The sequence below is a fragment of the Flavobacterium columnare NBRC 100251 = ATCC 23463 genome (assembly GCF_002530675.1).
In the GTDB taxonomy this organism is placed as follows: domain Bacteria; phylum Bacteroidota; class Bacteroidia; order Flavobacteriales; family Flavobacteriaceae; genus Flavobacterium; species Flavobacterium columnare.
In genome coordinates, this window is the sequence record NZ_PCMX01000063.1 from 1 (window position 1) to 47693 (window position 47693).

Consider the following 47693-nt stretch of genomic DNA (forward strand, 5'->3'; position numbering starts at 1 on the left):
CACTTTATGTTATCAACATAAAAAATTCGTTTTATAAAACTTTTTAATATCACTCTGCATCTATGAATCTTTTAATACAATAAACAAACTGTAATAAATCATCATAAAACAATGTTCATTTTTTCAACAGAAATAAAATTTGCTATCTCCTAAAAAGCAATAAAACATCACAAAGAATCTTTAATGAAAAGAAAAAATTTAAAAGTAAAATTTAGAGGAGTCCGAAATACAAGTTTTCTTTTTAGATTAACTAATTGTACAATGAAATCAATCAAGTCTACAGACTTTGACTTGATCCTTTATCCGCTTCTTGCCATAGATTTGACACAGATTTTAAGTAAAAATCCCCAAAACTCTTTATATATTAGAGTTTTTGGGGATTGAGTAGCGAAGACGGGAGTTGAACCCGTGACCTCAGGGTTATGAATCCTGCGCTCTAACCAACTGAGCTACCTCGCCATTTTTTTCTGTTGGTAACATCCTTCCCGAATGCGAGTGCAAATTTACAACTAAATTCAAGTTACGCAAACTTTTTTCTTATTTTTTTTTACTTTTTTTCAAATAAAAAATATAAAACACTCAAAAACAACGATTTAATTTTTTTTTTTTTCTTTTAAAAGTAATCTTATTAGAACTCCAATTAGAAATATCCTCTATTTCATAAACAACAAACAAATACGCAATCAACATTCCAAGATAAAAAGATAAATAAAAAAAACATTTTACTTGTTTTACTAACTCATATTATCTATATTTCCAAAAAAAAATCATTATGAACAATAAAATACGATACGAATTAGAGTTCCCTATACATTCCTCTCCTCAGTTATTATATCAGTATATTTCTACGCCATCTGGATTACAAGAATGGTTTGCTAACAATGTTAATTCAAGAGGCGATTTCTTTACTTTTAAATGGGATGATTCAGAGGAAAAAGCACGTATTTTCTCTAAAAAAACAGGTGAAAAAATAAAGTTCAAATGGGTTGACGAAGAAAACAAAGACACAGAGTATTATTTTGAACTTAGAATACTAGAAGATGATATTACAAAAGATGTTTCTCTAATGGTAGTTGATTTTGCCGAGGAAGATGATCTATCAGAAGCCAAGATGCTTTGGGAAAATCAAATTTCTGATCTAAAACACGTTTTAGGATCTATTTAAAAAAGAATAAAACTTATCTTTGTCCCGATTTATCGGGATTTTTTATGGACAGATTTTTAACATTACAGGATAATAGGGCTTTTTTATACGGAGATGCTGTTTTTGAAACTTTAAAAGTACTAGACAATAAGGTACTTTTTTCAGAAGATCATTATTTTAGATTGATGGCTTCTATGCGAATTTTACGAATGGAAATTCCTATAGATTTCACTTTAGAATACTTTGAAAATCAAATATTAGAAGCGGCAAGAAACTTAAAAATAGAGAGTTCTGCTCGCGTTCGTTTTAATGTCTTTAGAAAAAATGGTGGATTATATCTTCCTCAAACCAATGAAGTGGATTATTTTTCAACAGCCACTCCTTTAGAAAATACTATATATACAATCTCAAGCCTTCCTTACGAGGTAGATATTTACAAGGATTTTGTAATTACAAAACAACTTTTATCAACCATCAAAAGTACTAACAGAACGATAAATACAACGGGAAGCATTTATGCTAACGAAAACAACCTTGATAATTGCCTGTTATTAAACCATGAAAAAAACATAATTGAAGCTCTAAACGGCAATATTTTCATGATTAAAGATGGCATTTTAACGACTCCTCCTCTTTCTGAAGGCTGTATCAATGGAATCATGAGAAAACAATTACTTCTAATCGCTCAAAACATAGAAACGTTAAAAGTAGAAGAAAGACCTATATCTCCTTTTGAATTACAAAAAGCGGATGAGTTATTCATAAGCAACGTAATTAGGGGAATACAACCTATAACTAGATATCGTAAAAAAGAGTATCAAACAAGCACATCCGAGTTATTGGTTTTAAAATTAAACACAAAAATAAGATTGTTTTAATTATAAATAGGGTTTTCGGGAGCGTTTGACCAAACTAAATACTCTCCTCCTTGTTCTATTATTTTTTCTCTCCAAAAATTAGACGATGATTTCCCTATTATATTGTTACTCAAATCATTTTCAGAAATAATCCAAGAATGAGACTCTAATTCGTTTTGTAATTGCTCTGCATCCCAGCCTGAATAACCTAAGAAAAAACGTATATTATTTTTATTGATTTTTTCGTTATTTATCAATTCTTTCGTTTGTTGAAAATCACCACCCCAATAAATTCCAGAGGCGATTTCCACACTTCCTGATATTAAATGTGGCACATTATGTATAAAATACAAATTATCTTGCTCAACAGGTCCTCCATTGTATATTTTAAACGAAGCTGATATTTCTGGAATCAAATCCTTAATAGTATAATTCAATGGTTTATTCAAAATAAACCCTATAGACCCCTCTTCATTATGATCTGCTAACAAAACCACCGATCTGTTAAAAGATAAGTCTCCTATAATAGAGGGTTCGGCTATTAACAAATGTCCTTTTTGTGGTTTAATTACTACCATATCTATTCTTTTGTAACTAAATTTAACAAATAAAATAATTATAAACAAAAAATAATTATAAAAAAATAAAAAAGCCACGTAAAGTCGTGGCTTTTTATATAATATTATAAAACTATTATTTATTAACAGCTCCTTCTAATTCTGCACCTGCTTTAAATTTTACTACGTTTTTAGCTTCAATTTTAATAGTGTTCCCTGTTTGGGGATTTCTTCCTTCTCTAGCCGCTCTTGTAGATACTGACCATGATCCGAATCCTACTAAAGCAACTTTACCACCTTTACTTAAAGTTCCTTCAACATTACTTAAAAATGACTCTAATGCAGCCTTTGCAGCAGCTTTAGTAATTCCTGCATCAGCAGCCATAGCATCGATTAAATCTGATTTGTTCATAATAATTAGTTATTAATTGATAGGTTAATATTAATTCTAAGCCCCACAAATTTAGTAGGATTTCCTTACCGCACAACATTTTTAACTCTTTTTTATTTATTTTTGCGACAAAAACCGTTTTAAAACTACGTAAAAAATATTTTTTGAGAGAAAATACTGATTTTAATGTAAGCTATTCTACTTTTAAATATTCTGTAAAACGCATTCCATTTAGTAATTCTTGAGCATTCATTCTTTTCTTACCTGGAAATTGTAAAGACTTAATTTTTAAAAAACCTCCTTCTAAAGCCACTCTAATTTCTTTTTTGGTATGTTCTACTTTTCCTATTGCTAATTCATGTGTCATTATTTCTTTTTCTACCTCATACAATTTAACACTCCATTGCTCCTCTTGATCTACAAAAGTACAATAGGCGGCAGGATAAGGCGCTAAACCACGAATTTGATTATAAACCGCATCTAAACCTTTATTAAAATTAACTTTACAGTTCTCTCGATCTAATTTATACGCTGTTTTTATTTCTGGTGAATCTTTTTGTAAAACAGTAACCACATTAGCATTTGCTATTTTCTCTAAGGTTTCCACAACTGCTTCACAACCTAAACTCATTAAACGATCATGCAATTGTCCAGCATTTTCATCTGGCAAAATAGGCATTTCTTTACTCAAAATCATAGCTCCTGTATCAATCTTATCATCTATAAAAAAGGTAGTCACACCTGTTTTAGTCTCTCCATTAATAATCGCCCAATTAATGGGTGCGGCACCACGGTATTCGGGCAACAACGAAGCATGAAGGTTAAAGGTTCCTAATTCTGGCATTTTCCAAACAACTGCGGGCAACATGCGAAAAGCGACGACAACTTGTAAATTAGCCTCTAAGGATTTTAACTCTTGTAAGAAACTCTCGTCTTTGAGATTTGTTGGCTGCAATAAACGTAATTCTTTTTCTAGAGCGTATTCTTTAACAGCTGAATATTTAATTTTTTGCCCTCTTCCTGCGGGTTTATCTGGAGCTGTAATAACTCCTACTACTTCGTATTTATTTTCTTTGACTATGGCATCCAAAATTCCTACAGCAAATTCTGGCGTTCCCATAAAAACAATTCGCAATGATTTCATTATTTAAGAATAAATTGATTTTTATGATCTAACTCGATCATATTGTACTCTAACATTTCCTTTAAGATTTCAAAAAGGATTTTCTCTTCTATATTTATTTTTTCTAAGATTTCTCGAGAACTTAATTTCTCTGTTTTTAATATTTTAAGTAATTCTTCTGTCAGATGTTCTTTGTTATAGATTTTCTTGTTTTTTTTTAAGCAATAGGAACAACTTCCGCAGTCTGCAACTCCAATTTCCCCGAAATAAGTAAGTATCAATTTACTTTTGCATTGGTTTTGGTCGTTTACATAAGCTACAACTGCTGCTAATTGACTTTTCTTTATTAGATTTTGTTTTTCTAAATATTTTGCTATTCTATTTATCGTACGATCATCTTCTCTTACTTCTAAAAAAGTTATTTTAGATTCATTTTGAATAATTAATAAATGAACCATATTTTGTTCTTTCAGTTTTTGCAATAAGTTGAAAACCTTTTCTTCTTTACAAAACGCCTGTTTTGCCACAAAAGAAGTATTGATATTGGTTTGAATTTCAAAAATCCCTGGATAATTTCTTAAAATAGTTGTTATAATAGCTTCTTCATCAGGATGAAAACTTATATAACGTATTACTTCTTTTGATTCTACTATAAACTGAAGTTGTACTTTTTCGGACTGTTCATTTGAAAGCGAGATAATTCCTTGTCTATCCAAAAATTGTAACGCATTAAAGGTTTTTAAAATAGGAAAATTATAATGTGTACAAAAACGATTTAAACTAAAAGTAAATTCTTCATTAATCCCTTCTCCGTAGGGAATTTGAAAATAATTACACAATTTCTTATAAATTTCTTTCAAAAAAACTACGTCTGGCAAAACAGTAACAAACTGTTCTTGAGCATGAATAATATCATTATAAGACGCAATCATAATAGCAAAAGCCTTTTGGCCTGCTCTACCCGCCCTGCCTGCTTCTTGATAATAACTTTCTAGGTTTTCAGGAAGGTTTACATGTATTACGGTCTTTACATTGGGTTTATCAATACCCATCCCAAAAGCATTTGTTGCAACCATAATCAAACGACTTTCATTCATCCATGATTCCATATTTTTTTCCTTATCCTTAGGCAATAAACCGCCATGGTAATAAGTTGCACTAAACCCAAGAGAATTTAATTGATTTGCATAATCTAAACATAATTTCCTATTCCTAACATATATGATAGAAGGTTCTGGGTTTTTGAGTAAAATTTGCTTGATTTTATAAAGTTTATCTTCTGATTTTATAACATGGTAGCTCAAATTATCTCGTGAAAACGATTTTTTAAAAATCTTAGGATTAATCAATCCTAAATTCAGCAATATATCTTGTTGAACTTCGGGAGTTGCAGATGCTGTAAGCGCAATAAAAGGAACTTTAGGAAAAGCTTTTTTTAATGTATTGATTTTTAAATACGAAGGTCTAAAATCGTATCCCCATTGAGAAACACAATGTGCTTCATCTACTGCTATTAGATGAATTGGTAAACTTTTAATTCGTTCTAATACCCAATCTTGTTCTAATCTCTCTGGAGATAAATATAAAAAATGATAATTACCAAACTGACAGTTATCCAACAGCTGTATAAGCTCATCTGCATGAGTTCCTCCTGTTAAAGCTATTGCCTTAATACCTCTCTTCTGAAGTTGCCCCACCTGGTCTTTCATCAAGGCTACCAAAGGAGACACAACTAAACACAGCCCTCCACTAATCATTGCTGGAACCTGAAAACACAATGACTTGCCTCCTCCTGTTGGAAGAAGTGCAAACGTATCATGACCCTCTAGAACTGACTGAACAACCTCATCTTGAACAGGTCTAAAACTATCATATCCCCAATATTTTTGAAGAATTTCTAATGTTTTTTGCAAAAGTTAATTATTTAAATAAGGCTAAAGTAATAACTTTAACAAACTTATCCAATTACTTTAAGTTGATTACAAATAAAATCTACTCGCTTTTCTACTGTCCCTGTAGGAACTTCAATTAATTGATAGCCATATTTCTGGTAAGTAAGTTTTAAATGCTCATAAATTATCTTTGCTTGCTCAAAATTTTCATAACGTGCTTCATCGCTTACATAGATGTCTTCCCAAGGAGGTAAAACAAAAACCGTATCATAACGCATTTCATGGCATTGAGCATCAAAATGCTCAGGGTATTCATCGCCTATAAAATCCATATAAGCTAATACATCGGGCATCCCTCGATCAATAAAAACTAAATGGTTTTCTTCATTTCGCGCATTCTCATACTGTTTAATACGTCCATCCAACAACATTTGACTAAACAACAATGGCTCTGTCAAAAACAACTGCTCAACTCCTTGTTTTTTAGCTTCTAAAGTCACCTCACGCGAAATCTCTGGATAGCAAACATATCCTTTTTCAACTAAGCTATTGATAATAGTAGTTTTACCTGTACCAGGTCCTCCTGTAATTACAACAATTCCTCTTTTCAAAACATCAATTTCAAGAACGCAAACTTAATCAAACTATTTCTTTTTTAAAAATGAAAAACAACGCTTATACAAACTAATACCATTTAAGCTTAAAATATACTGGGTTAAAAAGTAAAGTTCTCAATACGCTTTTTTTAAACAACTCGAACAGACGGTTGAGTTATATAATTGAAATCATCGTTAGTTCGAGCGCGAAGCGCATCGAGAAGCAACGCTAATTTTTGTTGCTTTTATAGATGTACTATTTTTAAAAAGAAAATTCAAAGTTTAAATGGTATAAGTTTCGTTTTCTTACAGTTGCTTTTTATTTATTGTTTTTTTATTTTAGACAATATGGTCTATTCCCTTAAAAAAACAATAAAACACAAAGTAAAAATTCAACTTTCAAAAAAACCATTAAAAAGCTTATATTTGCCTATATTTATAATGTAGAAGATGGATAAGAAAACCACTGAATTTTATATTCGATTAAAAGAGGAATTAAATGCTGTAAATAAGGTTTGGCCTTCAAAATATTTATATAAATTTATAGTACCTACTGACACTAATAAAATAAGTGCCGTAGAAAAAGCTTTTGATTGTATGGGAGCTGTAATAGATACTCGTCAATCAAAGAATGGAACATTTACCAGTATATCGGTTGATGTAATAATGCCCAATGCAGAAGAAATCATAAAAAAATACCAAGAAGTATCAACTATCGAAGGGATAATTTCATTATAGAATGAGTAGTACAAAATTTAATACCGATCAAGTTTTAGAAGCAATTCATTTTCTAGAGTATAACTCTGAAAGAAAATCACTTGCTATACCTGAATATGGGCGCCACCTTCATAACTTGATTAGTCAAGCGATTACGATTGAAAATCGAGAGGAACGCAATAAACTGGCAAAATACATTATAGGAGTCATGGGAGGAATGAACCCTCATTTGCGCGATGTCCCTGATTTCCAACACAAGCTTTGGGATCAATTGTTTATCATGTCGGATTTCCTATTAGATGTAGATTCCCCTTACCCAATCCCTACTCGTGAAGTGATCAATATGAAAGCAGCTCCATTGCCTTACCCTCAAAACTTCCCAAAATACCGCTTTTATGGTAATAACATTACCTATATGATAGATAAAGCAAACGAATGGGAAGATGGCGATCTTAAAAATGCTTTAATACGCGTGATTGCAAATCACATGAAAAAAAGTTATTTAAGTTGGAATAAAGATACCGTAACTGATGCGGTTATATTTGAGCATCTCTACGAATTATCAGACGGAAAAATAAATCTTTCTTCTACTACTGAGGAGCTATCCAATACTCATGATTTAATGCGTACCAATAAAAGGACTTCTAACAAAATGCAAAGCAATAACAGCATTAGTAATAACAATGGTAAACATAAAAATCAGAAAAACATTCAACAAAAAAGACCTTTTAAAAAAAATAACTAAGAGCCCGACAGCTCCATAACCTATAACTCAAAACATGGGAACTTTTAAAATTGAAGGAGGGAAACCTCTTAAAGGAAACGTTCAACCACAAGGCGCTAAAAATGAAGCACTACAAGTTTTATGCCCAGTACTTTTAACCTCTGAAAAAGTACGAATAACCAACATCCCTGACATTATTGATGTTAATAAACTAATTTCTTTATTAGGGAATTTAGGCGTTAAAATTCAAAAAAATGGCCCTGGCGACTACACCTTTCAAGCAGACGAAGTAAACATCAATTATTTAAAAACTGAAACTTTCAAAAAAGAAGGAGGCAGCCTTCGTGGTTCTATTATGATTATTGGTCCTTTATTAGCTCGTTTTGGTTGTGGTTATATTCCAAAACCAGGAGGAGATAAAATTGGCCGTCGTCGTTTAGACACTCACTTTGAAGGCTTTATAAACCTAGGAGCAAAGTTTAGATATGAAAGAGCAGATCATTTTTATGGAGTAGAAATAGACGGAAGGCTTAAAGGAACTTATATGCTACTAGACGAAGCTTCTGTTACAGGAACGGCAAACATTGTAATGGCCGCTGTATTAGCAGAAGGCACTACCACAATATACAACGCTGCTTGCGAACCCTACCTACAACAATTATGTAAAATGCTAAATGCAATGGGTGCTAAAATAAGTGGTATTGGTTCAAATTTATTAACAATAGAAGGAGTAGAATCATTAGGCGGCTGTGAACACCGTATTTTACCTGATATGATTGAAATAGGTTCTTGGATAGGACTTGCCGCAATGACCAGAAGTGAAATTACAATAAAAAATGTAAGTTGGGAAAATCTGGGTATTATTCCTAATGTATTTAGAAAACTAGGCATTACTATTGAAAAAAAAGAAGATGATATTTACATCCCTGCTCATACAGATGGATATGAAATCAAAACAGATATTGATGGCTCTATATTAACAATATCCGATGCTCCATGGCCAGGTTTTACTCCTGACTTATTAAGTATTATATTAGTTGTAGCTACTCAAGCAAAAGGCGACGTGCTAATTCATCAAAAAATGTTTGAGAGCCGCTTATTCTTTGTTGATAAGCTAATTGATATGGGAGCTAAAATAATGTTATGCGATCCTCATAGAGCTGTTGTTATGGGGCACAATTTCCAATCTCAATTAAAAGCAACAACCATGAGTTCTCCAGATATTAGAGCGGGTATTTCTTTGCTAATTGCAGCGTTAACAGCTAAAGGGACTAGTACCATTCAAAACATAGAACAAATTGACCGAGGCTATGAACGCATTGATGAGCGCTTAAGAGCATTAGGTGCAAACATCATACGCGCATAATATACAGTAAATACAGACTGTTCAAAAAGCGTTTTATTCATTTCAACCTATGGAGAAGTAATAAACTACCCTTTTTAGACAGTCTGTTGAATCTAAATACATAAATCAAATAATCACAAATTAGTTTTGGAAATCTATATTATTATTTCCCTTTGTATCGCTTCTTTTCTTGCTGGATTTATTGATGCTATTGCTGGAGGCGGAGGACTAATACAAACTCCTTTAGCACTGATACTCCTTCCTAATCTTGCTATTTCAAATCTAATAGGATCTTTAAAAGTACCTGCAATTACAGGAACTTCTATTGCCGCAGTACATTACCTGAAAAATGTTCGTATGCAGTGGAAATCGCTATTAATTATGGCTCTTTTTTCTTGCATCAGTGCCTTTTTCGGTTCTTATTTGCTTACATTGGTTAGTAATCAATTCATGAAGCCATTGTTGTTTTTTATCTTAATACTTTTAGCCATTTATACCTTTATAAAAAAGGACTTTGGCAATCATCACCCTAAAAATATTTCAGAAAATAATTTTCTTTTTATCGGTTGTGTAATTAGTAGCTTTATAGGATTCTATGATGGTTTTATAGGACCGGGTACTGGAAGTTTTCTTATTGTTTCTTTTATTGTAATTTTAGGTCTCGATTTTTTACACGCATCTGCACATGCTAAATTAGTAAATATAGCTTCTAACATTGGCTCTTTAAGTCTATTTATCTTAAAAGGCAAAATTATTTGGATCCTAGCAATTCCTATGGCTATTTGTAATGGTTTAGGAGGATGGTTAGGTGCCAAGTTAGCCATAAAAAAAGGAAATCAATTCATACGAATTTTCTTTTTAGTTGTCGTTATTGGCACACTAATCCGATTAAGTTATGATATATTTGTAAAATAATTTTTATTTTAAACAATGCCATTAAACCGTAAATATCAACTCAAATGTTTGTTTGTTTTATAAAATACCTCAAACAAAGTCATTGGCATTGATACTAATAAAACTTTGCAAAGCCAGTTGATAACTCTGTAATCCAAAACCTAAAATTACTCCTTTAGCATTCGGTGAAATATAGGACTGATGACGAAATTCCTCCCTTGAAAAGGTATTCGATATATGAACTTCTATAACCGGAGCAGCAATTGCTTTTATACAATCACCTATAGCTATAGACGTGTGGGTATAAGCTCCCGCATTTAATATAATACCATCATAAGAAAAACCAATTTCTTGTAACTTATCTACAAGCTCCCCTTCTATATTACTTTGAAAATAAGACAACTCAATAGAAGGAAAAAGAACTTTTAACTCTTTGAAAAAATCTTCAAAAGTTACATTTCCATAAATTTCTGGTTCTCTACGTCCTAACAAATTCAGATTAGGTCCGTTTATAATATATATTTTCATTTATTCTGTTTTTGTAAAAATAAAAAAACCATTCTTAATAGAATGGCTTATTTTATTTATTATATCATATTAAAACAATACTCCTAATGAAAGCTGTCCTACACTATTTTTAATATCCACATTCTTTCCAATTTCGGTCAGACCTAAAACATATCTTCCTTGAATAAATAAACGGTCTGTAAGTTTAACACCTAATCCTGCATTAGCACTAAAATCAAGTGTTTTTACATCTGTTTGCCAATTAACCTTTTTAGAAGCTAACCATGAAAACTGAGGTCCTAATTCTAAACTTAACGTTTTTCCTAAATCTATTTTAGCCATAAGAGGTAATGAAACATATCCTAACTCTGATTTAAACTCTTGAAAAGCGTAATCATAAGTTGCTCCTTGTGTAGAATATAATAATTCTGGTTGTAGACTAAAACCTTCTAAAACTTTAATTTGAGCAATTAAACCTGCATGATAACTTGTTAATGCTTTTGTTTGTAAAGTAGTACTTTTAAAATTAGCATAATTTGCCCCCATCTTTAGCCCTAACGTTACCAATTGTGCTTTTGTTACAAACGTAATAGATAACAAAAGTAATACTAAAAGTGATTCTTTTTTCATATATCAATAATATTAAATTAAACCATCCTTGCAATTCACACCCCTTCATACATAAAAATCAACACGATCTATTTTTAATGTAATTTCGTACATTTATAATTTGCAAATTACATTTATTTTTTCATAGATTTGCAAAAAAAATTAAATTAACTAAAATGAAAAAATTTTTATTAACTGCTGCTGCAGTTTTTGCTTTCGGTTTTGCTAGTGCACAAGAATCTTTCAAACCTGTTAAGGGTACTTTAACGACAGAAGTAGGTGTTACAGGAGGTATTTTAGATACTAAATTTGACGCTATTGGTGGAGCTGCTAAATTTAGATATTTTATAAAAGATGATTTAGCTGTTAGAGCTGGTTTAGGTTTAGGTAGCAATAAAAGAGAAGAGAACTCTATCAGAAACCAAAATACTCCTTTAGAATTTACAATAACTGAAGTTGCTAGAACAACGAACAGAGTTATCACATTAGGAGCTGAAAAGCATTTTGCAGGAACAGATCGTTTATCAACTTATGTAGGAGCTGATATCGTTTTTGGTTTTACAGGAGCAGAGTACAAAATGACTCAATCAAACAATAATAACTCTACAACGATAGTTGGTGCAGTTAACGCTCTTGGAGTAAATGGAACTGGCTCTTCTACTTTTGGTGTTAGAGCTACAGTAGGTGCTGATTATTATTTCACTAAAAAATTATACCTTGGAGTAGAAGTTGGATTAGGTTACAATTCTGGAACACAAGATGCTGTTGAAACTACAACAGTAGCTGGAAACACAACTACAGTAACAAAAACTGGAGAAGGAAAAGTTTCAAACACATACACTAACGCAATTGGTGGTTTAAAATTAGGTTTCCAATTCTAATATTAAAACGAAATCAATAAAAACAAAACCTCGGAATCATCCGAGGTTTTATTTTATAAATAAGAACCTAGTCTTATGAATTGGCAAAACCTTTTAAAAGATTACCAACATTATTTAAAACTCGAAAGAGCTCTTTCTAAAAATTCTATTGAAAATTACACAATGGATATAGAAAAGCTAATACACTACCTTACACATTACAATCTAAACTACTCTCCCTTAAATATTAAAGAAGAAATCATTCAAGATTTCATATATCATACCGCCAATAACATCAACGCAAGAAGCCAAGCCCGTTTAATTTCAGGATTAAAAAGTTTTTTTGGTTATCTTATTTTTGAAAACTACCGACAAGACAATCCTTTAGAACTAATAGAAAGCCCAAAATTAGGAAGAAAACTACCCGATGTACTTAGTATTGAAAACATAGATCATTTAATCAATGCCATTGACCTTTCTACTTCTGAAGGCGAACGCAATCGAGCCATATTAGAAACACTTTATAGTTGCGGTCTTCGAGTTTCTGAACTAACTGCTTTGAAAATTTCAGATTTGTTTTTTGAAGAGGGATTTATAAAAATAACAGGAAAAGGAAACAAACAACGTTTTGTTCCTATAAATGAACTCACTCAAAAATACATTACTATTTACGTAAATCAGATTCGCTGCCATATTAAAATTCAAAAAGGAGATGAAGATACTTTATTCCTTAATAGAAGAGGAAAACAACTTACTCGCGCTATGATTTTTACAATCATCAAAAATTTGGCAAAGAAAATAAACTTAAACAAAACAATCAGCCCACACACTTTTAGACATTCATTTGCTACTCATTTATTAGAAAATGGCGCTGACCTCCGATCTATTCAAATGATGTTAGGACACGAAAGCATTACTACCACAGAAATCTATATGCACCTAGATCGCACCCATCTGAATCAAGTTCTTCACAAATACCATCCTAGAAACAAAAATCATATTTAGTTCAAACAAAAAAGGTGTTCCTTGTATCTTTTTAAATCTTAGAACACCTTTTTATCTTTTATTGCAAACTCTCAACCAGTTCATCAAAAGACACCTTTTTCTGCTCTCCTGATTGAAGGTTTTTTAAATTATATTCCTCTTTTTTCATTTCCTCTCCTCCTACTATGATAGCAAAAGGAATACCTCTTTTATCAGCATATTGAAACTGTTTTCCTATTTTTACTGAATCAGGGTACAATTCTACTTTTATTCCTAATTGACGTAATTTACCTATAGATTTCATTGAAAACAGAGCTTCTTCGGTTCCAAAATTCAAAAAGATAGCTTTAGAAGTAGCTGTTACTGTTTCTGGAAATAAGCCTAACTCTTCCACTACTAAATAAATTCGATCTAAACCAAATGATATTCCTACACCACTCATATTTTTTAAACCAAAAATACCTGTCAAATCATCATATCTTCCACCACCACCAATAGATCCCATGCTTACTCCTATAGGCGCTGAAACTTCAAATATAGCCCCCGTGTAATAATTTAATCCTCGTGCAAGAGTCACATCTAAATCCAATTTAGAGTCCTGAAGCCCTAGAGCCAATATATTTTGACAAATAAATTGTAATTCTTCAATTCCTTTCATTCCTTCATTAGAATTTTCTAAGAGTTTCGAAAGTTTTTCTATCTTTTCAATTATTGTTCCTGTAAAATTAAATAGAGGTTGTATTTTTTGAATGGCTGCTTCAGTAATTCCTTTTTCCTGCATTTCTTTTTTCACACCATCTTCTCCAATTTTATCTAATTTATCTAGGGCTACGGTAAAATCTATTAACTTATCAGAAGCTCCTATTACCTCAGCTATACCTGATAAAATTTTACGATTATTAATTTTAATAGTTACTCCTTTTAGACCTAAATCAGTAAAAACAGCATCGTATAACTGAACTAACTCGACTTCTTGCCACAAAGAATCAGACCCAACCACATCAGCATCACATTGAAAAAACTCTCTAAAACGCCCTTTTTGAGGTCTATCAGCTCTCCAAACAGGCTGTATTTGATAACGTTTGAATGGAAATTCAATTTCGTTCTGATGTTGTACTACATAACGCGCAAAGGGAACTGTTAAATCATAACGAAGTGCTTTTTCCGAAATTTTGTTCGTAAACTGATTTAATTCTATCAATTGTTCCGTTGAGATCGTTTCAGCAGAATTCAATTGCAATTGTTCAATACTAGCAGGTAATTCAATTTTTTTTCTATTAAAGAAATAATTTCCTGAGTTCAAAATTTTAAATATTAATCGGTCGCCTTCTTCTCCATATTTCCCCATTAATGTCTCAGAGTTTTCAAAAGTGGGCGTTTCTATAGGCTGAAATCCAAAACGTTCAAAATGCTTACGAATAATTCCAAATATATAATTTCTTTTAGCTACTTCTGAAGGTGAAAAATCACGAGTCCCTTTTGGAATGGATGGTTTCATTGTTTTCTTTATATTAAATTAATTTTTACAGATAATCTAGCTCATTAAAAATTCAACAAACTAAGTTTATTATCTTTTGCAAATATCTTACTTTTTCAAAGAAAACTAAAATTTTGGTTTTAATTGTAACATTTTACTCTATACAGATACTCATAATATATGGTTGGATTAGTAAAAGAAAATATTAAAATTGCTCTAAGTGCTATCCGCACTCAATTTTTGCGCACAATACTAACAGTATTAATTATTGCTATTGGAATAATGGCTCTTGTAGGTATATTAACCGTAGTATCTGCCCTAAGCAACACTCTTACTAAAGATTTTGCTTCTATGGGAGCCAACACCTTTTCTATTAGTCAATATAAAGATGAAATAAAAAGACATAAAAGAGGCAAACAACGAGAAAAAATAAACCCAATAATTACTTACTCTCAAGCACAAACTTTTAAAGAAAAATACAATTTTCCTTTTACTTATACTTCCATCTCGTTTATTGCTACCCCTACCGCAGAAGTAACGTATGAAAATAAAAAAACAGATCCAGAAGTAAGTGTATGGGGTGTAGATGAAAACTACACTACAAATGCGGGGTTCGAAATCACAAAAGGACGGAATTTTTCAGGTTTTGATATTATCAACAATCATCCAGTATGTTTATTAGGGGCTGATTTTGAAAAAAAGCTCTTAGCCCATATCAATCCATTAGATAAAACCATCAGTATACGAGGTGCTAAATTTAAAGTAATTGGTGTTTTAAAAGAAAAAGGATCTGGTTTTGGCAACAATCAAGATTTAAGAGTATTAATTCCATTACAAATAGCTCGATCTCTATGTAGCTCGCCTAATATCAATTATATGACTAGCGTGATGACTACTCGAAAAGAATTTTTAGAACCTGCAATAGATCATGCTATCCTAAAAATGCGAATTATTAGAAAATTAAACCCTATAGAAGATGACAACTTTGGCATATCAAGAAGCGATGACCTTATTCGAAGAATTATAGAACTTACCTCTTACCTTGACATTTCAGCTTGGGTCATAGGAATTATAACTATTTTTGGTTCTTCTATAGCACTTATGAATATCATGCTCGTTTCCGTTACAGAACGAACTCGCGAAATTGGAACTCGAAAGGCTTTAGGAGCAAAAAGAAGTACTATAGCTTTTCAATTTTTTATGGAAACTTTGGTAATTGGGCAATTGGGAGGACTAGTTGGTACTTTTAGTGGTATTTTAATAGGGTATGGTTTTGCTACTTTATTAGATTTTGAGTTTGTAATTCCTTGGATGGCTATTATTTCTGCTTTTCTTATATGCTTTATAGTAGCAATCATATCAGGTTCTTACCCAGCTTTAAAAGCTTCTAAACTAGACCCTATAGAGGCTTTACGATACGAATAAGAGGTCTAGATTAAATAAAAATTAAGAAAACCTACATTCTACCTAAAACTTCTTTAAAAACAAAAAACTAAGATTTATGTCCTAGCAACATTCTATCGTTTCCATATATATCTTTATGTAAATTAATATTTTCAAATCCAAAATCCTCCATTAGTTCTATCATTTCTTTTCCCAAATACTGATTGATTTCAAAAAAAAGACATCCTTTTTTAGACAAACTTTTCAATGCTAATTGAGCTATTTTTTTATAAAAAATCAAGGGATCTGTATCTTCTACAAACAATGCTAAATGAGGTTCATAGTCTAAAACATTTTTCTTTATTTCTAACTTTTCTAAATTCCGAACATAAGGCGGATTAGAAACAATGATATCAAAAGTGGTTTCTAAACTTTCTAGGATTAGCAGATCTTGATGTATAAATTCAATCGTTACATTATTCCTTTTAGCATTTCTTTTGGCTACTTCAAGTGCTTTTAACGAAACATCTATTGCATACACCTCAGCCATTGGTATATTTTTTGCTAATGAAATAGCAATACATCCCGTTCCTGTTCCAATGTCTAAAATCCTAACTTTCTCCCCTTTTTTAGTAGTGGATACTGTTTGGATAACCCAATCTACCAATTCTTCGGTTTCGGGTCTAGGGATTAAGGTGTACTCATTAGTATAAAAAGACATTCCAAAAAAATCTGTTTCGCCTAAAATGTACTGTATCGGTTTTTCTTGTTTTAATTGATCCAAAACTGTTTCCCATTGCAATAATTGTAAGGCATCCAATTCTAATTGAGGATTCAAAGCAAAATCAATTCGTTTCATGCCATGAAAAGCTTCTAACAATAGAGTAAAAAAACTTTCTACTTCTTTTTCATCATAAATTTTCTGTAATTCTTCTGCAAATTGTATCTTATATTCTTGTAACAACATGTTATCCTATTCTTTTACGTAATTATAATTCTTTTAACATCCAAACAGGACAAGCAGAATGTCCCGTATACCCCATAGGTTCAGACAAATATGTAAATCCTGATTTTAAGTATAGTTTTTGGGCTTTTTCCATGGTAGGCAAAGTTTCTAAATAACATCTTTTATACCCCATTTCCTTTGCTTTATGAAGACAAGTCTCGATCATTTGAGCCCCCCATCCTTTTCCTCTCGCGGAAGACAAGAAATACATTTTTTGCAATTCACACACATCAGAACTAGCTTCTTTCAAAGGAGCTATCCCTGCACAACCTTTTATTTCTCCTAAAAACTCTAATACAAAATATGCAGATCGTGCCATTTGATACGCTTCAAACATAACTTCTAATTGTGGATCCTCATAAGCAGTCCCTATTTTAGGAACTTTATATTCATCTAAAACTGTTCGAATAAGAGTTGCAACTTCTTTATTATCTTCTTTTTTTATTAACCGAATCATATTTCTTGATTTAAAACGAGTATAGGAACATTTAAAATCCTATCCACTTCTTATTTTTCAGCGATCATTTTATTATTTTTGTGTGGTGAAGATACATCAAAAATACATATCCCGCTGCATAGAATTAGCTAAAAATGGATTAGGCACTACTTATCCCAACCCCTTAGTAGGAAGTGTAATTGTACACAATGATTTGATTATAGGCGAAGGTTGGCATAAAAAATCAGGTGAAGCACATGCCGAAGTAAACGCTATAAATTCAGTACAAAACAAGGAAGTTTTATCCGAGTCTACAATATACGTCAGCCTTGAACCTTGTAGTCATTTTGGAAAAACTCCCCCATGTGCTGATTTAATTATTCAACATAAAATCCCCAAAGTAGTCATTGGTACTATGGATCCTTTTGCTAAGGTATCTGGAGCTGGTATAAAAAAACTTAAAGATGCAGGCTGTGAGGTAATTGTAGGTGTTTTAGAAAGAGAATGCCAAGAACTCAACAAACGTTTCTTTACTTTTCATCAAAAAAAACGCCCTTATATTATTTTAAAATGGGCAGAAACAGCAGATGGCTTTATAGCACCTCTCCATAAAGATATTCAAAAACCCGTATGGATCAGTAATCCATACAGTAGACAATTAACTCACAAATGGCGAACAGAAGAACAAGCTATTTTAATAGGAACTCAAACAGCTCTTGACGACAACCCACAACTAAACGCTAGAGACTGGCAAGGAACAAATCCAATAAGAATAGTTTTGGATAAAAAAAATAAAATTTCAAAAGAAAATCTTATATTTGATAAGTCAGCCCCAACCTTCATTCTAGACGAAATCATTTTAAACAGTAGTAAAAATTCCGTTTCGTCTATAATTGAATGGTTACATCAACACCAAATTCAATCAATCATAATCGAAGGAGGCAGTCGTACATTACAACATTTCATAAACCATAATTACTGGGATGAAGCACGCGTTTTTAAAAGTAAGAATACACTTTTAAATGGCATTAAAGCTCCTTTTATTTCTAGTAAAAAAATAAAAAACAGTAAATTATTAAATGATGAACTTTTAATTTTTTCAAATTATGATTAACAACATTATTTTCGATTTCGGCAATGTTTTTATGAATTTGGATAAAAATGCCTCTCTAAAAGCACTTAAAAACCTAGGCCTTTCAGAATGGGACGAACATTTTGAAGAAATCAATCAGGAATTTGAGAAAGGAAAAATAACAGAAGCTCATTTTATGATTGAATTAAAAAAAAGAATACCCAATGCCTCAATAGATGATCTACGCATTGCTTGGAATACTGCTATTGCTGATTTTCCTCTTTCTCGACTTGAGTTTTTACAAAAGTTATCCCATAAATACAAACTCTATCTTTTGAGTAATATAGATGAAATACATATTGCTAAATTTGAACATCGTGTAGGAATGACCTTTGCTAGAGAGTTTTATCAATGTTTTGAAAAAGTGTACTTTTCATCTGAAATCGGTTTACGTAAACCTGAAAAGGAAATTTTTGAATTCATTCTAAAAAACCACGAACTAAATCCCAAACGAACTTTATTTATAGATGATGAAAAAGAAAATACGGACATAGCTTCTTCACTAGGTATGCACGTATGGCATTTAGAAATAGAGAACGAAGATATAACAAACCTACTCTCAAAAAAAGAAATCCCTCTTTAACTGATTTCTTTTTTATTTTTAAAAACAATAATTTTGTATTAAAATCATACCTTTTGCATACAGAAGATACTTACATAACACTTAAAGAGGATTCTCCTGAAGTTTTATACAAAGAAAAAAACAGTAAATTTTACGGATATGCTTTCCCCGTAAGCAACGAAGAGGAAATCAAGGCACATTTAGAACATTTAAAGAAGAAACATCATGCTGCTCGACACTGGTGCTATGCTTGGCAACTTGGCACAACTCAAAAACATTACCGCGCAAATGATGATGGCGAACCAAACAATAGCGCAGGAATGCCTATATACGGTCAAATTCAATCATTCGAACTAACCAATGTATTGGTAATTGTAGTCCGTTATTTTGGAGGCATCAAATTAGGTGTTGGCGGTTTGATTTCAGCTTATAGAGAAAGTGCTAAAATGGCTTTAGAAGCCTCTTCTTTAGTAGAAAGAACAATTGATATCCAGTATAAAGTAAATTTTGACTATAAAAACATGAATAAAGTCATGAGGGTAATAAAAGAAAAAGAAATACATATCATTTCTCAAAAAATGGAAGAAAGTTGCGAACTCATCATTTCAACACGACAAAAAAATGCCGATATGGTTTTTGGCATTTTTTCATCATTTTTTGAGGTAACAATAAGTGTATTTTAGGAAAACCTCAAAAGCCCTTCTAAATACTCAGGAGGGGGTATAGGCCTACCCGATTGGGCATCTACAAAAACCAATAAAGAGTTAGCTGTTGTTAATAACTCACCCGATTCATTGTAAATTTCATAATCAAATTCCAGCTTCACGGAGGTCTGACTTTTAAAAATAGTTCGAATGGTTAACAAATCATCATAACGCGCTGGCTTTTTATAATTCATACTTAATGATACCAAAGGCAGCATAACCCCTTTTTCCTCCATCCATTTATACGAAACCCCCAGATTTCTAAGCCATTCCACTCTTCCCATTTCAAAATACTGTGCATAATTACCGTGGTAAACAACCCCCATCTGATCCGTTTCTGCATAACGGACGCGTACTTGAATATCAAAAATTTTCATACTATTTATCTTACTTTTTTATGTTTTAGTTAAACTCAAAATTTAATTCTTACAATAAAATTTCTACAAAATCAAGACTAAAAAAATTTTTTTTAAAGAATTTTATCAACCATCTTTGCTATCCCGATTCACCCTAAATCTTGGTCTAAATTTTATCAAGTAAAACCTTAAAAATTAACACAATTAAGAATGCACACAATGAACAAAACTGCGGAATCAGTATGGGCTAACTGTCTTTTATTCATAAAAGACAATATCCAAGAGCAAGCTTATAAGACTTGGTTTGAGCCTATCAAAGCGGTAGAGCTTACTGATAGCGTGTTGTACATTCAAGTTCCTTCAAAATTCTTTTACGAATGGCTCGAAGAGCATTATGTTAAATTATTAAAGGTTGCACTACAAAAAGAACTCGGAAAAAACGCGAAGTTACTATATAAAATCAAAATGGAAAACCCTTACGGGAATAAACTTCCATTTACACAACAAATTCCAAGTGCAGACAAAGCTCCTGTAAAAACACAAGAGATTGACGTACCTGTGCAACAAAAAAATCCAGAGCTAAAAAACCCATTTATTATCCCTGGAATACGAAACATCAAAATTGATTCACAATTAAACTCGAACTATAATTTTGATAATTTTCTTGAAGGCGATTCTAATCGTCTTGCAAGAAGTGCTGGTATGGCTGTAGCTAATAAACCAGGAGGAACTTCTTTTAACCCATTATTAATTTTTGGAGGTGTTGGATTAGGCAAAACACACCTTTCTCACGCTATAGGTGTAGAAATAAAAGAAAAACATCCTGAAAAAACGGTTTTATATATTTCGGCTGAAATATTCACTCAACAATATATTGACTCTGTCAAGAAAAACACTCGTAATGATTTCATCCATTTTTATCAACTGATTGATGTTTTGATTATTGACGACGTTCAGTTCTTGTCAGGTAAAGCAGGTACACAAGATGTTTTTTTTCACATCTTTAACTACCTTCATCAGAATGGAAAACAGGTTATTTTAACCTCTGACAAAGCTCCTGTAGATATGCAAGATATTGAACAACGTTTACTATCTCGTTTCAAATGGGGATTATCCGCTGAACTTAATCAACCCGATTACGAAACCCGCGTAGCAATTGTAAAAAGCATCTTATTCCGTGATGGTGTTGAAATGCCAGAAGACATCATAGAATACGTAGCTCGAAATATAAAATCAAACGTACGTGAATTAGAAGGGGCAATTATTTCCTTAATAGCTCAATCTTCTTTTAACAAAAAAGAAGTCACTATAGATTTAGCGAAACAGGTCGTTGAGAAATTCGTTAAAAATGTAAAAAGAGAAATATCTATTGATTATATTCAAAAAGTTGTATCTGATTATTTTCAATTAGATGTTGCTACCTTACAATCTACAACACGTAAACGTCATGTTGTACAAGCGCGCCAATTAGCTATGTTTTTTGCTAAGAAGTATACCAAGGCCTCTTTAGCTAATATTGGCTCACAAATTGGAGATCGTGATCATGCTACCGTGTTACACGCTTGCAAAACAGTTGATAACTTACTCACAACAGACAAGCAATTTAAAAAGTTTGTAGATGATATCAACAAAAAACTTTCTTTATAATGTCTAAAAAAATCTTGATGGTATGCTTGGGGAATATTTGCCGTTCCCCATTGGCTGAAGGAATACTTAAATCTAAATTACCAGACACTTACCTGATAGATTCTGCTGGAACTGGTGGATGGCATGCTGGAGAACAACCCGATAAACGCTCTATACAAACAGCTCGAAATAAAGGAATTGACATCAGTCAACAAAGAGCTCGGAAATTTAAAAAATTAGATTTTGATTTTTTTGATTGCATTTTTGTAATGGACAACCAAAATTACAAAGACGTCATCAACCAAGCCTCTACAGAAAATCAAAAAAATAAAGTACAATTAATCTTAGACGAAATTTTCCCTAACGAAAAAGTAGATGTTCCAGACCCTTACTACGGTGGACAAGAAGGTTTTGAACAGGTTTTTAATATGTTAGAGCAAGCTTGTCAGAGTATTGCCGATAGATTAAAAAAAAGCCTTTAAAAGCCCTTAAATACCATTACAAATACAAACAAAAGGATTAAAAAACCTATTGCAATACTTCTACCTATTTCTTTTATTCTATCTTTGTCCATAATAAAACACATTTTCAACAAAAGAATATAAAATCTATGAAACCAGCAACTTTTCTTGGAAAATTATATCTAATACCAACAACTTTAGGCGAAATAAATCCCGAAGATGTTTTACCTTATACCGTTAAGAGGAGTATTGATTTTATAAACCATTATATTGTTGAAAATGAAAAAACAGCTCGTCGTTTTATTAAAGCAATACATCCAGAAAAAAAACAACCTGAACTCATCATTAACATTCTAAATAAGCATACACAAGAATCCGATCATATTGCTTTTATTCAACCTTTACTAAACGGTCAGAATATTGGACTAATGAGCGAAGCAGGATGCCCTGGCGTAGCGGATCCTGGTGCGGCTATTGTAAAACTTGCACATGAGCGAGGCATACAAGTTATCCCTCTAGTTGGACCAAGTTCCATCTTATTAGCCTTAATGGCATCGGGAATGAATGGGCAAAGTTTTGCTTTTAACGGTTATCTACCGATAGACAAAGGCGAAAAAAAACAAGCTTTAAAAGCATTTGAAAAATTATCCTTTGACAAAAAACAATCCCAATTATTTATAGAAACACCTTATAGAAATAACAAGCTATTAGAAGATTTGATTCAAATCTTACAACCCAATACTAGCTTATGTATTGCATCTGACATTACTTTACCTACTGAATATATAAAAACCTTAACCATAAAAGAATGGAAAAAACAAAAGGTCGATTTACATAACCGACCTTCTATCTTTATTATTCACAAATACTATTAGTTAAAAAGTATAATGCTGGGCTTTAGCTTTTTTATTAGGTTCTACACAACTTGTGTTGTAGCCAGCAAATTTTTTTAGATATTCTGCGATAGAAGTACCATAACCGTCTCTACATTTACGGTTTCCATTGGTCTTTAAAAATCTTTTTACAGAACCTACTCCTCCTAAATGAGCTGCTGCTAGAATCCCTGACTCAGTAATGGTAATTCCGCAAATTTCCATTCCTGAATAATTAGCAATCTCTCGACGAAGTTCCCATTTGTTTCTTGCTAAATTCGCTAGAAACGCCTTTTCTTGTAATTGTTTACTACTCAAAAAATGCGCTTGATCCTCTATTCCTAAAGCAGCAAGTGTTTCTGTTCCAAATTGATACTTTCCTAGATAACCTAATGAATTTACTATATTGTAAATTCCTTGAGACTCTCTTACTCCTATACTTTGGGTAAAGCCAACAAAGGTCTTACCTGTAAAAGGCACATCAAAAAATTGTTGTCCTACTTCTACTTCCATGGGTACCGTACACACATCTCTTTTTTCTAAAGTATGCAACCAGGGATACATTTCCATTTTGAAAGGTCTAAAACCTGAACTTAAAAGAACGATTGAAGCAAATAATCCAAAATAGAATATTTGTTTTTTTGTCATAAAAATAAATTTCTTTTTAACTAAGTGTAGTAAAAAAACGCACTACTTACACTATCATCGCCAAAAAATTAACCCGACAAATTTACAATTAAAAACAAAACACACAACAAAATAAAATGTTAACTTTTTGAATATTAACATCAAAACCTATAAACACTAGTCTATCTTTTTTCTAGCAAGTCTTTTAAAACTTATTTTTAGATAAAATCTCCCAATCACACTCGTTGCTTTTTATAAGAATATTTTCAAATGGCACTTATTATTCTTTTTTCTATAAAAAAAGCAACCTTACTTAAGATTGCTTTTTAAAATTATATTATTCTAAAAACGTTATAATCCTAACTTATTTACCCATTCTGCATATTTTTTTGCATTTGCTTGATGTTCTTCATAGGTAACCGCAAAATCATGATATCCTTTACGATCTACACTGGCACAAAAATAGATATAATCGTGTTTTTCGGGAGATAAAACCGCATCAACTGCTGAAATGTCTGGCATAGCAATAGGCCCTGGAGGCAATCCAACGTTTTTATAGGTGTTGTACGGTGAATTTACAAATAACATATCGCCTTTTACTCTCTTGATTACTTGATCAAAATCTTTTGTATTTTTTTTGATAGCAAAAATAATGGTTGGATCTGCTTGTAAAGGCATTTCTAGTTTTAATCGGTTTAGATAAACGCCTGCTACTCTTGGTCGTTCATCTTCTTTTACTGATTCTTTATGTACTATAGATGCTAACGTAATAACTTGTTCTGGAGTAAGCCCAAGGGATTTTGCTTTTTTCATGCGATCTGAATTCCAGAACTTATGATACTCTTCTAACATTTTATCTCTAAATTTTTCAGCTCCAATGTTCCATTTTATTTCATAGGTATTGGGGATAAAAATCCCTAAAACATTATCTGATGTTAATCCATTTTTTTTTAGAAAAACAGGATCTTGTATAACACGCATAAGACTCACGCTATCAGCTTCTATTTGTCCAGCTACACGAGAAACTAATTTTTCAAGAACTTCTTGATTGTTAAAAGAGAGTTCTAAAGGTGTATTATGACGTAAGGCCGTAACAATCTGAAAACTTCCCATTCCTTTTTTTAACAAGAAACGTCCTGGGAAAACATTTTGATCGTAAGAGCGTTTTTCTGCGATTAATTTAAAATTTTCTATATCATCTACCTCGGGTGTCATAATTTTAATTACTTCTTCGTAGGTAGCTCCAGTTGGAATAAAAATATACTTTTCGCTTTCTGCAAATTGTGTATTACTTGTAAAGGCTTTGATGTAAACAAAAACGACCAACACTAGCCCCACTAGTCCTAACCCTAAAAATACTTTTTTGTTCAAAATAATTCGATTTTAATAATTTGGATTGATTAATTGAAAAAGGAGTTCGTCGTGATAGCTTCCATTTTGAAAAATCCAATCTTTTTTAACTCCTATTTTTTGGAAACCAAAATTAGTAAAAAGCTTTAAACTAGCTTCATTAGAACAACCAATATTTGCATATATTTGATGTAATTGAAGATGTGAGAATGCGTATTTGATTAATACCTGTAATGCTTCACTTCCTAATCCTTTGTTTCTATGCTTTTTATTTTGTATCACTATTCCTATTCCTGCTCTATGATTTTTAGGATCATAATCAAATAAATCAATCAATCCTACTGGTTTATACACTCCTAACTCGCATATTGCTAAACGTAATTGTTTCGCTTGGTAAATGTCTTGATCTGCGTTTTCGAGGTATTGCTTAATCAAAAAACGAGAATAAGGGGTTTGTGTGTTACTAACTTCCCATATTGATTCTTCGTTTTCGATTTTATAAATAAATGACAAGTCTTCTGGCTCAAGTGCTCTTAGAAATATTTTTTCTCCTTTTAATGTAATCATAAGTTGTTTTTTAATTTCAATGGCAATGTGATATACCAATGGTCATACTATTTCAAAGATTAACTCTTTAGCATTCAATTAAACATCAATTTCTCCTTGAAAAACAAATTGAGCAGGCCCTGTTAATTGTATGTTTTTGTATCCATTTTCACTTTTTTGAAATGCAATTTGCAATTGTCCTCCCTCTACTTGGATTGCTATTGTGTTTGAAGTTGCTTTTCCCAAATGATACATTGCTAATGCTACTGCTGTAGCACCTGTACCACAAGAAAGGGTTTCATCTTCTACTCCTCGTTCATACGTTCGAATTGCAAAATTGTTTTCTCCTTTTTGAATTACAAAATTAATATTGCTTCCTTCTTGTCCATACAAATGGCTATAACGGATTTTTGCTCCTTCTTTTTTAACATCTAGCTGTTTTAATTCTTCTACTTCTTGTACGTGATGGGGGGATCCTGTATTTAAAAAAACATATTCCGATTGTACTTGTACTGATGCTACATCTATCATTTGAAGTGAAACAAGATTTTCTTTTGTAATCCTTGCGTGATGTATCCCATCTACCGCAACAAAAGTGGTTGAATCCTGAATTACGCCCATTTTTTTAGCAAATGCCACAAGACATCTTCCTCCATTTCCACACATAGAACTCTCATTCCCGTCTGCATTGTAATACACCATCTTAAAATCTGTCGATTTGTCATTTTCTAATAACATCAACCCGTCAGCACCTATTCCAAAACGTCTATCACAAAGGAATTTGATAAGTTTGGTATCATTTTTGGGAAAATTTAAATCACGATTATCTAGGATGATAAAATCGTTTCCCGTTCCTTGGTATTTGTAAAATATGTGTTTCATTTGTTAAGAGTTATTTATTAGGAGGTATTTATAGATCAACTATTTTTATAAATTTTCTTTATTAATACCGATTTATGTAACCTATATCTGATTTCTTCATAAACCTGCCAAAGATACAAAATATTAATAGGAAGTTAAAGATTGTTAAACGAGCGTTAAAGCTAAAAAATTCAAATAAGAAAATTATATTTTTACGTTTAAATCAAAACAAGAAAAAGAAGATGCCATGAGAAAACTAAGTAGTTTATTTTTAATTTCAATACTAAGCGGTGCAACCACTTTAGGAGGTTACAAATTGTTTTTTGAAAACACTTCTGCAGCCTCTTCCTTATCTATTGCTCCAAATTATGCACGAGCTGTAAGTATGGGTGCTGAAAATATAGATTTTACATCGGCCGCAGAAAAAGCTGTTCATACCGTTGTACACGTAAAAAACAAAACGGTTTATAATTTGCCTTCTGATCCTTTTATGGAATTTTTTTACGGGCATAGAGGTGGACAACAACAAACACAAGTGGGAACGGGTTCTGGAGTAATTATTAGCAAAGACGGCTATATTGTAACAAACAATCACGTAATTCAAAATGCAACCGAACTAGAGGTTACTTTAAATAACAACAAGACGTACAAAGCAAAATTAGTTGGTACTGATAGTAAAATGGATATTGCTTTATTAAAAATTGAAGCTGAAGGCGATTTACCTGCTGCTACTTTTGGTAATTCCGAGCAAATAAAAGTTGGCGAATGGGTTTTAGCTGTTGGAAACCCTTATAACCTAACATCTACCGTTACAGCAGGTATTGTATCTGCTAAAGCACGTGATTTGAGTAACCAAGGAATTCAATCGTTTATTCAAACAGATGCTGCTGTAAATCCAGGTAATAGTGGCGGCGCATTAGTCAATACAAGAGGTGAACTCATAGGCATCAACACCATGATTTCATCTCCTACTGGAAGTTATACGGGATATTCTTTTGCTGTACCATCTAATCTAGCTCGGAAAATTGTAGAAGACCTAATGGAGTACGGGAATGTACAAAGAGCTGTTTTAGGTATCGAAGGTAGAGAATTGAATACCACAGCAGCTAAAGAAGTAGGATCTAAGGAAACAACGGGTGTATACGTTGCTAAAGTTTCAAAAGGCACTGGCGCTGAAAAAGCGGGTATAAAATCAGGCGATGTAATCAAAAAATTAGACGATAAAACAATCAATACATTTGCTGATTTAACTGCTTATATTAATACCAAAAGACCTAATGAAGAAGTAAAAGTAGGTTTTGTAAGAAATGGTAACCTACAAACTACTGTTGTAAAATTAGTAAAAAAAGAGTTGGTAAATTATGACCTAAAAGGATTAGAATTAGAAGATTTAGATGCTAATGATAAAAAACGTTTCCGCTTAAGTTATGGTGTAAAAATAAAGGAAGTTACAAATGAAGAACTAGCCGATTATGCGGAACAACTAAAAGGTGGAATCATCTTAAAAGTAGACAACATAAAGGCTACCGATATAGAAACGGTTACACGAGTAATAGCAAAAAAGGGAGAAACTCAAAAAACTCAGATTGAAATGTTAACAAATACAGGAGAACTATTGCGTTTCCTTTTGTAAATAGTCTTCTCTATTAACCATTGAAAACCAACGCTTGACCGTTGGTTTTTTTATTAAAAAAAATCAAAAAAAAGTTTAGCAAAAGATTTTAAATAAATACTTTTGCGGGGTCTAATTTTTATAAAAAGAAATGAGCAATACAACTTATGAAAAAGAGTTAGCTTTTCAAGCTGACAGAAGAAAAGCAGCGGTTGAGTTTATCAAAATCGTAAGTGATTTATGGTATGACAAATCAATCGAAATGGTTTTATTCAGAAACCAATTACTAGATCGCAATGTAAGCGAAATCATGAATTTACATGATTACGCTGGAGAGTTCGTTCAAAAACCAATTAATATTTTTGATTCTGTAGAAATTTTAAGAGCTATTCAAGCATTAGATCTACCTCCTTCTCGTTTAGATATTGGCAAATTAACTTATGAATTTCACTTAGAAGACAATAGGTATAACGATGCTACGAGTTTTGTAGTAGACAAATTGAAAGACGCTAAAGCTTCTGACGAAATTAAACCTAAAGACGTAGTTCTTTATGGGTTTGGTCGTATTGGTCGTTTGTTAGCCCGTGAACTTTCTTCAAAAGTAGGAAAAGGTCAACAATTACGTTTACGAGCTATTGTAACCCGTGATAAAAATGATGCTGTTTTGTTAGAAAAACGTGCTTCTTTATTACGTTATGATTCAGTTCATGGTGATTTCCAAGGTTCCGTAGAAGCTGATGCTGATAATAACACGCTAATCATTAATGGTGCTCCAGTACATATTATTACAGCTAATTCTCCAGAAGAAATAGATTATACAAAATATGGTATTCAGGATGCCTTGGTAATTGATAATACAGGTGCATTTACAACAGAAGAAGCATTAAGTCGTCATTTGACTTCGGTAGGAGTTGAAAAAGTTTTATTAACAGCCCCTGGAAAAGGAGTTCCAAACATTGTTCATGGAGTAAACCACGAAGCGTATAATCCGGATGAAGTTAAAATTTGGTCAGCGGCTTCTTGTACTACGAACGCTATTACTCCTGTATTAGCTGCTATTGAAGAAACTTTAGGGGTAGAAAAAGGTCACATTGAAACAATTCATGCTTACACCAATGACCAAAACTTGGTAGACAATATGCACAAAAAATACCGTCGTGGTCGTTCTGCTGCATTAAATATGGTTATCACTGAAACAGGAGCAGGAAGCGCTGTTGCTAAAGCATTACCAAGTTTAGCAGGCAAATTAACTTCGAACGCAATTCGCGTACCAGTTCCAAACGGTTCATTGGTGGTATTAAACCTTGAAGTAGGAAAAGCTACAAACCGTGAAGAACTAAACGGTATTATGAAAAAATATGCTTTAGAAGGTAAATTAGTAGAACAAATCAAATATGAATTAAATAATGAACTTGTTTCATCTGATATCGTAGGAACATCGGCTCCTTCTATCTTTGATAGCAACGCTACTATTGTTTCTGCCGATGGTAAAAATGTAGTAATGTATGTATGGTATGATAACGAATATGGTTATAGCCATCAAGTAATTCGTTTAGCTAAATATATTGCTAAAGTAAGACGTTATACTTATTATTAATAGACAAACAAACAGAAAGTATATAAAGCCGTTTCTAAAAGAGACGGCTTTTTTAATGCCATTTGGCTGATTATTATTATTTTAAAATTTTTAATTTTGAAAGCAGAATCAATCAAAAAAATAGAAAATGAAAAAATTATTATTTCTGAGCTTTTTTTTCTATTCTTTAATAGCACAAGCTCAAAAGAATACCTCAACTCTAACCTCTAAATCATTTCATTTAGGAATAGTCGATGAAATTGCATCTGGTGTTTTAAATGAAAAAAGAATCCTTAACATTTATCTTCCACAAGGCTATAACAAACAAGAACGCTATCCTGTGATTTATGTTTTAGATGGAAGTGCTGATGAAGATTTTATTCACATAGCAGGTTTAGTACAATACTTTACATTTCCTTGGATTGAACGTATTCCTAAATCTATTGTGGTAGGAATTGCTAATACAGATCGCAAAAGAGATTTTACATCAACTCCTAATCAACAAATCGTGAAAGATCGTTATCCTACTTCAGGTGGGTCTGAAAAATTCATAGCATTTATAGAAAATGAATTACAGCCTTATATCTCCAAAAATTATACTACAACTAATGATAAAACTATTATTGGTCAATCTTTAGGCGGTCTTTTAGCTACTGAAATTTTATTTAAAAAACCCCATTTATTTGATCAATATATTATTATTAGTCCTAGTTTGTGGTGGAATGATGGAGAGCTTTTAAAATTAAATCCTGATGTATTAAACGAAAATTTCCAACAAAATAAATCCATTTATATTGGCGTTGGAAAAGAAGGACTAGGTCCTATTTTTGATAACCATGTAATGGAAGTAGATGCTAATTTACTTTTTGATAAAATAAAATATGGTAAATCTAAAACTGTAAAAGTTGTTTTTGACTATTTACCAGAGGAAGATCATGCAACAGTAACACATCCTGCTGTATTTAATGCTTTTAAGCTACTATATCCTAAAAAAAACCATTAAGATGAATTTACAACCGCAATTAGAAAATGAAAATATTTTATTAGCTCCTCTAGGAGAAGAAGACCTTGGCGCATTGTATCATGTAGCATCAGATCCTTTAATTTGGGAACAACACCCTAAAAAAGATCGTTATCAAATAGAGGTATTTGAAATATTTTTCAAGGAAGCTATTGATTCAAAAGGGGCTTTTAAAATTATTGATAAAAAAGAAAATAGAATAATAGGTAGCTCACGATATTATGATCTTAATCTAGAGGATAAAAGTGTATTAATAGGCTATACTTTTTTGAGTAGAGATTATTGGGGATCTCTATACAATTCTCAAATAAAGAAATTAATGCTAGATTATGCTTTTGAGTATTTAGAGAAAGTGTATTTTACGGTTGGTGCATCCAATATCCGTTCTCAAAAAGCAATTGAAAAAATTGGTGGCATAAAGAACAAGGAATTTTCTGTATTTTATGACAATCAACCGGAAGTTTTGAAATTTCAATATGTCATTCAAAAATCTATTTGGCTCAAAGATACTCAATAATTAAAAATTCAAAGTACTGAATTACTCTAATAAAATTATGGCATTTATACAACATTTTCAAAACGAAGTATAAATGCCATTTTTTGTAGGTTTTAAGAAATTTGTTTTTTCTAAGAAATAAAGTTTTTTCTCTCTACATAAAAGTAAAATTGGATAGATTTTACAACGACTTTATGAATATCTAAAAATTTATTTTCTTTTTTTCCATTATCATAGTTATCCCATAAGTAACAAGAAAAACGAAGATCATTAGTAAAATAGATTCATATACATTGCATTCTTTTTGTCCTAAGAAAGGTATTAGCCCTACTATTACAATCCATTGAATAGCATAAAAATTAGTAAGGTTTTTACTCAAAAAAGCTATAGGTTTATAACTCTTTTCGGAGACATATTTAATTAGAATATCACAAATTTTCATCCATATAAGTACAAATCCTATATAGAGCATGATTCCTCCGATTCTAGTATGCCAATAGTCCCCTAAATGATAATCAGGACTTCTATAAGTAATTATACTTCCTATTAAAAAAAGGAAAGTTCCTAAGTAAAAACTTTTCATCAAGACTTCTTTATCTTCTTTATGCAAGAAATAGTGTCCCATTACATATCCTGTTAGAGGATATACTAACCATGGAAATAGAGGGAATGATACAGCATCACCCTTGTCACCCCAAAATAAGTCTAATATTCTATCTATAAAAGGATAACCTGTTTGAATACCCCATACATAAGTTGAACAACTCCCTATAAGCAGTATCAGAATTGCTATATATTTTACAGGTACTTTATACCTGCTTAATAAAGTCATGATCAAATAGGATAATCCCGCAAATTGTAGTATATCAATAACTAAGAAGTTATTTAATATGTTCTGGATCATATCGCCTTCTTTTGAAATTTCTTCAACAGCTTCTGTCTTTACAAATAAAGAAACAATACCAAAAAAAATGGCAGGAATTAATAATCTAAAAAAATTAAGTTTATACCCTTTCAAAAAAATAGATCCACTTCTTTTTAATCTTGACATAAAATCAAAGTTCCTAGAATAGGAAAAAGAAAGTCCCATACTAAACATAAAAACGGGAGCTGCTGGAGATTCGCCTAATAGGGTAATTATTTTTCCGAAATAGGTATCTTTTTCTATTGTCGATAAAGTATGTGTATTGAGGATATGTACACAAACCATAAACACTGCTGCTAGTGCTTTGGCTAAATCAATAAATTTTAATCTTTTCATTTGATGTCTTTTAATTTGATTAATTTAATTTCATAATCTAAACTATCCATTTTATAGTCTTTTTTGTTCTTTAAATATCTAAAGCTTAGCACGCCTGTGTTATATTGTCCTGTTTGAATAGCATTAACTAGGTTTAGTTTTTCTTTAGTAACATAAAACTTATAGTTGTTATTTTCGTCTAACATTAGATCTTCTTTCACTAATTGCACTTTATAAGTACTATAATCTGGTGTGGTATAAAAAGGAGAATAAAAAGTCCAAGAGAAATAATCTGAAATAGGCTGATTTTTAACTGTAACTTCTAGCGCTTCGTCGTCATTTAGTTTTACATAAATACCTTCATAAAATATATCTTTTGAGGGAAATAATGCGTTAGAATTTTTAGGATTCAACTTAACTTCTTGTTTTGAGGTATTAGGTGCCACACTTAGTGAATTGGTCAGATCTATTGAATTTTCAACCAATCCTTCAAAGAAGTTAACAAAAGAAGCATTGGTATCAATCTTTTCTTCTTCATTCCCTATTTCTTTGGATGAATTTGGCGCAAGTTTATCTATAACAGGTGTTGTTTTGGTATCTTTTAATCTCTTATTATAATCCGAATAGTATTCTCTTAATATAATGATATAATCATCATCGCTTATTTTTAACCAATTTTTTTTATCTCCTTGATTAGCCGCTGACAGGTTTATTTCATAATCTCCATTTGGGCTAATTTCCATTGCTTCAGAAGCAATGCTTTCTGAAAGTAAATTATAGCCTTCATCTTGTTTATATACTTGTACTCCTATATAGAAGGCGTTTCCTAAATTTCCTTTTATGACATAATTGTTTTTACTTGAAATAAATGCAGAATAATAATTAGTAGAAGGGTTATCTCCTGCAACTTTACGATTTAGTCCAATCCAGTTTGTGAATTTAGGAATATTGGTGTCATTATTTTCTAAATAGATTTCTTTACTTAATGATAGTGCGTCTGTTAGAAAAACGAATGACTCTTTTTTAACAGATTTGACTTTATGTTTTTTTACAAATTTTTCTACTTTACTTAAGGTGTTGTCTATTTTTAAATTTTGTGCATTTAAATAATTTAAACCTATAAAAAACAGTACAATTAATCTCATATAATTCATTTTATATATTTAAAAAGTGTTAGTTTAGTTATTTTCAAACGTTATTAAATCTTTTTTTTACAAACGGCTTAAAGAGATACGTTTATGTCTAAATTTGATTTGATTGGTAATTCATAAAAAGGTGCGTTTAGTCGTAACCCTGATACAATAAAAAAGGTACACTAAGCTAATGAGCCTAGTATAAAAAATCTTTTATGAATTTAAAATTATTTATAACAGAATTGGTTCAATAGTTGAATGGTTCAACTATTCATCTAGTAAAACGCGATTGATTTGAACAAATCTTTTAGCATAATAGGGCTCTTTAGTAGATGATATAATTACTCCTTGGCTAGTTGATGAATGAATAAATTTTATTTCATCCTCTATAACTTCAGTAATCATTCCTACATGCCCTACTCCTCTACCTCTTGTAGCAAAGAAAATTAAATCTCCTTTTTGGGCTTGACTTCTATCAATACGAACACCTGCTCGTTGTGCCATTTCTCTTGACGAACGGGGCAAAGTCATTTCTATATTTTTAAATGTAGCAAACATTAAACCAGAACAATCAAAACCTCCATTACCTGTAGATCCGCTACGGTATCGAGCGCCTATATTTTCAGAGGCTTTAGCAATTAATAGTTCTGCTCTAGACTTATTTTCTTCCGACAAAGGAGCTACTACTGTAATGGGCATTTCTGGTTGTACAGCTTCTGATTCAAGAATTAGTTCGTCTGTATTTTCCTCTTCTATTTGAGGTTTTATTTCTACAATTTTAATTTGTCCGTTTCTAGACAAAGTAGGCATTGTGTTTTCTGAGGATTTAGCTAATTCAACTTCTTTTCGAGTTCCCGTTTCTTTAGATGTTATTCCCTCTTTTGTTGGATTTTGATATTTTGTATCTACTGTTATTGAAACATTTTCAGGTACTGATTTTGTTTTTATAATTAATTTATCACCTATCGCTAAATTATTTTTTACCTGAGGATTTAAGGATTCTAATTCGGTAATAGAAATACCATATTTTCTTGAGATCCCGTACTTTGTTTCTTTTGCTTGAACTTCATGTATTAATTCTACTGTATTATTTAAATTAGGTAGAACTATTGGTTCTTGTACGTTTTTTGTTTCTTCTTTTTTGGCTTTTTTAGGTTTTTTAGGTTTTTCGGTCGTTAAATTGACTAAATCAGCATTTGCTGTTGGTATACTGATTTGTTCTCCTATTTTTAATCCTTGAGATTCAATGTTTGGATTTGCTTGTTTTATTTTTTCTATGGTTGTGTTGTACTTTTTGGAGAGACTATATAAAGTTTCTTTAGCCAACACCTCATGCCCTACCATAACAACCTGAATTTCTTTACTTTGCATTTTAGAAGTAGGTATTTCTAAAACCATATTCAGTTGTAATGTTTTTTTTGCTTTTGGATTCAGTTCTATGATTTCACTTTGCTTTACATTGTATTTTTGTGCAATACTATAAACTGATTCACCGCTCATTACTTTGTGCTTGATCTTTTCTTGTCCAAAAACACTGACTGAGAGCCATAAAAAACTATATATAACTTTTTTTTGAAAATTCATTATTTAAATTTAGGTGTATTGATGGTTTCCCTTTTTTATTCGTTTGGCAAGTTACATAATAAAAGTTGGTCTTTTTCTAAGATTTAACACTTTTTTAAAATTTAAAGACACTCCGTTTGTCTTTTAAGCATAATATCTGTACTCCAAGTTTTATCCTAAATTTTTAATTTCTTGAGTATATTTAGAAACATTGGCTCCTGATTTTACTTTTACACATACCTATCCAATTTTTTCTATTGCAAATTTTTCATTTTTTAACTCCATTTGACAATAAGATCTACTTTTTGCATTTATAATACCAATCTTAACTTCTTTTTTATACTTTTTAACAACAATAAGTTAAGGTGTTTTGCTTTATCCTTTTTTCAAAAACCACTTGTCATAAATAAGCATCAGAATGAGATTATTTTTTGTAATCTTGAATTTTAGTGATGGTATCTAATTCTTTTAATATAGATGGGATGCGAAAATCTCCGTACATATTTTGCAAATGAATAACTGCTGTTGCTATTTCAATTCCAATGGCAGAAACATATAACGGCTTTTTACTTTCTCCTCTATATATAGGTTCTACCGTTGATTTGTTACTATGAAACGCATTTTTAGCAACTCCTATAATTGGAATTTTCTTGTCTAATAATTCCCATACATAACCTCCTAAACCATATTTTAAAGAATCATCTACGTAAATATGGCCGTCTATTATGATGATTTCTATTTTTTCTAAAGGTATTTTTTTTAATAATGCTTCAATACAAGGTAATTCTCGTTTATAAAATTCCCCTGGTACATACTCTTCTATTCCTTCTTTTGTATCTATAATGATTTCTGTGGGTTCTGTATCTTCCCAATTAAAAAGCACGCCAACACTTTTGGCTGTGTTGTTTACGTAATATACATCTATGGCTAGTATCATTTTATAATTCCGTATTGGTTAAGTTCATCGTTCATAAAATCTATTCTGAATTGCTCAGGCAACTGTTGGCGAGCAATCTCAATTGCCTTTTCAAGTACAAAAGGAAGTCTTGTGGATTGCGTTGTTTCTAACACCCAATTTACACTTGTCTCTAAAGAAATCTTATGTCCTATAGAAACATATATTGGGTTTGTATTTTCTTTTGTTCGGAGGGCTTTTCCAACTACTTTTTGGTCAAATATAAGTTCTATATGATCTGCTCTTTTATCCCCTAAATCTTCCTTCTTATAATACCCTACAAGACGTTTTTTGGCGCAACCAATAGTAGGTATATCCAGTTGAATACCCAAAAAAGTTGCCAAGCCCATATTTTTAGGATGCTCTATACCGTGTCCATCACAAAAAATAAGTTGGGGTTGTATAGTTAATTTTTCAAAAGCTTTTATTGCCCACTCTGTTTCATTAAATCCAAAAACATCTGGAATATGCATAGTAATCTTGTCCTCAGTATAAATTGCTTGATCTACAATTTCTTGACTATTTACATCCATAACAGTAACGACTGCTACTATTTTTTGGGTAATATCATGATAGGCTACTGTTACTCCTCCAATAAATTGTATATCAGTTGGCAGTTGATCCTCGTTTATTGTTTTACCAATTTGTTCTTCTTGCCATACAAACTTTTCCATGAAAGTATCAGGAATTACTTTTCCTAGATAATTCTGCATATCTTGACTAACTAAATATGCGTTCATAACTTTAGTATATTTAACTTTATCGATTGACATATCAATAAAAGTATTCAAACTATATAGATCATATTGAACTTCAAAATATTCATCTAGGATATTTTGATTCTCATTTAATATTTTTTCATAATTCAGGTCTTCTCTTGAAAAAAGTTCGTCAAATCTAGCATTAATTTTTTTTTCATTGTTTCTCCAAAAAAAATTCTCAATTAAAATTGAATCATCATAAGACACTTCATATAGATTATATATAAAATCAATATCGCTATTAGTAAGTGAATTAAGAATTTTAAATGAATATATAAATCTTATTTTCCCATATATATATATATACACATCTCTAGATATGTACCCTTCCTCATTTGGACTATTACAAAAAAAAAGTCCGTGACGGACATCACAATAAAATTTACCCCTTCCATAAAAACTTCTCCCTTGTACAAAAGTCTCCTTTATGCCTGTAAATAAACTATTATTATTTTTAAAAAATTCATTATCACCCTCAATAATAAACTTTTCGAAATTATTTTGTGGATATATTTTTTCCATCACCTATTTTACTCATTTTTAATAAAATTAACTCCTTGAGTTATATAAAAGCAATGTGGGCAAGTACACATGTGCTGATGATCATCAGAATTCTCAAAATTCTTAGCTTTGATTTTAACTATTATCATAATATTTAAAGCTTGAATATCCTGAACGCTATTAATAGTTTTTCCTTCTATAAGTTCATTTAATATTTGAACTTCTGTATGAACACCAGGTCTTTGAGCCATATTAATTTTATTCTTTGTAATTTGCCCGATCGCTCAGATCTACTCAACATATTTCTCAACGCAACAGTTAGCGCAGAATTGCATTCTGTGCCCACTCCTATTGGCTTTCAAAACAAATATAAAAGTATCACTTCTAGATCATTTTCTAAACCTACATAATTTCTTGCAGAACTAAAATAATAATCCTCAGGTAAATCAACCTACAGTTGTAATGGTAATGAAATAGCAATCTTCTGTTGTTGTGGCTTTGTATTTTGTCGACATGGCTTATCTAAATATTTATTACAAAACTAAAAAAACACAATTTATAATTGTGTTTTTTTAGTTTATTTTCTCGTCTTTGTGGGCACAGAATACAATTCTGCGCTAACTGCCACGTTGAAAACTAGACGCTTAGATTTCGATTGTGTAAATCCGAGCAATCGGGTTTTGACATAATGCAATAGGCATAAATCTCCAAACCTTTCTTTGATTGGCAGTATTGTAATGCGCTTATGATATTTTGCTTTTGATTTAATCTTGTAAAAACATCTATCCAACCTACAGTTGTAATGGTAATGAAATAGCAATCTTCTGTTGCAGTGGCTTTATATTTTGTTGACATGGCTTATCTAAATATTTATTACAAAACTAAAAAAACACAATTTATAATTGTGTTTTTTTAGTTTATTTTCTCGTCTTTGTGGGCACAGAATACAATTCTGCGCTAACTGCCACGTTGAAAACTAGACGCTTAGATTTCGATTGTGTAAATCCGAGCAATCGGGTTACTTCTTGATTCAGTTGGGATAGACCTAATATAATATTTTGATAAATTCATTGCTGCTTTTTGATTTTTAGTAAAATCCGTATTAACTGATAGTTTAGTATTGGCTATTCTTGTATCTAATTTTACCTCTCCTGTAATATCATCTTTTATTTTCTTAACACATACAAGGTCTGCTATAAAATAATAACCTTCATTGGTACAGTTTATTTTAGTAGCTCGATCATTACCTTACTCTTTTAGCAAATTTTTATAGGCTCCACTTTCAAGATAATTATAAAGTTTATCCATTATTGCCTGTTGGTTTATTAAAATATCTTTATAATCTTCATACATTGGATCTGCAATCTGTTTTGCAATAATATTGTCTGACCATTTCTTATATTCTTGGTATTTGTTACTATTGCATAATTTCATAATTATTAAAACCTTTGCACCAGTTTCACCAAAAATATACTTGTAGTAATTAGAAAATTCTTCTTTCTCCAGTATTTTATCGTTTATATCTTGTAAGGATTGGAATTTAGAGAAAAAAGGCAAAACATTTTCCTTTAGTTGATTTATAAATTCCGATTTTACATATTCATAGTGCTGGAAATTTATTTCCTTGTTTTCTATAATACTTGTACTGCCAATTAAATTGCTATAGTAGTCAACTTTTTTATCATAGTTAGGGATTTGAATTACCGTATACTCATCCTTTGGAGAATAAAATTTTTCTTCAAATTCTATATTTTCTATTATTGTATTGATTATAGGAAAAACAATTCCAAAACCAATAGATGATAAGGAAGATTTTTCTCTCCATTTATCTTTTTCAAACGAATATGTTATCTTGTCTATCTTATCGTTTTCCTTCCGTTGATATTTATAGGCAAAGTCTACTTCATCTTCCTCATATAAGGAAAATCCGTAGGAAGAAAAATTAACATTTTGCGTAAGATTATGATTGAGTTCTTTTATTTGTTTTTTCATTATTCTCCATTAATTTTTACGCCTCCAAAACTTGTAGCAGAACCTCCACTGTAGATTTTGATAAAAGGCTGTTTGTTCTGTATAAGAGCAGGCTTATTAAAGCGTTCTATTTTCTTACCATTTATAGGAGTCCTATCTGTGGACCGTAAATATAAAGGCTTTAAGAATGCTTCTTTCTGATTCTTAGTAAAATCTGTATTCACAGATAGCTTAGTATCGGCTATTCTTGCATCTAATTTTACCTCTCCTGTAATATCATCTTTTATTTCTCTAACAAAAACAAAATCTGCTATAAAATAATCGCCTTCATTGGTTCAGTTTATTTTAGTAGCTCGATCATTACCTTACTCTTTTAGCAAATTTTTATAGGCTCCACTTTCAAGATAATTATAAAGTTTATCCATTATTGCCTGTTGGTTTATTAAAATATCTTTGTAATCTTCATACATTGGATCTGCAATCTGTTTTGCAATAATATTGTCTGACCATTTCTTATATTCTTGGTATTTGTTACTATTGCATAATTTCATAATTATTAAAACCTTTGCACCAGTTTCACCAAAAATATACTTGTAGTAATTAGAAAATTCTTCTTTCTCCAGTATTTTATCGTTTATATCTTGTAAGGATTGGAATTCAGAAAAAAAAGGAATATAATATCTATTAATAAAACTATCTGTTTCAGCAACAACTCTTTCTAATTCTTTTTCCTTTATTATACTATCTGCAAAAACTATAGTATGCTGAGTATCTGTGGTTATATCTGGAGCTAGAATTTCTTTTATAGTAACCTCATGACTACTGTAAAAAAAGGTGTCTTTTGAAATTGTTTTTCCACCCAATATTCTATATAAAATCCTATCTACTTCTTTGAAGTGAATGCCCGCTCTGAATGACTCTTTACATAAAGTTGTAGGATTATACTTTCTATAATCATAACCAAAACCATAGGTGATAATATCTGTCTTATTTTTATTTTCTCTAAAGAACAAACCTATGTTATAATCTTTATCATAAGATAAATGAGAGAATTCATTTTTAGTAATTGATAACCCAGATGCAATTTCTTTATCTAAACTATTTAATATTTCCATATCTATTACTCTGTTATATTCCCGTATCCACCAATACCGTTACTGTATATCTTTGTTATCTTTCCTGTTTTTTTAACATTTTTATCTTTAACAAAATCTTTTATGACGGTTCCTTTTATCAAGGCTTCATTATTTATAGATTTTACATAAAAATCAGTCATTTCATTGGCTTTTTTCTGATTATCGGTAAAACCTGTATTTTTACTCAATTTAGTATCTGCTACACGAATATCTAATTTCACCTCTCCTGTAATATCATCTTTTATTTCTCTAACAAAAACAAAGTCTGCTATAAAATAATCGCCCTCATTGGTACAGTTTATTTTAGTAGCTCGATTATTATCTTACTCTTTTTAGCAAATTTTTATAGGCTCCACTTTCAAGATAATGATGTAATCTAATAACATCATCTAAATATTGTTGCAAATCATCTCTCCCATTTTTTATGCCCTCTTCTATTCTTGAAATGTACATAGCAGTAAATTCTTGATAACCTTTTTCATTGCCTGCCAATTTTAAGATAATCATTGCTTTAAAATAAGTTTTGCCGAATATATAGTTACTCCAATCCTGCCATTTTTCTTTCTCCAGTATTTTATCGTTTATATCTTGTAAGGATTGGAATTCAGAAAAGAAAGGAATATAATATTTATTAATAAAACTATCTGTTTCAGCAACAACTCTTTCTAATTCTTTTTCCTTTATTATACTATCTGCAAAAACTATAGTATGCTGAGTATCTGTGGTTATGTTTGGGGCTAAAATCTCATTTATAGTAATTGGATGATTAATATAATAACTATGAGTAGGTGTATCCTTTGAAATTATTCTACCTTCTAAAACTGTATATAAGATACTATCTAATTCTCTGAAATGTATGCCTGCTCTAAAATATTCTCTAGATAAGCTTATAACATTAAATTTTCTACAATCATAATCAATACCATAAGTGATAATATCTATCTTTTTTTTATTTTCTCTAAAGAACAAACCTATGTTATAATCTTTATCATAAGATAAATGAGAGAATTCATTTTTAGTAATTGATAACCCAGATGCAATTTCTTTATCTAAACTATTTAATATTTCCATGTCTTTTACTCTGTTATATTGCCTTTTGTATATCCGCCACTGCCGTTACTGTATATCTTTGTAATTTTTCCTGTTTTTCTAACAGGTTTTCCGTCACTTAAACTATTTATAATTTCCCCTTTAATTAATGCTTTTGGTCTAAGAGATTTCACATAAAAATCAGTCATTCCATTGGCTTTTTTCTGGTTATCGGTAAAGCCTGTATTTTTACTCAATTTAGTATCTGCTACACGAATATCTAATTTTACCTCTCCTGTAATATCATCTTTTATTTCTCTAACAAAAACAAAATCTGCTATAAAGTATTCTCCTTCTTTAGTACAATCTGTGCTGCCATTAATACAAAACTGTACTTGTTTAAATATAGACCTTTTATCCAAATCATAAGTACCATCAGAATCTTTACCAAATTTCTCTCGGAGATCTATGTATACATCACTATTTGGTTGTTTTAGTTGCTCTTCAATATGATCCTCAAAATCATTACCCATCTTAAAGTAATTTCTCCTATTTGCATCTTCTTTCGAATACTTTAACCAATCATTAATAGTTGTTATTAGATTAGTATCTAATGGTATTTCCTCTATAGATTCAGGAGTAAGCAACTCATAATCTTCTGCTTTATAAAGAGGGTCTTGTTTGTGACCAACAAAACCACGAGCGAACTGAGGATGCTTGTTTAGAAAATCAGAAAAACCATTAACTTTTTCTAAATCTGCGGTGAATTCTTTTAAGGTACTAGAGGTATTTGTGGCATCTGAAAATTTAATGATTTGAGTACGTACTTCATTATTCAACTTATTCAATTCTACTATTGTTGTCCAATCTTTTCTAGCAAATTGCTTTTTATTATCATATAATACATCCCATATAGCTATAGTATTCTTACTATACTGTGGTATTTTACCCGAAATGGTAGCATTTGTTTGTTGAATATCATTTAAAAATACTTTTGCATCAGTATTTAAAGCGATCACACCATCAACTACGGCATTCACATTAGTTTGTAGCAATCCATTGTATAATTTATCAACTCCAGATTTATCATTAGTTTCAGTCAATAAAGCTTTGAACTTATAGCAGGTAGGTTGTCCAAATTTATCGTATATAGTACACTTTCCATTGTTTTCTTCTTTTTCTTTAAGCTTTTTAGCAGTTTCTGGAGCTGCATATACAACCTGTGGTTTAGCAGTGGCTGATTGTTCTCTTGCAATAATAAGTTGTATGGTCCCTTGTATTCCTTTGTAATAATTAAGATTATAAGAAATTAAATTAGTTGCATTTTCACTTGCTTCAATGTAACCTGTAGCAGTGTTTGATTTAGGCATTTGTATCACTTTAGTTTCTGCATTAGTCACAAGTTTAAGTTCTGGATACAAATCCAATTTTAATGCTGCATTTCCATCAAAAGAGTTTGAAAACGTAGGTGAATTGTAGGTACTACTTATTTTTCCTTCTTTTGTACAATTTTTAATCACTGTCAATGCTCCATTTTCTACTGACACAGCTGTTCCTGTAGTATTAGGTGTAAACTTAATTCCTCCTGCGGTATTTTCAAATACTTGTAATGTTTTTCCGCTATTAACACTCGCAGTGGCTTCATTAAATAATACTGTAATTTCTTCTTCTAATCTTGTTGCCGCAGCAGGATTAAGTTGTTTAAAATTTATGTAACCTTTAGAACTTTTATATGTATTCCATACATTTTTAAAAGTATTTACTGTACCTTCAAATGTGGCTACTGATAATTTTAATGCGGCATATAACACAAATGCTTTGTTAAAAGTCTCCCAGCCAGCTAAGAAAACTTTCCCTTCTGAAGTAGTAGAAATTTGATTTCTAAAGCTATCAACAGTAAGAGCAGTAGCTGCATATGCCATATCAAATGTAGCCCATGCACCAGTTGCTCCACCTTGAGCTATGGCGCCAGACCCAAGTGTTCCTAATATAATTCCTACGTTAACCGCATCAATAGCCTCTCTCTTAAATTTTTCATGTACTAAATAAGACATAAAGAAAGCCGGTAGATAAACAACATCACCCTTTTTAGCATTTAATATGGCTTCATCATTCTCTAAAATAGTTTTTAATATAGTAAAAGGTTTTAAATTTTCATATTTTACACTTCCATGACTAAGCATAAATGTAGTCCATTCTATTTCAAAACTAATCTCTCCCTGATCACTAATACTTGTTTTTTCGTCTTTATAAGCAAAATAATTAAGATCTAATTCTGAGAGTCGCTCTAAAAACCCGATCGCTCAGATCTACTCAACATATTTCTCAACGCAACAGTTAGCGCAGAATTGTATTCTGTGCCCACTCCTATTGGCTTTCAAAACAAATATAAAAGTATCACTTCTAGATCATTTTCTAAACCTACATAATTTCTTGCAGAACTAAAATAATAATCCTCAGGTAAATCAACCTACAGTTGTAATGGTAATGAAATAGCAATCTTCTGTTGTTGTGGCTTTGTATTTTGTCGACATGACTTATCTAAATATTTATTACAAAACTAAAAAAACACAATTTATAATTGTGTTTTTTTTAGTTTATTTTCTCGTCTTTGTGGGCACAGAATACAATTCTGCGCTAACTGCCACGTTGAAAACTAGACGCTTAGATTTGGATTGTGTAAATCCGAGCGATCGGGATTTTGACATAATGCAATAGGCATAAATCCCCGATCGCTCAGATCTACTCAACATATTTCTCAACGCAACAGTTAGCGCAGAATTGCATTCTGTGCCCACTCCTATTGGCTTTCAAAACAAATATAAAAGTATCACTTCTAGATCATTTTCTAAACCTACATAATTTCTTGCAGAACTAAAATAATAATCCTCAGGTAAATCGACAATCTTATCTTTTACAGGATTAAAATGAATGTACTCTAATTTCTGTTTTATAAATTTATTGCTAAAAATATGTTCTGCGTGATATCCATCTTGCCAAACTTTATACGTTTGATGTCTTTTTAAATGTTCACAAGATTTTTTAAAATAATCCAACATCCATTCGCGTCTGCTTTCAGGTTCATCGATTATAGTTTGAATAATTTTCTTGGAAGTGAATTTTTTGAAATCACGAATAACATCACTTAGTATAAATCCTGCTGTAGCTTTACAGAGTATATGTATGTGATTTGACATAATGCAATAGGCATAAATCTCCAAACCTTTCTTTGATTGGCAGTATTGTAATGCGCTTATGATATTTTGCTTTTGATTTAATCTTGTAAAAACATCTATCCAACCTACAGTTGTAATGGTAATGAAATAGCAATCTTCTGTTGTAGTGGCTTTGTATTTTGTTGACATGGCTTATATACTATTTACTACAAAACTAAAAAAACACAATTTATAATTGTGTTTTTTTAGTTTATTTTCTTGTCTTTGTGGGCACAGAATACAATTCTGCGCTAACTGTTTCGTTGAAAACTAGACGTTTAGATTTGGATTGTGTAAATCCGAGCGATCGGGAATTTATAGTTTGCAATTCAGAAAAGACTTTCTGCTTTTCTGCATCTGAAATCACCTTAGTATAATCAAATAAATGACTTTCTGTGGTGTTTACGGCTTTGTTGTCTGGCGAATAGGTTTGATTGGCATTTTTTCCTAAACTATTTATATAGTTTGCATAACTCCGATCGCTCAGATCTACTCAACATATTTCTCAACACAACAGTTAGCGCAGAATTGCATTCTGTGCCCATTCCTATTGGTTTTCAAAACAAATATAAAAGTATTACTTCTAGATCATTTTCTAAATCAGCATAATTTCTAGCCGAACTAAAAAACACAATTAAATTGTGCTTTTTTTAGCTTATTTTCTTGCATTTGTGGGCACAGAATGCAATTCTGCGCTAACTGTTACGCTTAGATTTTGTTTGCGCATATCCAAGCGATCGGATTAAAAGTGCAACAAAGTAAATGCATTTACTACTAAAACAACATTGTCTTTATAAAAAGATAAAAGCGGTACTAGACCGCTTTAATTTTTTCCTCTAATTGTGATTTGATAGACAATAAATCTTCTCTGCTCACTTCGTTATCTTCTTGTAAATCCAAACCATTTAATTTAGCTTCGCAAAGAAGGATAGCGAGTTCAAACAATTCTCTTTTACTAATTGTATTCTCTGCGTCAGCATAATAAACTCGTGCTTCATCTTCTTTAATTTCTTGGTTATCAAAATCAGCGGGTTGAAAACCTAATGTATATCCATAATGCTCTCTGGTAAAATGCTTTTGGGCTAATACAGAATTAATGAATGGCAAAAAATCTTTCCCCATAACTGCACCTAATATTTCTGCTTTATCTCCATATTCAAGATCTTTTTTATTTGCATATACAAACTTTTTAGCCAACTGTCCAGTCGGATGAGTAAATTGAACATATGCATAATAATCTGATTTGAATATTATTTTTATTGTATTATCCACCATGAACTTATAATATTTTCACCATTAACAGTTTTGTAATGACCCATAATTGTTTTGCCATTCGCAACACCTTTAAAAGTTCTTGGAATAACTTCATTCGTTAAAGGATCAATTACATTAAAAGTATTTTTATCCATAGCATCTTTAAATGCCCTATATCCTAAATCCTTCATTTGAGCTTCTGGATAAACATTTGGATCATAAACTGTTTTAATATGTGTTTCTCCATTTTTGACATATTGCCCTGCAATAGGATTACCTGCGTTATCTGCTTGTAAGGTTTTATATTTTATATTTTTAACTCCTGTAACTCCTGACGGTGTTTCACTAATAACTTCAATTCTACCTCCATTTGAAACTCTTTGAGTATTAAAATTAATTTCGTTGTGACAACCAACTAATCTATTACTATTAAACGTTGGCTTTCCTGCACCATTTAATGTTACATCATCTACATGTTTAAATGCATCGTCGAGTGTAGAAGCATTTATTTTAAAGCCGTTTTTAATATATTCGGCAAAGTTCCCCGCCCCTGTAACCCCCATCTGAACCCCTTCACCTGTACAAGTCGAACATTCTTTAACAGGCGGAGAAGATAGTTCTTTTGCTGTACCTTCTGAGGATACCTCATACTATTTGGTATTATCAGCGCGTTTTATACCATTTTCAAAGATCGTTATAGCACCATCAGTGGTATAAACTTTTTTACCAGTAGCTTGGGCAAGTGCTTGGGTACTGGTTAAATCATTACAAGATAAAAGTACAATCTCTTTTTTATTTGGATCCAGTTTTTTAGCTAAAATTTCTGCTAATTCCTCTGGGTTAAAAACTAAACGCTTAGATTTGGATTGTGTAAATCCGAGCGATCGGGTTAAAAAGCACGCCAACACTTTTGGCTGTGTTGTTTACGTAATATACATCTATGGCTAGTATCATTTTATAATTCCGTATTGGTTAAGTTCATCATTCATAAAATCGATTCTGAATTGCTCAGGCATCTGTTGGCGAGCAATCTCAATTGCCTTTTCAAGTACAAAAGGAAGTCTTGTGGATTGCGTTGTTTCTAACACCCAATTTACACTTGTCTCTAAAGAAACCTTATGTCCTATAGAAATATATATTGGGTTTGTATTTTCTTTTGTTCGGAGGGCTTTTCCAACTACTTTTTGGTCAAATATAAGTTCTATACGATCTGCTCTTTTATCCCCTAAATCTTCCTTCTTATAATACCCTACAAGACGTTTTTTGGCGCAACCTATAGTAGGTATATCCAGTTGAATACCCAAAAAAGTTGCCAAGCCCATATTTTTAGGATGCTCTATACCGTGTCCATCACAAAAAATAAGTTGGGGTTGTATAGTTAATTTTTCAAAAGCTTTTATTGCCCACTCTGTTTCATTAAATCCAAAAACATCTGGAATATGCATAGTAATCTTGTCCTCAGTATAAATTGCTTGATCTACAATTTCTTGACTATTTACATTCATAACTGTGATAACGGCTACAATTACTTGGGTAATATCGTGATAAGCTACTGTTACTCCTCCAATAAATTGCACATCAGTTGGCAGTTGATCCTCGTTTATTGTTTTACCAATTTGTTCTTCTTGCCA

The 47693-nt window shown here is 31.4% G+C and carries 51 protein-coding genes, 1 tRNA gene and 1 pseudogene; 19 read left to right on the forward strand and 34 right to left on the reverse strand.

Translation table 11 applies throughout. The annotated features are described in order from the left end of the window. Positions 1 to 385: 385 nt before the first annotated feature. Positions 386 to 459 (reverse strand) — tRNA-Met (locus tag B0A78_RS09160). A gap of 313 nt (positions 460 to 772) precedes the next feature. On the opposite strand from B0A78_RS09160, the gene B0A78_RS09165 reads away from it, so the two are divergent. Together B0A78_RS09165 and B0A78_RS09170 are read left to right on the forward strand one after the other, a co-directional pair. Next, positions 773 to 1165 carry an START-like domain-containing protein gene (locus B0A78_RS09165; RefSeq protein WP_014165085.1) on the forward strand — a complete coding sequence of 131 codons (393 nt, stop codon included), beginning with the start codon at positions 773 to 775 and terminating at the stop codon, positions 1163 to 1165. A 44-nt stretch (positions 1166 to 1209) separates the two neighbouring features. Then, positions 1210 to 2022: an aminotransferase class IV gene (locus tag B0A78_RS09170; protein WP_097609608.1), complete on the forward strand. Its 813-nt coding sequence runs from the start codon at positions 1210 to 1212 to the stop codon at positions 2020 to 2022. Here B0A78_RS09170 and B0A78_RS09175 read toward each other — a convergent pair. The 5 genes from B0A78_RS09175 to B0A78_RS09195 form a co-directional block, all read right to left on the reverse strand. Beyond that, on the reverse strand, positions 2019 to 2579 hold the full coding sequence (locus tag B0A78_RS09175) for a YqgE/AlgH family protein (protein ID WP_014165083.1): 561 nt from the start codon (positions 2577 to 2579) through the stop codon (positions 2019 to 2021). The two genes, B0A78_RS09170 and B0A78_RS09175, sit on opposite strands and share 4 nt — an antisense overlap. Positions 2580 to 2694: 115 nt before the next feature. Further along, positions 2695 to 2970, reverse strand: coding sequence for an HU family DNA-binding protein (locus tag B0A78_RS09180; protein WP_014165082.1), 276 nt, complete (start codon positions 2968 to 2970; stop codon positions 2695 to 2697). A 172-nt stretch (positions 2971 to 3142) separates the two neighbouring features. Then, positions 3143 to 4093: a methionyl-tRNA formyltransferase gene (gene fmt / locus B0A78_RS09185; protein ID WP_014165081.1), complete on the reverse strand. Its 951-nt coding sequence runs from the start codon at positions 4091 to 4093 to the stop codon at positions 3143 to 3145. Beyond that, on the reverse strand, positions 4093 to 5985 hold the full coding sequence (locus B0A78_RS09190; RefSeq protein WP_065213162.1) for a RecQ family ATP-dependent DNA helicase: 1893 nt from the start codon (positions 5983 to 5985) through the stop codon (positions 4093 to 4095). The genes fmt and B0A78_RS09190 overlap by 1 nt, the downstream gene beginning before the upstream one ends. A 44-nt stretch (positions 5986 to 6029) precedes the next feature. Then, on the reverse strand, positions 6030 to 6575 hold the full coding sequence (locus tag B0A78_RS09195) for an AAA family ATPase (RefSeq protein WP_014165079.1): 546 nt from the start codon (positions 6573 to 6575) through the stop codon (positions 6030 to 6032). 435 nt (positions 6576 to 7010) lie between these two features. On the opposite strand from B0A78_RS09195, the gene B0A78_RS09200 reads away from it, so the two are divergent. From B0A78_RS09200 to B0A78_RS09215, 4 genes are all read left to right on the forward strand, one after another. Beyond that, the gene (locus tag B0A78_RS09200; RefSeq protein WP_014165078.1) at positions 7011 to 7298 is read left to right on the forward strand and encodes a DUF493 family protein; all 288 of its coding nucleotides are present in this window, start codon (positions 7011 to 7013) and stop codon (positions 7296 to 7298) included. Position 7299: 1 nt separating this feature from the next. Beyond that, a complete protein-coding gene (locus tag B0A78_RS09205; protein WP_014165077.1) occupies positions 7300 to 8022 on the forward strand; it encodes a DUF4290 domain-containing protein in 723 nt (240 codons plus the stop codon). Positions 8023 to 8056: 34 nt separating this feature from the next. Continuing rightward, positions 8057 to 9367: a UDP-N-acetylglucosamine 1-carboxyvinyltransferase gene (murA, locus tag B0A78_RS09210; protein WP_014165076.1), complete on the forward strand. Its 1311-nt coding sequence runs from the start codon at positions 8057 to 8059 to the stop codon at positions 9365 to 9367. A gap of 126 nt (positions 9368 to 9493) precedes the next feature. Next, complete coding sequence (locus B0A78_RS09215; RefSeq protein ID WP_065213160.1) at positions 9494 to 10261, forward strand: sulfite exporter TauE/SafE family protein; 768 nt, start codon at positions 9494 to 9496, stop codon at positions 10259 to 10261. Between the two features lie 69 nt (positions 10262 to 10330). Here B0A78_RS09215 and aroQ read toward each other — a convergent pair whose 3' ends face one another. Further along, entirely contained in the window at positions 10331 to 10768 is a 438-nt protein-coding gene (aroQ, locus tag B0A78_RS09220) for a type II 3-dehydroquinate dehydratase (protein WP_014165074.1), read from the reverse strand. A gap of 69 nt (positions 10769 to 10837) precedes the next feature. Next, a complete protein-coding gene (locus tag B0A78_RS09225; protein WP_014165073.1) occupies positions 10838 to 11377 on the reverse strand; it encodes a porin family protein in 540 nt (179 codons plus the stop codon). 155 nt (positions 11378 to 11532) lie between these two features. Here B0A78_RS09225 and B0A78_RS09230 point away from each other — a divergent pair, with 155 nt between their 5' ends. Together B0A78_RS09230 and xerD are read left to right on the forward strand one after the other, a co-directional pair. Further along, positions 11533 to 12237 carry a hypothetical protein gene (locus B0A78_RS09230; protein ID WP_097609609.1) on the forward strand — a complete coding sequence of 235 codons (705 nt, stop codon included), beginning with the start codon at positions 11533 to 11535 and terminating at the stop codon, positions 12235 to 12237. A 75-nt stretch (positions 12238 to 12312) separates the two neighbouring features. Beyond that, positions 12313 to 13221, forward strand: a complete 909-nt coding sequence (xerD, locus tag B0A78_RS09235; protein ID WP_014165071.1) for a site-specific tyrosine recombinase XerD — start codon at positions 12313 to 12315, stop codon at positions 13219 to 13221. A 58-nt stretch (positions 13222 to 13279) separates the two neighbouring features. Here xerD and hisS read toward each other — a convergent pair whose 3' ends face one another. Then, on the reverse strand, positions 13280 to 14698 hold the full coding sequence (gene hisS / locus B0A78_RS09240; RefSeq protein ID WP_014165070.1) for a histidine--tRNA ligase: 1419 nt from the start codon (positions 14696 to 14698) through the stop codon (positions 13280 to 13282). 159 nt (positions 14699 to 14857) lie between these two features. Between hisS and B0A78_RS09245 the strand changes: the two genes are divergently transcribed. Next, entirely contained in the window at positions 14858 to 16102 is a 1245-nt protein-coding gene (locus B0A78_RS09245; protein WP_014165069.1) for an ABC transporter permease, read from the forward strand. A 67-nt stretch (positions 16103 to 16169) separates the two neighbouring features. Here the strand turns inward: B0A78_RS09245 and prmC are convergent, their stop codons facing one another. Both prmC and B0A78_RS09255 read right to left on the reverse strand, forming a co-directional pair. Next, complete coding sequence (gene prmC, locus B0A78_RS09250) at positions 16170 to 17027, reverse strand: peptide chain release factor N(5)-glutamine methyltransferase (protein WP_065213157.1); 858 nt, start codon at positions 17025 to 17027, stop codon at positions 16170 to 16172. A gap of 22 nt (positions 17028 to 17049) precedes the next feature. Continuing rightward, entirely contained in the window at positions 17050 to 17523 is a 474-nt protein-coding gene (locus B0A78_RS09255) for a GNAT family N-acetyltransferase (protein ID WP_014165067.1), read from the reverse strand. An 85-nt stretch (positions 17524 to 17608) separates the two neighbouring features. On the opposite strand from B0A78_RS09255, the gene ribD reads away from it, so the two are divergent. From ribD to B0A78_RS09270, 3 genes are read left to right on the forward strand one after another with little or no spacing between them, the layout of a single operon-like run. Continuing rightward, positions 17609 to 18616 (forward strand): bifunctional diaminohydroxyphosphoribosylaminopyrimidine deaminase/5-amino-6-(5-phosphoribosylamino)uracil reductase RibD, encoded by a 1008-nt coding sequence (ribD, locus tag B0A78_RS09260; RefSeq protein ID WP_014165066.1) that lies wholly within the window; start codon positions 17609 to 17611, stop codon positions 18614 to 18616. Beyond that, entirely contained in the window at positions 18609 to 19217 is a 609-nt protein-coding gene (locus B0A78_RS09265; RefSeq protein ID WP_014165065.1) for an HAD family hydrolase, read from the forward strand. Before ribD ends, B0A78_RS09265 begins: the two co-directional genes overlap by 8 nt. A 53-nt stretch (positions 19218 to 19270) precedes the next feature. Then, the gene (locus B0A78_RS09270) at positions 19271 to 19879 is read left to right on the forward strand and encodes an IMPACT family protein (RefSeq protein WP_065213932.1); all 609 of its coding nucleotides are present in this window, start codon (positions 19271 to 19273) and stop codon (positions 19877 to 19879) included. Here the strand turns inward: B0A78_RS09270 and B0A78_RS09275 are convergent. Then, positions 19876 to 20277: an acyl-CoA thioesterase gene (locus tag B0A78_RS09275; RefSeq protein ID WP_014165063.1), complete on the reverse strand. Its 402-nt coding sequence runs from the start codon at positions 20275 to 20277 to the stop codon at positions 19876 to 19878. The genes B0A78_RS09270 and B0A78_RS09275 overlap by 4 nt on opposite strands. 198 nt (positions 20278 to 20475) lie before the next feature. On the opposite strand from B0A78_RS09275, the gene dnaA reads away from it, so the two are divergent. The 3 genes from dnaA to B0A78_RS09290 all read left to right on the forward strand — a co-directional run bounded on the left by dnaA (position 20476) and on the right by B0A78_RS09290 (position 23218). Further along, positions 20476 to 21903, forward strand: a complete 1428-nt coding sequence (gene dnaA / locus B0A78_RS09280; protein WP_169859122.1) for a chromosomal replication initiator protein DnaA — start codon at positions 20476 to 20478, stop codon at positions 21901 to 21903. Then, the gene (locus tag B0A78_RS09285) at positions 21903 to 22364 is read left to right on the forward strand and encodes a low molecular weight protein-tyrosine-phosphatase (RefSeq protein ID WP_014165061.1); all 462 of its coding nucleotides are present in this window, start codon (positions 21903 to 21905) and stop codon (positions 22362 to 22364) included. Before dnaA ends, B0A78_RS09285 begins: the two co-directional genes overlap by 1 nt. Positions 22365 to 22492: 128 nt before the next feature. Continuing rightward, complete coding sequence (locus B0A78_RS09290; RefSeq protein WP_014165060.1) at positions 22493 to 23218, forward strand: SAM-dependent methyltransferase; 726 nt, start codon at positions 22493 to 22495, stop codon at positions 23216 to 23218. Here B0A78_RS09290 and B0A78_RS09295 read toward each other — a convergent pair whose 3' ends face one another. The 4 genes from B0A78_RS09295 to dapF form a co-directional block, all read right to left on the reverse strand. Then, positions 23219 to 23863, reverse strand: coding sequence for a peptidoglycan-binding protein LysM (locus tag B0A78_RS09295; RefSeq protein WP_065213155.1), 645 nt, complete (start codon positions 23861 to 23863; stop codon positions 23219 to 23221). A gap of 330 nt (positions 23864 to 24193) precedes the next feature. After that, positions 24194 to 25213, reverse strand: coding sequence for an endolytic transglycosylase MltG (gene mltG / locus B0A78_RS09300; protein WP_014165058.1), 1020 nt, complete (start codon positions 25211 to 25213; stop codon positions 24194 to 24196). 12 nt (positions 25214 to 25225) lie between these two features. Continuing rightward, positions 25226 to 25759 (reverse strand): GNAT family N-acetyltransferase, encoded by a 534-nt coding sequence (locus B0A78_RS09305; RefSeq protein WP_014165057.1) that lies wholly within the window; start codon positions 25757 to 25759, stop codon positions 25226 to 25228. 78 nt (positions 25760 to 25837) lie between these two features. Then, a complete protein-coding gene (gene dapF / locus B0A78_RS09310) occupies positions 25838 to 26620 on the reverse strand; it encodes a diaminopimelate epimerase (RefSeq protein ID WP_014165056.1) in 783 nt (260 codons plus the stop codon). A gap of 226 nt (positions 26621 to 26846) precedes the next feature. Here dapF and B0A78_RS09315 point away from each other — a divergent pair, with 226 nt between their 5' ends. From B0A78_RS09315 to B0A78_RS09330, 4 genes are all read left to right on the forward strand, one after another. Next, positions 26847 to 28232: a S1C family serine protease gene (locus B0A78_RS09315; RefSeq protein WP_014165055.1), complete on the forward strand. Its 1386-nt coding sequence runs from the start codon at positions 26847 to 26849 to the stop codon at positions 28230 to 28232. A gap of 130 nt (positions 28233 to 28362) precedes the next feature. Beyond that, positions 28363 to 29808, forward strand: coding sequence for a glyceraldehyde-3-phosphate dehydrogenase (locus B0A78_RS09320; RefSeq protein ID WP_097609611.1), 1446 nt, complete (start codon positions 28363 to 28365; stop codon positions 29806 to 29808). A gap of 127 nt (positions 29809 to 29935) precedes the next feature. Then, positions 29936 to 30790: an alpha/beta hydrolase gene (locus tag B0A78_RS09325; RefSeq protein ID WP_097609612.1), complete on the forward strand. Its 855-nt coding sequence runs from the start codon at positions 29936 to 29938 to the stop codon at positions 30788 to 30790. 1 nt (position 30791) lies between these two features. Beyond that, on the forward strand, positions 30792 to 31325 hold the full coding sequence (locus tag B0A78_RS09330; protein WP_041253192.1) for a GNAT family N-acetyltransferase: 534 nt from the start codon (positions 30792 to 30794) through the stop codon (positions 31323 to 31325). 181 nt (positions 31326 to 31506) lie between these two features. On the opposite strand, the gene B0A78_RS09335 is transcribed toward B0A78_RS09330, so the two are convergent. The 18 genes and pseudogenes from B0A78_RS09335 to B0A78_RS09425 form a co-directional block, all read right to left on the reverse strand. Continuing rightward, entirely contained in the window at positions 31507 to 32565 is a 1059-nt protein-coding gene (locus tag B0A78_RS09335) for an acyltransferase family protein (RefSeq protein ID WP_014165051.1), read from the reverse strand. Next, entirely contained in the window at positions 32562 to 33689 is a 1128-nt protein-coding gene (locus B0A78_RS09340) for a hypothetical protein (RefSeq protein WP_097609613.1), read from the reverse strand. Before B0A78_RS09340 ends, B0A78_RS09335 begins: the two co-directional genes overlap by 4 nt. A 255-nt stretch (positions 33690 to 33944) precedes the next feature. Continuing rightward, positions 33945 to 35261 (reverse strand): C40 family peptidase, encoded by a 1317-nt coding sequence (locus tag B0A78_RS09345; RefSeq protein ID WP_169859124.1) that lies wholly within the window; start codon positions 35259 to 35261, stop codon positions 33945 to 33947. A 403-nt stretch (positions 35262 to 35664) separates the two neighbouring features. Next, positions 35665 to 36177 (reverse strand): endonuclease V, encoded by a 513-nt coding sequence (locus B0A78_RS09350; protein ID WP_014165048.1) that lies wholly within the window; start codon positions 36175 to 36177, stop codon positions 35665 to 35667. Then, positions 36174 to 37478: an endonuclease V gene (locus B0A78_RS09355; RefSeq protein ID WP_097609614.1), complete on the reverse strand. Its 1305-nt coding sequence runs from the start codon at positions 37476 to 37478 to the stop codon at positions 36174 to 36176. Before B0A78_RS09355 ends, B0A78_RS09350 begins: the two co-directional genes overlap by 4 nt. Before the next feature lie 8 nt (positions 37479 to 37486). Beyond that, entirely contained in the window at positions 37487 to 37708 is a 222-nt protein-coding gene (locus tag B0A78_RS09360; RefSeq protein ID WP_097609615.1) for a hypothetical protein, read from the reverse strand. 430 nt (positions 37709 to 38138) lie between these two features. Beyond that, positions 38139 to 38312: pseudogene (locus tag B0A78_RS09370) on the reverse strand (REP-associated tyrosine transposase); the annotation flags it as partial. 393 nt (positions 38313 to 38705) lie between these two features. Further along, a complete protein-coding gene (locus B0A78_RS09375; RefSeq protein WP_097609616.1) occupies positions 38706 to 39449 on the reverse strand; it encodes a hypothetical protein in 744 nt (247 codons plus the stop codon). Beyond that, positions 39449 to 39652, reverse strand: a complete 204-nt coding sequence (locus B0A78_RS09380; RefSeq protein ID WP_065213149.1) for a hypothetical protein — start codon at positions 39650 to 39652, stop codon at positions 39449 to 39451. Before B0A78_RS09380 ends, B0A78_RS09375 begins: the two co-directional genes overlap by 1 nt. A gap of 141 nt (positions 39653 to 39793) precedes the next feature. Continuing rightward, positions 39794 to 40543 carry a hypothetical protein gene (locus B0A78_RS09385; protein ID WP_065213148.1) on the reverse strand — a complete coding sequence of 250 codons (750 nt, stop codon included), beginning with the start codon at positions 40541 to 40543 and terminating at the stop codon, positions 39794 to 39796. Between the two features lie 5 nt (positions 40544 to 40548). Continuing rightward, positions 40549 to 40785: a hypothetical protein gene (locus B0A78_RS09390; protein ID WP_097609617.1), complete on the reverse strand. Its 237-nt coding sequence runs from the start codon at positions 40783 to 40785 to the stop codon at positions 40549 to 40551. A gap of 97 nt (positions 40786 to 40882) precedes the next feature. Continuing rightward, the gene (locus B0A78_RS09395; protein ID WP_097609618.1) at positions 40883 to 41635 is read right to left on the reverse strand and encodes a hypothetical protein; all 753 of its coding nucleotides are present in this window, start codon (positions 41633 to 41635) and stop codon (positions 40883 to 40885) included. A 5-nt stretch (positions 41636 to 41640) separates the two neighbouring features. Further along, on the reverse strand, positions 41641 to 43776 hold the full coding sequence (locus tag B0A78_RS09400; protein WP_097609619.1) for a hypothetical protein: 2136 nt from the start codon (positions 43774 to 43776) through the stop codon (positions 41641 to 41643). 627 nt (positions 43777 to 44403) lie between these two features. Continuing rightward, complete coding sequence (locus B0A78_RS09405) at positions 44404 to 44958, reverse strand: REP-associated tyrosine transposase (RefSeq protein ID WP_065213142.1); 555 nt, start codon at positions 44956 to 44958, stop codon at positions 44404 to 44406. 663 nt (positions 44959 to 45621) lie between these two features. Next, positions 45622 to 46083 carry a hypothetical protein gene (locus B0A78_RS09410; RefSeq protein WP_065213141.1) on the reverse strand — a complete coding sequence of 154 codons (462 nt, stop codon included), beginning with the start codon at positions 46081 to 46083 and terminating at the stop codon, positions 45622 to 45624. Then, positions 46065 to 46625: a CdiA family toxin C-terminal domain-containing protein gene (locus B0A78_RS09415; protein WP_097609620.1), complete on the reverse strand. Its 561-nt coding sequence runs from the start codon at positions 46623 to 46625 to the stop codon at positions 46065 to 46067. Before B0A78_RS09415 ends, B0A78_RS09410 begins: the two co-directional genes overlap by 19 nt. 87 nt (positions 46626 to 46712) lie before the next feature. Further along, positions 46713 to 46967 (reverse strand): hypothetical protein, encoded by a 255-nt coding sequence (locus B0A78_RS14500; protein ID WP_075348548.1) that lies wholly within the window; start codon positions 46965 to 46967, stop codon positions 46713 to 46715. Between the two features lie 45 nt (positions 46968 to 47012). Continuing rightward, positions 47013 to 47693: endonuclease V (locus B0A78_RS09425; protein ID WP_097609621.1), on the reverse strand; the 681-nt coding region annotated here is incomplete at its 5' end.

What these genes read in the sequence shown, in the direction of transcription:
- murA (WP_014165076.1), top strand. Translation starts at nt 8,057, where the DNA reads ATGGGAACTTTTAAAATTGAAGGAGGGAAACCTCTTAAAGGAAACGTT.
- B0A78_RS09325 (WP_097609612.1), top strand. Translation starts at nt 29,936, where the DNA reads ATGAAAAAATTATTATTTCTGAGCTTTTTTTTCTATTCTTTAATAGCA.
- B0A78_RS09330 (WP_041253192.1), top strand. Translation starts at nt 30,792, where the DNA reads ATGAATTTACAACCGCAATTAGAAAATGAAAATATTTTATTAGCTCCT.
- B0A78_RS09165 (WP_014165085.1), top strand. Translation starts at nt 773, where the DNA reads ATGAACAATAAAATACGATACGAATTAGAGTTCCCTATACATTCCTCT.
- B0A78_RS09320 (WP_097609611.1), top strand. Translation starts at nt 28,363, where the DNA reads ATGAGCAATACAACTTATGAAAAAGAGTTAGCTTTTCAAGCTGACAGA.
- dapF (WP_014165056.1), bottom strand. Translation starts at nt 26,620, where the DNA reads ATGAAACACATATTTTACAAATACCAAGGAACGGGAAACGATTTTATC.
- aroQ (WP_014165074.1), bottom strand. Translation starts at nt 10,768, where the DNA reads ATGAAAATATATATTATAAACGGACCTAATCTGAATTTGTTAGGACGT.
- B0A78_RS09305 (WP_014165057.1), bottom strand. Translation starts at nt 25,759, where the DNA reads ATGATTACATTAAAAGGAGAAAAAATATTTCTAAGAGCACTTGAGCCA.
- B0A78_RS09360 (WP_097609615.1), bottom strand. Translation starts at nt 37,708, where the DNA reads ATGGCTCAAAGACCTGGTGTTCATACAGAAGTTCAAATATTAAATGAA.
- B0A78_RS09355 (WP_097609614.1), bottom strand. Translation starts at nt 37,478, where the DNA reads ATGGAAAAAATATATCCACAAAATAATTTCGAAAAGTTTATTATTGAG.
- B0A78_RS09180 (WP_014165082.1), bottom strand. Translation starts at nt 2,970, where the DNA reads ATGAACAAATCAGATTTAATCGATGCTATGGCTGCTGATGCAGGAATT.
- B0A78_RS09405 (WP_065213142.1), bottom strand. Translation starts at nt 44,958, where the DNA reads ATGTCAACAAAATACAAAGCCACTACAACAGAAGATTGCTATTTCATT.
- B0A78_RS09170 (WP_097609608.1), top strand. Translation starts at nt 1,210, where the DNA reads ATGGACAGATTTTTAACATTACAGGATAATAGGGCTTTTTTATACGGA.
- xerD (WP_014165071.1), top strand. Translation starts at nt 12,313, where the DNA reads ATGAATTGGCAAAACCTTTTAAAAGATTACCAACATTATTTAAAACTC.
- B0A78_RS09265 (WP_014165065.1), top strand. Translation starts at nt 18,609, where the DNA reads ATGATTAACAACATTATTTTCGATTTCGGCAATGTTTTTATGAATTTG.
- dnaA (WP_169859122.1), top strand. Translation starts at nt 20,476, where the DNA reads ATGAACAAAACTGCGGAATCAGTATGGGCTAACTGTCTTTTATTCATA.
- B0A78_RS09200 (WP_014165078.1), top strand. Translation starts at nt 7,011, where the DNA reads ATGGATAAGAAAACCACTGAATTTTATATTCGATTAAAAGAGGAATTA.
- B0A78_RS09205 (WP_014165077.1), top strand. Translation starts at nt 7,300, where the DNA reads ATGAGTAGTACAAAATTTAATACCGATCAAGTTTTAGAAGCAATTCAT.
- B0A78_RS09400 (WP_097609619.1), bottom strand. Translation starts at nt 43,776, where the DNA reads ATGCTTAGTCATGGAAGTGTAAAATATGAAAATTTAAAACCTTTTACT.
- hisS (WP_014165070.1), bottom strand. Translation starts at nt 14,698, where the DNA reads ATGAAACCATCCATTCCAAAAGGGACTCGTGATTTTTCACCTTCAGAA.
- B0A78_RS09285 (WP_014165061.1), top strand. Translation starts at nt 21,903, where the DNA reads ATGTCTAAAAAAATCTTGATGGTATGCTTGGGGAATATTTGCCGTTCC.
- B0A78_RS09350 (WP_014165048.1), bottom strand. Translation starts at nt 36,177, where the DNA reads ATGATACTAGCCATAGATGTATATTACGTAAACAACACAGCCAAAAGT.
- B0A78_RS09295 (WP_065213155.1), bottom strand. Translation starts at nt 23,863, where the DNA reads ATGACAAAAAAACAAATATTCTATTTTGGATTATTTGCTTCAATCGTT.
- B0A78_RS09225 (WP_014165073.1), bottom strand. Translation starts at nt 11,377, where the DNA reads ATGAAAAAAGAATCACTTTTAGTATTACTTTTGTTATCTATTACGTTT.
- B0A78_RS09335 (WP_014165051.1), bottom strand. Translation starts at nt 32,565, where the DNA reads ATGAAAAGATTAAAATTTATTGATTTAGCCAAAGCACTAGCAGCAGTG.
- B0A78_RS09375 (WP_097609616.1), bottom strand. Translation starts at nt 39,449, where the DNA reads ATGAAAAAACAAATAAAAGAACTCAATCATAATCTTACGCAAAATGTT.
- fmt (WP_014165081.1), bottom strand. Translation starts at nt 4,093, where the DNA reads ATGAAATCATTGCGAATTGTTTTTATGGGAACGCCAGAATTTGCTGTA.
- B0A78_RS09385 (WP_065213148.1), bottom strand. Translation starts at nt 40,543, where the DNA reads ATGGAAATATTAAATAGTTTAGATAAAGAAATTGCATCTGGGTTATCA.
- B0A78_RS09415 (WP_097609620.1), bottom strand. Translation starts at nt 46,625, where the DNA reads ATGGGGGTTACAGGGGCGGGGAACTTTGCCGAATATATTAAAAACGGC.
- B0A78_RS09410 (WP_065213141.1), bottom strand. Translation starts at nt 46,083, where the DNA reads ATGGTGGATAATACAATAAAAATAATATTCAAATCAGATTATTATGCA.
- B0A78_RS09345 (WP_169859124.1), bottom strand. Translation starts at nt 35,261, where the DNA reads ATGAATTTTCAAAAAAAAGTTATATATAGTTTTTTATGGCTCTCAGTC.
- B0A78_RS09315 (WP_014165055.1), top strand. Translation starts at nt 26,847, where the DNA reads ATGAGAAAACTAAGTAGTTTATTTTTAATTTCAATACTAAGCGGTGCA.
- prmC (WP_065213157.1), bottom strand. Translation starts at nt 17,027, where the DNA reads ATGTTGTTACAAGAATATAAGATACAATTTGCAGAAGAATTACAGAAA.
- B0A78_RS09275 (WP_014165063.1), bottom strand. Translation starts at nt 20,277, where the DNA reads ATGAAAATTTTTGATATTCAAGTACGCGTCCGTTATGCAGAAACGGAT.
- B0A78_RS09230 (WP_097609609.1), top strand. Translation starts at nt 11,533, where the DNA reads ATGAAAAAATTTTTATTAACTGCTGCTGCAGTTTTTGCTTTCGGTTTT.
- B0A78_RS09255 (WP_014165067.1), bottom strand. Translation starts at nt 17,523, where the DNA reads ATGATTCGGTTAATAAAAAAAGAAGATAATAAAGAAGTTGCAACTCTT.
- B0A78_RS09175 (WP_014165083.1), bottom strand. Translation starts at nt 2,579, where the DNA reads ATGGTAGTAATTAAACCACAAAAAGGACATTTGTTAATAGCCGAACCC.
- B0A78_RS09340 (WP_097609613.1), bottom strand. Translation starts at nt 33,689, where the DNA reads ATGAGATTAATTGTACTGTTTTTTATAGGTTTAAATTATTTAAATGCA.
- B0A78_RS09395 (WP_097609618.1), bottom strand. Translation starts at nt 41,635, where the DNA reads ATGGAAATATTAAATAGTTTAGATAAAGAAATTGCATCTGGGTTATCA.
- B0A78_RS09245 (WP_014165069.1), top strand. Translation starts at nt 14,858, where the DNA reads ATGGTTGGATTAGTAAAAGAAAATATTAAAATTGCTCTAAGTGCTATC.
- B0A78_RS09290 (WP_014165060.1), top strand. Translation starts at nt 22,493, where the DNA reads ATGAAACCAGCAACTTTTCTTGGAAAATTATATCTAATACCAACAACT.